This window comes from Streptomyces sp. NPDC001617 (assembly GCF_053596855.1).
This window is the reverse complement of the sequence record NZ_JBSFHA010000002.1, coordinates 57,672-113,555: the sequence shown is the minus strand read 5'-3', so window position 1 is coordinate 113,555 and position 55,884 is coordinate 57,672. Positions and strand designations below refer to the sequence as shown.

General features: G+C 70.3%; 54 protein-coding genes and 1 pseudogene (2 of these 55 running past the window's edge). 33 read left to right on the top strand and 22 right to left on the bottom strand.

From position 1 onward, the window contains the following. Positions 1-956: the 5' portion of an MFS transporter gene (locus tag ACWC09_RS02200; RefSeq protein WP_450847622.1), read on the bottom strand. It extends 487 nt beyond the left edge of the window; 956 of the gene's 1,443 nt are visible here — the first part of the coding sequence; it begins with the start codon at positions 954-956; its stop codon lies off the left edge, out of view. 95 nt (positions 957-1,051) lie between these two features. Here ACWC09_RS02200 and ACWC09_RS02195 point away from each other — a divergent pair, with 95 nt between their 5' ends. The 5 genes from ACWC09_RS02195 to ACWC09_RS02175 all read left to right on the top strand — a co-directional run bounded on the left by ACWC09_RS02195 (position 1,052) and on the right by ACWC09_RS02175 (position 5,558). Beyond that, entirely contained in the window at positions 1,052-1,939 is an 888-nt protein-coding gene (locus tag ACWC09_RS02195) for a helix-turn-helix transcriptional regulator (protein ID WP_450847620.1), read from the top strand. Between the two features lie 28 nt (positions 1,940-1,967). Next, a complete protein-coding gene (locus tag ACWC09_RS02190; RefSeq protein WP_450847618.1) occupies positions 1,968-2,321 on the top strand; it encodes a cytidine deaminase in 354 nt (117 codons plus the stop codon). Between the two features lie 218 nt (positions 2,322-2,539). Next, positions 2,540-3,016 carry a hypothetical protein gene (locus ACWC09_RS02185; RefSeq protein WP_450847616.1) on the top strand — a complete coding sequence of 159 codons (477 nt, stop codon included), beginning with the start codon at positions 2,540-2,542 and terminating at the stop codon, positions 3,014-3,016. A gap of 159 nt (positions 3,017-3,175) precedes the next feature. Further along, on the top strand, positions 3,176-4,492 hold the full coding sequence (locus tag ACWC09_RS02180; RefSeq protein ID WP_450847615.1) for a beta-xylosidase: 1,317 nt from the start codon (positions 3,176-3,178) through the stop codon (positions 4,490-4,492). Positions 4,493-4,547: 55 nt separating this feature from the next. Next, on the top strand, positions 4,548-5,558 hold the full coding sequence (locus tag ACWC09_RS02175) for a WxL protein peptidoglycan domain-containing protein (RefSeq protein ID WP_450847614.1): 1,011 nt from the start codon (positions 4,548-4,550) through the stop codon (positions 5,556-5,558). Here ACWC09_RS02175 and ACWC09_RS02170 read toward each other — a convergent pair. Continuing rightward, on the bottom strand, positions 5,452-5,790 hold the full coding sequence (locus ACWC09_RS02170; protein WP_356349612.1) for a P-II family nitrogen regulator: 339 nt from the start codon (positions 5,788-5,790) through the stop codon (positions 5,452-5,454). The genes ACWC09_RS02175 and ACWC09_RS02170 overlap by 107 nt on opposite strands. Further along, positions 5,787-7,097 (bottom strand): ammonium transporter, encoded by a 1,311-nt coding sequence (locus ACWC09_RS02165; RefSeq protein WP_450847863.1) that lies wholly within the window; start codon positions 7,095-7,097, stop codon positions 5,787-5,789. Before ACWC09_RS02165 ends, ACWC09_RS02170 begins: the two co-directional genes overlap by 4 nt. Before the next feature lie 206 nt (positions 7,098-7,303). Between ACWC09_RS02165 and era the strand changes: the two genes are divergently transcribed. Next, on the top strand, positions 7,304-8,257 hold the full coding sequence (gene era / locus ACWC09_RS02160) for a GTPase Era (protein ID WP_450847612.1): 954 nt from the start codon (positions 7,304-7,306) through the stop codon (positions 8,255-8,257). A 616-nt stretch (positions 8,258-8,873) separates the two neighbouring features. Here era and ACWC09_RS02155 read toward each other — a convergent pair. Next, entirely contained in the window at positions 8,874-9,728 is an 855-nt protein-coding gene (locus ACWC09_RS02155) for a helix-turn-helix transcriptional regulator (RefSeq protein ID WP_450847610.1), read from the bottom strand. Between the two features lie 120 nt (positions 9,729-9,848). On the opposite strand from ACWC09_RS02155, the gene ACWC09_RS02150 reads away from it, so the two are divergent. Next, positions 9,849-10,703, top strand: a complete 855-nt coding sequence (locus ACWC09_RS02150) for an NAD-dependent epimerase/dehydratase family protein (protein ID WP_450847608.1) — start codon at positions 9,849-9,851, stop codon at positions 10,701-10,703. A gap of 89 nt (positions 10,704-10,792) precedes the next feature. After that, positions 10,793-11,248: an RICIN domain-containing protein gene (locus ACWC09_RS02145; protein WP_450847606.1), complete on the top strand. Its 456-nt coding sequence runs from the start codon at positions 10,793-10,795 to the stop codon at positions 11,246-11,248. A 19-nt stretch (positions 11,249-11,267) separates the two neighbouring features. Here ACWC09_RS02145 and ACWC09_RS02140 read toward each other — a convergent pair whose 3' ends face one another. The 4 genes from ACWC09_RS02140 to ACWC09_RS02125 all read right to left on the bottom strand — a co-directional run bounded on the left by ACWC09_RS02140 (position 11,268) and on the right by ACWC09_RS02125 (position 15,252). Beyond that, positions 11,268-12,527 carry an MFS transporter gene (locus ACWC09_RS02140; RefSeq protein WP_450847604.1) on the bottom strand — a complete coding sequence of 420 codons (1,260 nt, stop codon included), beginning with the start codon at positions 12,525-12,527 and terminating at the stop codon, positions 11,268-11,270. Then, positions 12,524-13,825 carry a GH1 family beta-glucosidase gene (locus tag ACWC09_RS02135; protein WP_450847602.1) on the bottom strand — a complete coding sequence of 434 codons (1,302 nt, stop codon included), beginning with the start codon at positions 13,823-13,825 and terminating at the stop codon, positions 12,524-12,526. The genes ACWC09_RS02140 and ACWC09_RS02135 overlap by 4 nt, the downstream gene beginning before the upstream one ends. A gap of 65 nt (positions 13,826-13,890) precedes the next feature. Beyond that, complete coding sequence (locus ACWC09_RS02130) at positions 13,891-14,157, bottom strand: protealysin inhibitor emfourin (RefSeq protein ID WP_450847601.1); 267 nt, start codon at positions 14,155-14,157, stop codon at positions 13,891-13,893. Between the two features lie 21 nt (positions 14,158-14,178). Continuing rightward, positions 14,179-15,252, bottom strand: coding sequence for a M4 family metallopeptidase (locus ACWC09_RS02125; RefSeq protein ID WP_450847599.1), 1,074 nt, complete (start codon positions 15,250-15,252; stop codon positions 14,179-14,181). Positions 15,253-15,571: 319 nt separating this feature from the next. On the opposite strand from ACWC09_RS02125, the gene leuA reads away from it, so the two are divergent. The 6 genes from leuA (at position 15,572) to ACWC09_RS02095 (ending at position 23,482) form a co-directional block, all read left to right on the top strand. Further along, positions 15,572-17,293, top strand: coding sequence for a 2-isopropylmalate synthase (gene leuA, locus ACWC09_RS02120; RefSeq protein ID WP_450847597.1), 1,722 nt, complete (start codon positions 15,572-15,574; stop codon positions 17,291-17,293). 185 nt (positions 17,294-17,478) lie between these two features. Beyond that, positions 17,479-18,174: a TerB family tellurite resistance protein gene (locus ACWC09_RS02115; protein ID WP_450847595.1), complete on the top strand. Its 696-nt coding sequence runs from the start codon at positions 17,479-17,481 to the stop codon at positions 18,172-18,174. 137 nt (positions 18,175-18,311) lie between these two features. Beyond that, positions 18,312-20,396, top strand: a complete 2,085-nt coding sequence (locus ACWC09_RS02110; RefSeq protein WP_450847593.1) for an MMPL family transporter — start codon at positions 18,312-18,314, stop codon at positions 20,394-20,396. A 10-nt stretch (positions 20,397-20,406) separates the two neighbouring features. Then, positions 20,407-21,636 (top strand): sensor histidine kinase, encoded by a 1,230-nt coding sequence (locus ACWC09_RS02105; RefSeq protein WP_450847591.1) that lies wholly within the window; start codon positions 20,407-20,409, stop codon positions 21,634-21,636. Then, positions 21,633-22,301, top strand: a complete 669-nt coding sequence (locus ACWC09_RS02100) for a response regulator (RefSeq protein WP_450847589.1) — start codon at positions 21,633-21,635, stop codon at positions 22,299-22,301. The genes ACWC09_RS02105 and ACWC09_RS02100 overlap by 4 nt, the downstream gene beginning before the upstream one ends. Continuing rightward, entirely contained in the window at positions 22,298-23,482 is a 1,185-nt protein-coding gene (locus ACWC09_RS02095) for a sialidase family protein (protein ID WP_450847587.1), read from the top strand. Before ACWC09_RS02100 ends, ACWC09_RS02095 begins: the two co-directional genes overlap by 4 nt. On the opposite strand, the gene ACWC09_RS02090 is transcribed toward ACWC09_RS02095, so the two are convergent. From ACWC09_RS02090 to ACWC09_RS02070, 5 genes are read right to left on the bottom strand one after another with little or no spacing between them, the layout of a single operon-like run. Next, positions 23,479-24,405, bottom strand: coding sequence for a dihydrodipicolinate synthase family protein (locus ACWC09_RS02090; protein WP_450847585.1), 927 nt, complete (start codon positions 24,403-24,405; stop codon positions 23,479-23,481). The genes ACWC09_RS02095 and ACWC09_RS02090 overlap by 4 nt on opposite strands. Further along, complete coding sequence (locus ACWC09_RS02085; RefSeq protein WP_450847583.1) at positions 24,405-25,460, bottom strand: oligopeptide/dipeptide ABC transporter ATP-binding protein; 1,056 nt, start codon at positions 25,458-25,460, stop codon at positions 24,405-24,407. Before ACWC09_RS02085 ends, ACWC09_RS02090 begins: the two co-directional genes overlap by 1 nt. Further along, positions 25,457-27,457, bottom strand: a complete 2,001-nt coding sequence (locus ACWC09_RS02080; RefSeq protein WP_450847581.1) for a dipeptide/oligopeptide/nickel ABC transporter permease/ATP-binding protein — start codon at positions 27,455-27,457, stop codon at positions 25,457-25,459. Before ACWC09_RS02080 ends, ACWC09_RS02085 begins: the two co-directional genes overlap by 4 nt. Further along, positions 27,454-28,413 carry an ABC transporter permease gene (locus ACWC09_RS02075; RefSeq protein WP_450847580.1) on the bottom strand — a complete coding sequence of 320 codons (960 nt, stop codon included), beginning with the start codon at positions 28,411-28,413 and terminating at the stop codon, positions 27,454-27,456. Before ACWC09_RS02075 ends, ACWC09_RS02080 begins: the two co-directional genes overlap by 4 nt. A 4-nt stretch (positions 28,414-28,417) precedes the next feature. Continuing rightward, positions 28,418-30,016, bottom strand: a complete 1,599-nt coding sequence (locus tag ACWC09_RS02070) for an ABC transporter substrate-binding protein (RefSeq protein WP_450847578.1) — start codon at positions 30,014-30,016, stop codon at positions 28,418-28,420. Positions 30,017-30,235: 219 nt separating this feature from the next. On the opposite strand from ACWC09_RS02070, the gene ACWC09_RS02065 reads away from it, so the two are divergent. Then, entirely contained in the window at positions 30,236-30,934 is a 699-nt protein-coding gene (locus ACWC09_RS02065) for a FadR/GntR family transcriptional regulator (RefSeq protein WP_450847861.1), read from the top strand. Beyond that, positions 30,931-31,359 carry a phosphatase domain-containing protein gene (locus tag ACWC09_RS02060; protein ID WP_450847576.1) on the top strand — a complete coding sequence of 143 codons (429 nt, stop codon included), beginning with the start codon at positions 30,931-30,933 and terminating at the stop codon, positions 31,357-31,359. Before ACWC09_RS02065 ends, ACWC09_RS02060 begins: the two co-directional genes overlap by 4 nt. Before the next feature lie 31 nt (positions 31,360-31,390). Here the strand turns inward: ACWC09_RS02060 and ACWC09_RS02055 are convergent, their stop codons facing one another. Continuing rightward, the gene (locus ACWC09_RS02055) at positions 31,391-32,866 is read right to left on the bottom strand and encodes an alpha/beta hydrolase (protein WP_450847574.1); all 1,476 of its coding nucleotides are present in this window, start codon (positions 32,864-32,866) and stop codon (positions 31,391-31,393) included. A gap of 508 nt (positions 32,867-33,374) precedes the next feature. Continuing rightward, positions 33,375-33,875, bottom strand: a complete 501-nt coding sequence (locus ACWC09_RS02050) for a GNAT family N-acetyltransferase (protein ID WP_450847573.1) — start codon at positions 33,873-33,875, stop codon at positions 33,375-33,377. A 317-nt stretch (positions 33,876-34,192) separates the two neighbouring features. Between ACWC09_RS02050 and ACWC09_RS02045 the strand changes: the two genes are divergently transcribed. From ACWC09_RS02045 to ACWC09_RS01985, 13 genes and pseudogenes are all read left to right on the top strand, one after another. Then, positions 34,193-34,957 carry an SCO2525 family SAM-dependent methyltransferase gene (locus tag ACWC09_RS02045; RefSeq protein WP_450847572.1) on the top strand — a complete coding sequence of 255 codons (765 nt, stop codon included), beginning with the start codon at positions 34,193-34,195 and terminating at the stop codon, positions 34,955-34,957. A 65-nt stretch (positions 34,958-35,022) separates the two neighbouring features. Continuing rightward, positions 35,023-36,873, top strand: a complete 1,851-nt coding sequence (locus tag ACWC09_RS02040) for an SCO2524 family protein (protein WP_450847570.1) — start codon at positions 35,023-35,025, stop codon at positions 36,871-36,873. 4 nt (positions 36,874-36,877) lie between these two features. Continuing rightward, positions 36,878-37,795, top strand: coding sequence for an SCO2523 family variant P-loop protein (locus ACWC09_RS02035; RefSeq protein ID WP_450847568.1), 918 nt, complete (start codon positions 36,878-36,880; stop codon positions 37,793-37,795). Then, positions 37,792-38,778, top strand: a complete 987-nt coding sequence (locus ACWC09_RS02030) for an SCO2522 family protein (protein WP_450847566.1) — start codon at positions 37,792-37,794, stop codon at positions 38,776-38,778. The genes ACWC09_RS02035 and ACWC09_RS02030 overlap by 4 nt, the downstream gene beginning before the upstream one ends. 1 nt (position 38,779) lies before the next feature. Continuing rightward, positions 38,780-39,751, top strand: coding sequence for an SCO2521 family protein (locus ACWC09_RS02025; RefSeq protein ID WP_450847564.1), 972 nt, complete (start codon positions 38,780-38,782; stop codon positions 39,749-39,751). A 36-nt stretch (positions 39,752-39,787) separates the two neighbouring features. Next, positions 39,788-40,822, top strand: coding sequence for a DUF6879 family protein (locus tag ACWC09_RS02020; RefSeq protein WP_450847563.1), 1,035 nt, complete (start codon positions 39,788-39,790; stop codon positions 40,820-40,822). 240 nt (positions 40,823-41,062) lie between these two features. After that, the gene (locus ACWC09_RS02015; protein WP_450847561.1) at positions 41,063-41,287 is read left to right on the top strand and encodes a hypothetical protein; all 225 of its coding nucleotides are present in this window, start codon (positions 41,063-41,065) and stop codon (positions 41,285-41,287) included. Positions 41,288-41,314: 27 nt separating this feature from the next. Continuing rightward, positions 41,315-41,959 carry a DUF1266 domain-containing protein gene (locus ACWC09_RS02010; RefSeq protein WP_450847559.1) on the top strand — a complete coding sequence of 215 codons (645 nt, stop codon included), beginning with the start codon at positions 41,315-41,317 and terminating at the stop codon, positions 41,957-41,959. Between the two features lie 237 nt (positions 41,960-42,196). Then, positions 42,197-42,310 (top strand): annotated as a pseudogene (locus ACWC09_RS02005) (DNA repair protein RecO); the annotation flags it as partial. A gap of 190 nt (positions 42,311-42,500) precedes the next feature. Beyond that, positions 42,501-43,250 (top strand): DNA repair protein RecO, encoded by a 750-nt coding sequence (gene recO, locus ACWC09_RS02000; protein WP_450847557.1) that lies wholly within the window; start codon positions 42,501-42,503, stop codon positions 43,248-43,250. A 28-nt stretch (positions 43,251-43,278) separates the two neighbouring features. Continuing rightward, the gene (locus tag ACWC09_RS01995; RefSeq protein WP_450847556.1) at positions 43,279-44,118 is read left to right on the top strand and encodes an isoprenyl transferase; all 840 of its coding nucleotides are present in this window, start codon (positions 43,279-43,281) and stop codon (positions 44,116-44,118) included. A 51-nt stretch (positions 44,119-44,169) separates the two neighbouring features. Continuing rightward, positions 44,170-45,504, top strand: coding sequence for a histidine-type phosphatase (locus ACWC09_RS01990; RefSeq protein ID WP_450847554.1), 1,335 nt, complete (start codon positions 44,170-44,172; stop codon positions 45,502-45,504). A 39-nt stretch (positions 45,505-45,543) separates the two neighbouring features. Beyond that, positions 45,544-46,080 (top strand): YcxB family protein, encoded by a 537-nt coding sequence (locus tag ACWC09_RS01985; RefSeq protein WP_450847552.1) that lies wholly within the window; start codon positions 45,544-45,546, stop codon positions 46,078-46,080. Positions 46,081-46,089: 9 nt separating this feature from the next. Here ACWC09_RS01985 and ACWC09_RS01980 read toward each other — a convergent pair whose 3' ends face one another. The 4 genes from ACWC09_RS01980 to ACWC09_RS01965 all read right to left on the bottom strand — a co-directional run bounded on the left by ACWC09_RS01980 (position 46,090) and on the right by ACWC09_RS01965 (position 49,308). Beyond that, entirely contained in the window at positions 46,090-46,506 is a 417-nt protein-coding gene (locus tag ACWC09_RS01980) for a Fur family transcriptional regulator (RefSeq protein WP_450847550.1), read from the bottom strand. A 143-nt stretch (positions 46,507-46,649) separates the two neighbouring features. Beyond that, a complete protein-coding gene (locus ACWC09_RS01975; protein ID WP_450847548.1) occupies positions 46,650-47,552 on the bottom strand; it encodes a metal ABC transporter permease in 903 nt (300 codons plus the stop codon). Next, a complete protein-coding gene (locus ACWC09_RS01970) occupies positions 47,552-48,352 on the bottom strand; it encodes a metal ABC transporter ATP-binding protein (protein WP_450847546.1) in 801 nt (266 codons plus the stop codon). Before ACWC09_RS01970 ends, ACWC09_RS01975 begins: the two co-directional genes overlap by 1 nt. After that, positions 48,349-49,308: a metal ABC transporter substrate-binding protein gene (locus ACWC09_RS01965; protein WP_450847544.1), complete on the bottom strand. Its 960-nt coding sequence runs from the start codon at positions 49,306-49,308 to the stop codon at positions 48,349-48,351. The genes ACWC09_RS01970 and ACWC09_RS01965 overlap by 4 nt, the downstream gene beginning before the upstream one ends. 138 nt (positions 49,309-49,446) lie before the next feature. Between ACWC09_RS01965 and ACWC09_RS01960 the strand changes: the two genes are divergently transcribed. Continuing rightward, positions 49,447-50,829 carry a glycine--tRNA ligase gene (locus ACWC09_RS01960; protein WP_450847542.1) on the top strand — a complete coding sequence of 461 codons (1,383 nt, stop codon included), beginning with the start codon at positions 49,447-49,449 and terminating at the stop codon, positions 50,827-50,829. Positions 50,830-50,915: 86 nt separating this feature from the next. Next, a complete protein-coding gene (locus ACWC09_RS01955; protein ID WP_450847540.1) occupies positions 50,916-51,527 on the top strand; it encodes a LysE family translocator in 612 nt (203 codons plus the stop codon). Here the strand turns inward: ACWC09_RS01955 and ACWC09_RS01950 are convergent. Further along, a complete protein-coding gene (locus ACWC09_RS01950) occupies positions 51,524-52,570 on the bottom strand; it encodes a chitinase (protein ID WP_450847539.1) in 1,047 nt (348 codons plus the stop codon). The genes ACWC09_RS01955 and ACWC09_RS01950 overlap by 4 nt on opposite strands. Positions 52,571-52,719: 149 nt before the next feature. Between ACWC09_RS01950 and ACWC09_RS01945 the strand changes: the two genes are divergently transcribed. After that, a complete protein-coding gene (locus ACWC09_RS01945) occupies positions 52,720-53,730 on the top strand; it encodes an aldo/keto reductase (protein WP_450847537.1) in 1,011 nt (336 codons plus the stop codon). A 25-nt stretch (positions 53,731-53,755) separates the two neighbouring features. Then, positions 53,756-54,346 carry a TetR family transcriptional regulator gene (locus ACWC09_RS01940; protein ID WP_450847535.1) on the top strand — a complete coding sequence of 197 codons (591 nt, stop codon included), beginning with the start codon at positions 53,756-53,758 and terminating at the stop codon, positions 54,344-54,346. A 10-nt stretch (positions 54,347-54,356) separates the two neighbouring features. Here the strand turns inward: ACWC09_RS01940 and ACWC09_RS01935 are convergent, their stop codons facing one another. Both ACWC09_RS01935 and ACWC09_RS01930 read right to left on the bottom strand, forming a co-directional pair. Beyond that, positions 54,357-55,127, bottom strand: coding sequence for a hypothetical protein (locus tag ACWC09_RS01935; RefSeq protein WP_450847533.1), 771 nt, complete (start codon positions 55,125-55,127; stop codon positions 54,357-54,359). Between the two features lie 44 nt (positions 55,128-55,171). Continuing rightward, positions 55,172-55,884 carry the 3' portion of a serine hydrolase domain-containing protein gene (locus ACWC09_RS01930; RefSeq protein ID WP_450847531.1) on the bottom strand. It continues 436 nt past the right edge of the window, so the window shows 713 of its 1,149 coding nt (coding positions 437-1,149); its start codon lies beyond the right edge, outside the window; it ends in the stop codon at positions 55,172-55,174.

Below are 55,884 nucleotides of genomic sequence, written 5' to 3'. Positions count from 1 at the left end.
ATGCCCGTCTCGAAGGCCGACAGGTGCAGGACCTCCTGCAGGTACAGGGTCAGGGCGAAGACCACCGTCGACATCATCGAGAAGGTGACCAGGCCGCCGATGTTGCCCCAGGCCACCGTGCGGCGGCGCAGCATGGGGAGCGAGACCAGCGGGGCGGATGTGCGGGACTCGACCGCTGCGAAGGCCGTGAGGAGTGCGAGACCCGCGATCAGCGTCGTGATGACGTCGGTGCGGGCGAAGCCGTGGTCGGCGGCCGTCGACAGGGCGTAGATCAGGGAAAGCAGGCCGCCGGTGACCGTGACCGCGCCGGGGACGTCGAGACGGGGGCGGTCCGGGGTCCGGGACTCGGGCAGCAGGGCGGGGGCCAGCGGGAGCACGATCAGGGCGAACAGGGAGAGCAGGCCCATCGTGGAGCGCCAGCCGAAGGTGTCGGTCAGGACGCCGCCCGCCATCATGCCGACGGTGTAGCCGAGGGAGAGAAGGGTCCCGGAGATGCCCAGGGCACGGTCCCGGGCCGGGCCCTCCGCGAAGGTCGTCGTCAGCAGGGACATACCGGTCGGCACGATCGCCGCCGCGCCGACGCCCTGCAGGGCACGGCCCGCCAGGAACGACGCCGGGTCCCAGGCGAAGGTGGCGAGGAGGGAGGCCGTGCCGAACAGGGCGAGGCCGCCCAGGAACAGCTTGCGGCGGCCGTAGAGGTCGCCCATGCGGCCGAAGAGCAGCAGGAAGCCGCCGGACGGGAGGGCGAAGGCCGTCACCGCCCACTGGAGGGCCGACCGGCTCATGCCGAGGTCGCTGCCGAGCACGGGCAGGGCCACGTTCAGGACGGAGAAGTCCAGGGCGACCATGAACTGGGCCGCGCACAGGACGAAGAGGACGAGTCTGTCGCGCGTCGACAGCCGGGGGGTGTCGAGCGGTTGGGTGAGGGTGCCGGGTTCGGTGGTGTCGATCGCCATGCACAGGAGACTGCGGCCGTCGGAATAGCCGTGGGGAGCGGGAGGTTGTGCTGGTGGTGGCACCACCAGGCAGACCGGACGGGGGAGTTGGGTACGTGGCGGACGTCATCGAGACAGCGGCGGGCAAGGCGCACCGGCTGCGGGAGCTGCGCGAGTTCCTGATGAGCCGGCGGGCGCGGGTCTCGCCGGCGGAGGCCGGCCTGCCCGACGGCGGGGCCCGGCGCCGTACGCCCGGCCTGCGGCGCGAGGAGGTCGCCGTGCTCGCCGGGGTCGGGGCCTCCTGGTACCAGTGGCTGGAGCAGGGGCGGGACATCTCCGTCTCCCCGCAGGTGCTGGACGCGGTGGGTCGGGTGCTGCGGATGGGCGACGCCGAGCGGCGGCACCTGTACCGGCTGGCCGGGCTGAACCCGCCCGCGCCCGAGGTGCCGTGCGACCAGAAGGACATGCGGGAGGGGCTGCGACGGCTGATCGACACCTGGATGCCGTATCCGGCGCACATCATGGACCCGTACTACAACTGCGTGATGTACAACGACGCGGCCGCGGCCGTGCTGGGCATGCGGCCAGACCAGACGCAGAACTGCCTGGTCGACTTCTTCACGGACGCGCTGTACCGGTCGCGCTCGAAGAGCTGGGAGCAGAACGCCCGTACCGTCGTCGCGCAGTTCCGGGCGGCCTCCGCGGCCCGCCCCGACGACGAGGGTTTCCAGACACTTCTGGCCGAACTCGCCGAGTCGAGCGAGGAGTTCGCCGCGCTGTGGGCCGAGCGGGACATCGAGGACGCCGGGCAGATCCGCAAGGAGCTGGACCATCCGCTGGTCGGGCTGCTGTGCGTGGAGTCGACGGCGATGCGGGTGCCCGCCCGGCCCGACCTGACGATCGTGCTGCACACCCCGCTGGACGAGGCGAACACCGCCGCCAAGCTGGAGTGGCTCGCCTCGCCGGAGGGGCGGCGCGGGGCGATGTACCCCGTGGCCGGATAGTGACCCTCGCGGTACGTATGCTCGGCTCATGACCGACAGCAGTGCGCTTGATCCCGAGGACCGCAAGATCGTCACCCTGGCCCGCTCGGCGCGGGCCCGCAACGGCGTGCCCGAGGGGGCGGCCGTACGCGACGAGACCGGTCGTACGTATGTCGCCGGCACCGTGGACCTGCCTTCGCTGAGGCTCAGCGCGCTGCGGACCGCCGTCGCCATGGCGGTGGCGTCCGGGGCGAAGTCCCTGGAGGCGGCAGCCGTGGTGACCGACGCCGAGTCGGCGTCGGCGCAGGACCGGGCGGCGGTGGCCGACCTGGGCGGGGCGGGGACTCCGGTGCTGGTGGCGGGGCCCGACGGGACCGTACGGAGCACCGTCACCGCGGGCTGACAACGTGCAGGGTGAAAACCGGCCGCTTCACACGCGTCCGGAATTCGTCCTTGCCGTTTCTTCATCTCACGCGCATCAATGGAACCGGTAGTTCCGACGGACCGTCAGATTCACCCCCCACGCGGCGTACCGCACCACGCTGCTCTGGTGGCCGGCCGGACCTCTCCCATCCATCCCCACATGGCAATTCCCAGACTCGGGAAGGGAACCGGATCCCCATGAGAACCAAACGAATAGGTGCGGGTGCGGCCATGGCGGTAGGGGCCCTCGCGGCCGCTTCGCTCGCGTTCGCGCCCAGCGCCCTCGCCGTCACCCCCGACACGGCGACCATCAACGCCGACTGCGGAAGCTTCGGCAGCGGCTCGGCCACGCTCACCGCCACTCAGGACGGCACGGCGGCCACCATCACCGTCACCTCGGCCGTCACGGCGCCGATCGCGCTGTCGGCGAACTCGATCTCCTCCACGCTCACCCTCGTGAACAACACGACCGGCGGCACCAGCACCTTCAGCGGCACCGAGAACCCCGCGATCGCCGCGGGCGACCCGGTCACCGTCGGCCCGCTCAACGGCACCGTCGCCTCCGGCGACAGCCTGGAGGCCTACGGCGGCTCGCTGCAGCTGACCGTCTTCGGCATCACCGTCACCTGCACGGCGACCGGCCTGCAGTCGCCGGGGCCGTTCGTCTTCGACTGAGCCGACTGAGCCGGGCAGCGGCAACTCGCCTGTGTGGACCGTCAGTTCCCGAACCTGTGGATCTGACGGTCCATCAGTTCAGTTCCGGCATCTCCATTGACTTCTCACGCGATCCACACATCAATGCCCCCAGTGAGCGCACAAGAAGGGGGCACACCCATGGGTCCGATCACCCGAAGACGCCGCTGGGCGTCTCTGCTCGGAGCGACCGCGCTCGCGGTCACCGCGGGCGGTGCGCTGGCCTGTCCGGCCAACGCGTCCACGGACGTGGACTTCGCCACGCACTGCATTCCGCCCGCCGTCGCGGGCATCCCGCCGATCGACGGCACCACCACGGCCAAGATCGCGGTGGACAACACCAGTCCGAAGGTCGGCGACACCGTCACCGTCACCTACACGGTGGTCAAGCCCGCCGCCAGCAACCCCACCTCCCTCGCCCTGCCGGCCGACATCATGACGCCCACCGGCAAGGTCGCGCTCGGAGGCGCGCAGACCGGTGACCTCACGGTCGCCGGACCGAAGAAGAACGACCCGGTGCCGGGCAACGGCGCCTTCCCGTCGTTCTCCATGACCGGCACCTTCAAGGTCACCTCGCCCGGCGCGATCACTCTCTCGCCCGGCGACTACAACATCCACACCAGCTACATCCTGGAGCTGGACACCCCGTGCACGGTGACCAACCCGCCGGCGCCGGTGTCGGAGACGATCACGGCGACGGACACCACCCCGGTCAACAACCGTGCCATCACGCTGCGTACGGCCTCCGGCAACCCCGGAGACAGCGTCACCGTCGACGGCACCGGGTTCACACCGGGCGCGACGGTGACCCTGGCCGGGCGCTCCGGCGGCACCCAGACCGCGGACACGGCCACCGTCACCGCGGGCACCGACGGCAAGATCAGCGGTCCGCTCGTGGTCAACGACAAGACGACGACCGGGGTGGTGGCCTACGAGGGCTCGGCATACACCGACGCCCTGGGCGCCGGGCCCGCCGCCTACACCGTCATCGACAACACGCCGATCCCGGCCGGCAGCCAGAAGCTGACGACCACCGTCAACGCCGGCACCCTGTCCATGTCCCAGGACGGAGACTCCGTCGCGCTGTCGGCGGTCGACTTCGGCACGGGCGGGGCCTCCACGGGTGCGCTGCGGACAGTCACCGTCAAGGACTTCCGTGGCGGGCCGGCCGGCTGGTCGCTCACCGGCAAGGTCACCGACTTCACCGGGCCCGGCGGCAAGATCGATGCGAAGAACCTGAGCTGGACCCCCGTCTGCGCCACCAAGGCGGGCAGCCCGAGCACCTGCCAGGCCGGTTCCGCGGGCACCGTGGGCAATTCGGGGGCGACCCTCGCGTCCACCCCCAACGGCACGGTCACCGGCGGTGAGTTCACGGCCGACGCCGGGCTCTCCCTGGACGTACCGGCGTTCACGCCTCCGGGCTCGTACTCCGGCGTCCTGACCCTCACGCTCAGCTGACCGTACGGGCGTCCGCACCCGCCCGTTCACCTCGTACACGTGGGGGTCCGCACCCATGAGAAAGCTGTACGTCCTCCTCCTGGGCCTGTTCCTGGCCGCCCTTGCCACGCCCGCCCGCGCCGCCGACAACGGCAGTTGGTCGGTCTACCCGCTGTCCTCCAAGGTCGCGGCTCGCCCGTACTTCTATCTCTCGGCCGATCCCGGAACGACCATCGAGGACAAGGTGGTCGTCGCCAACAAGACCGCGAAGCCCCTCACCTTCCGCCTCTACGCCGCCGATGCCTACAACACCCCGCGCGACGGCGGTTTCGCGGTGCGGACGGTGGCGGAGAAGCAGCGCGGTGTGGGTGCCTGGGCGAAGCCCGCGAAGTCGCGGGTGACCGTTCCGCCGCACGGCAAGGTCACCGTCCCCTTTACCCTGCACGTGCCCAAGGGCGCCGAACCCGGCGACCACCCGGGCGCGTTGGTCGCCCTCGACGAACGGATCGACAGGGGCGACGGCTCACTGGCGCTCGGTGTGCAGCGGGCGGTCGGCGCCCGTGTGTATCTGAGGGTCGGCGGCCCGACGCTCCCCGCGATCTCCGTCGAGCACGTCCACATCGTCCACCACCAGCCCCTCGTCCCCGGCCTGGGCGACAGCACGGCGACGATCTCCTACACCCTCCACAACACCGGCAACGTCACCCTGAACCCCAAGGTGGAACTCCGCGCGGAGGGCCTGTTCGGCCGTACGCTCCTCGCCCGCGACCTGTCGAAGATCCCCTCCGAACTGCTCCCCGGCCAACGCGTCCACCTCACCGAGCCCTGGCACGGCGCACCCCAACTCGACTGGGGTGACATCACATTGACGGCGAGCGCCCAGGACACCCGGGAGTCCGCGAGCGCGTCCTTCTTCGCCCTGCCGTGGGTCGTGGCGCTGGTGCTGCTGGCGGCGGCGGTCGTAGGAGTGGTCCTGGTGGTCAGAGCGCGTCGGGGCCGCGCTCGCCCGTCCGAACCCGTACGACCGTCTCGACCGGCAGTGCCCACACCTTCCCGTCCCCGATCTTCCCCGTCTGCGCGGCCTTGACGATCGCGTCGATGACGGCGTCCGAGTCGGCGTCGTCGACGACGACCTCGATACGGACCTTGGGGACGAGGTCGACCTGGTACTCGGCGCCGCGGTACACCTCGGTGTGGCCGCGCTGGCGGCCGTAGCCACTGGCCTCGGTCACGGTCAGGCCGTGCACGCCGATCTCCTGCAAGGCCGTCTTCACCTCGTCGAGGCGGTACGGCTTGACGATCGCGGTGATGAGCTTCATGGCTGGGACGTGACCTTCTGCGCAGAGGGGACGACGGACGAGCTGACCGGGGCGCCGTGGCCCAGGACGCCGTGATCGTATGCCGTCTCGGCGTGCACCGTAAGGTCCAGGCCGGTGTGCTCCTGCTCCTCGGCCGCGCGGAAGCCCATCGCCTTGTCGATCAGCCTGCCGATGGCGTAGGTCATCAGGAACGCGTACGCCGCTACGACCACCACGGCCACCGCCTGTTTGCCGAGCTGGGCGAGCCCGCCGCCGTAGAGGAGGCCCTCGGTGGAGCCGGTCATCGCCTTCTCCGCGAAGACTCCGATGAGGAGGGTGCCGATGACGCCGCCGACCAGGTGGACGCCGACGACGTCGAGCGAGTCGTCGTAGTCGAGCCTGAACTTCCAGCTGACGGCGTACGAGCAGACGCCACCGGCGGCGAGGCCGACGACCAGCGCGCCGAGGAGGGAGACCGAGCCGCAGGAGGGGGTGATCGCCACCAGGCCGGCGACCGCACCGGACGCGGCGCCCAGGGTGGTGGGGTGGCCGTCGCGCTTCTGCTCCACGAAGAGCCAGCCGAGCAGGCCGGTGCAGCCGGCGGCGAGGGTGTTGAGGAAGGCGGCAGCGGCGAGGCCGTTGGCGCCCAGGGCCGAGCCCGCGTTGAAGCCGAACCAGCCGAACCAGAGGAGGCCGGCGCCCAGCATCACCATGGGGAGGTTGTGCGGACGCATCGCGTCCTTCTTGAAGCCGAGGCGCGGGCCGAGCACCAGGCAGAGGGCGAGGCCGGAGGCGCCGGACGTGATCTCGACGGGCAGACCGCCCGCGAAGTCGAGGGCTCCGAGTCGGTCGAGGATCCAGCCGCCGGGGCCCCAGACCCAGTGCGCGACGGGAACGTATACGAGCAGTGCCCAGACCGGGACGAAGACCAGCCATGCGTTGAACTTCGCGCGGTCCGCGATCGCGCCGCTGATCAGGGCCGCCGTGATGATCGCGAAGGTGAGCTGGAAGGTGGCGAAGAGCAGGGTGGGGACGGTGCCGTGCACGCTCTCCGGGCCGAGGCGGGCCATTCCGGCGTGGTCGAGGTTGCCGATCAGGCCGCTGCCGAGGTCGTCGCCGAAGGCGAGCGAGTAGCCGCCGGCCAGCCACACCACCGTGACCAGGGCGATCGACACGAAGCTCATCATCAGCATGTTGAGGACGCTCTTCGTGCGCACCATGCCGCCGTAGAACAGGGCGAGACCCGGGGTCATCAGCAGGACGAGGGCGGTGGCGGCGAGCAGCCAGGCGGTGTCGCCGGTGTCCGCGTGCGCGGCGGCGAGGGACACGGAGGTCACAGGGCGTCTCCAACGGGGTGGGGGCTCGTCAGAGGGTCACCGGCACGCGTTTCCGGTTGTGCACGGGCATGTTTCGTCGATGTTTCATTGCGTGGAGGTTTCCTGAATCTCACAGGGTGGACGGTGGCCGCCCGCCGATCGCCCGCTGATCGCTCGGCTGTGCGGCGGGGCTCTGTGGATCAGGGAGAATGGGCTCCATGAGCGTTCGTACCCAGTCATCCGAAGCCTCGGGCGAGACCGTCCACCGCGCCGGCTTCGCCTGCTTCGTCGGTCGCCCCAACGCGGGCAAGTCCACCCTCACGAACGCTCTGGTCGGGCAGAAGGTGGCGATCACCGCGAACCAGCCGCAGACCACGCGGCACACGGTTCGGGGCATCGTGCACCGGGAGGACGCCCAGCTCATCCTGGTCGACACCCCTGGGCTGCACAAGCCGCGCACGCTGCTGGGGGAGCGGCTCAACGACATCGTACGGACGACGTGGGCCGAGGTCGACGTGATCGGCTTCTGTCTCCCGGCGAACGAGAAGCTCGGCCCCGGTGACCGTTTCATCGCGAAGGAACTGGCGTCGATCAAGAAGACGCCGAAGATCGCGATCGTCACCAAGACCGACCTGGTGGACAGCAAGGTGCTCGCCGAGCAGCTCATCGCGATCGACCAGCTCGGCAAGGAGCTCGGCTTCGAGTGGGCGGAGATCGTTCCGGTGTCGGCGGTCGGCGACACGCAGGTGGGCCTGCTGGCCGACCTGATCGTCCCGCTGCTCCCGGAGGGCCCGGCGCTCTACCCCGAGGGCGACCTCACCGACGAGCCCGAGCAGGTCATGATCGCCGAGCTGATCCGCGAGGCGGCGCTGGAGGGCGTCCGTGACGAGCTGCCGCACTCCATCGCGGTCGTCGTCGAGGAGATGCTCCCCCGCGAGGACCGCCCCGCAGACAAGCCCCTCCTCGACATCCACGCCTTCGTCTACATCGAGCGCCCCAGCCAGAAGGGCATCATCATCGGCCCGAAGGGCTCGCGCCTGAAGCAGGTCGGCATCAAGTCGCGGAAACAGATCGAGGCGCTGCTCGGCACCCCGGTCTTCCTGGATCTGCATGTGAAGGTGGCGAAGGACTGGCAGCGGGATCCTCGGCAGTTGCGGAAGTTGGGGTTCTGAGTCGGGGCGTGTGGTGGCTGTCCGGGCGAGTGCCTGAGGGTGGTCGGCGTCGAGTCGTGGAAGCAGATCGAGGCGTTGCTCGGCACGCCGGCCGCGCGGCGGTAGCCGCACATTGATACAGCCTCGACCTGCATGTGAAGGTGGCGAAGGACTGGCAGCGGGATCCTCGGCAGTAGCGGAAGTTGGGGTTCTGAGTCGGGGCGTGTGGTGGCTGTCCGGGCGAGTGCCTGAGGGTGGTCGGCGTCGAGTCGTGGAAGCAGATCGAGGCGCTGCTCGGCACCCCGGCCGCGCGGCGGTAGCCGCACATTGATACAGCCTGGACCTGCATGTGAAGGTGGCGAAGGACTGGCAGCGGGATCCTCGGCAGTTGCGGAAGTTGGGGTTCTGAGTCGGGGCGTGTGGTGGCTGTCCGGGCGAGTGCCTGAGGGTGGTCGGCGTCGAGTCGTGGAAGCAGATCGAGGCGTTGCTCGGCACGCCGGCCGCGCGGCGGTAGCCGCACGTTGATACAGCCTGGATCTGCATGTGAAGGTGGCGAAGGACTGGCAGCGGGATCCTCGGCAGTTGCGGAAGCTGGGGTTCTGAGTCGGGGCGTGTGGCAGTTGCGGAAGTTGGGGTTCTAAGGGGTCGCTCGCTGCGGGGACATGTTCTGCAGCCCCACCACCCGTAGCAGCTGCAGCCGTTCGTGGGAGTCCGTGCCCGGGCGGGCCGTGTGGATGATGAGCATGTGGTGGTCGTCCTGGTTCAGGAGGATCTCGCAGTCCAGTTCCAGTACCCCGACCAGCGGGTGCCGGAAGCGTTTCGTCGACTGGCGCCGTACCGCCACCTCGTGTTCCTCCCACAGGCGGGCGAACTCCTCGCTGGACGACCGCAGTTCGGCCACGAGCGCGGTCGGCTCCGGGTCGTCGGGGCGGGCCGCGGACACCGCCCGCAGGTTCGCGACGTGCGAACGGGCGTGGTGCGGGATGTCCTCCGGCGGGAACAGGTCCCGTGCCGTGGGGTCCAGGAAGAAGCGCCGGAGCATGTTGCGGTCGTCGGGCGGACGGGAGGACACGTCCCCGCTCAACGCCCTCGACAACGCGTTCTGCGCCAGCACCTCGCCGCAGTCGCTCGCCACCAGCGCCGGCGCGTCGTGCAGCCGGTCCAGGACCAGGAGCAGGCCGGGGTTGACGTGCCCGGACGTGCTTCCGCGCCGCGGCGGCTCCTCGCCCGCCAGGTGGAACAGATGGTCCCGTTCGTCGTCCGTCAGGCGCAGGGCGCGAGCCAGCGCGGTGAGCATCTGGCGGGACGGGCGCGGACCCCGGGACTGCTCCAGGCGCGTGTAATAGTCCACCGACATGCCGACCAGCTGGGCCACCTCCTCGCGGCGCAGCCCCGGCGTACGGCGGCGCGCGCCGGGGGTGAGGCCCACGTCGGACGGGTCCAGGCGGGCACGGCCGCGGCGCAGGAAGTCGGCGAGTTGGGCTCGGTTCACCCCTCCAGCGTGCGGGAGTACGTCCGGCTTATCCAGGGTCTGCCAGTCCCCCGATCGACAGGTCTCTCCCGCTCGACCCGGCCCCGCTGAAGGCTGGGTCGGGACGAGAGGAGCAGCAACATGCTGACATTGGTGACCGGTACGACTGGACAGGTCGGGCGGCGCTTCGTACCGAGGTTGCTCGCGCAGACCCGGCCGGAGGAACGGGTTCGGGTGCTTGTGCGTGACGCGGAGCGAGGGGAGCCGTTCGCCGGGTTGGGCGCCGAGGTCGTCGTGGGGGATCTGCGGGATGCGGAGGCCCTCGCCAAGGCCGTCGCCGGTGTGGACGCCGTCGTGAACGTCGCCGCCTCCTTCCGCGGGGTGCCCGACGAGGAGGCGTGGGCCGTCAACCGGGACGCGGCCGTGGAGCTGGGGCGGGCCGCGGTGGCCTCCGGGGTGCGACGGTTCGTGCAGGTCAGCACCGGGATGGTGTACGGCGTCGGGCGTGGCCGCCCGCTGGTCGAGGAGGACGAGAGCCGGCCCGGCGGCGAGATGTGGGGCGCGTACAACGAGTCGAAGGCGGCGGCCGAGCGGGAGTTGCTCGCGCTGGACGGCATGGAGGTGCGCATCGGCCGGCTCCCCTTCGTGTACGGCGAGGGCGACCCCCATCTCGCCCAGGCCCTGCGCTGGGCCCCCAACTGGGCACCGGCCCAGCGCCTCCAGATGGCCCACCACGCCGACGTCGCCCAGGGGCTGCTACGGCTCCTGCACGCGCCCGGGGTGACCGGCCCCGTCTACAACATCGCCGACGACGCCCCCGTCACGACGGTCGAGCTGTACCAGCTCAACGGCGTGGAGGTCCCCGCCGAGTTCTCCACCCGCACGGTCCCCGACCCCTGGTTCGGCATCATGTCCACCCAGCGGATCCGCCGTGACCTGAATTTCAGGCCCATCCATCCGTCGGCGTGGGCGGCCCGGGAGGCCGGAGCACTCTGAGGGATTCTCGTCGGCTCCCCTTGCCCGAAAGGGCAGTTGTGCTTCCTCGGACTGGTCAACGACAGGCCGGCCTGGCGAAGATCGCCTGCGTGAACAAGACATTCAAGCGGACGGCCCTGGTCGCCACGGCGACGGTCGCCGCCTCAGTCGTCAACGCGGCGTTATTCGCGCCGACGGCCAGTGCCACCGAGAACACCTGGGTCAAGAACCTGGAAACCGGCCTGTGCATCACCGCAGATGGTGGAAGTTCGCTGAAGCCCGCGGACGACTGCCGCTTCGGTGATCGCAGTCAACTGTGGGACCGGCGAGGTTCGAACATCGTCAAGGCGTATACGAATCAGTGCCTCGACAGCAACAGCGACGGCGACGTGTACTACCTGGAATGCAACGGCGGCGACTACCAGAAATGGACCTATCCCGGGAACGGGCTGGTGAGGAACGTGGCCACCGGAAAATATCTGGGCGTAGAACCGGGATATCCATGGGTGGTAGCCACCACTGGCGTGCCCACGCAGCACACGTGGCAGTTCTTCGGCGGGGAGTAGCCGCCAGGGCAGTCCCAGGTCAGTCCACCCCGCGGATCCGCCCCACCAGCGCCGCCCCCGCCAACCCGATCACCGCGGACACCAGATACAGCACCCGGTATCCGCCGAGGTACGTCACGATCGGCGCGGCGAGGGCGGGCGCCGCCACCTGGGGCAGGGCGTTGGCCACATTGATGACCCCCAGGTCCTTGCCCCGGTCCAGCGCCTTCGGGAGCACGTCCGTCATCAGCGCGAAGTCGACCGACGTGAACACCCCGAAGCCGACGCCCAGCACCGCCGCCGCGACGATGGCGCCGGGCCAGGTCTGCCAGGCCGCCAGCCCCGCCGTCGCCACCGCCATCAGCACCCCGGACCAGACCACGAAGGGCTTGCGCCGCCCCACCCGGTCCGACCACACGCCCCCGACGACGACCGTGGCCAGCAGCGTCAGCCCGTTCACGGCGGTCAGGATCAGCACACCCTGGTCGGGGTCGTGGTAGTGGAGGCGGTCGCGGAGGTAGTAGAGCAGGTACAGCAGCACCAGCGCGTTGCTGAGGTTGATCAGGAACCGGGTCAGCCAGGCCCAGCCCAGGTCGGGATACCGCCGCGGACTCAGCCAGAACCCGGCGAGAAAGCCGCGCCACGCCCACGCCGGCCGGTCAGCCGCCGCCAGCCGCAGATCGGGGTGGCGGAGGACGTACGGCAGCACTCCCACCACCGTGAACACCGCGCACGCCACATACCCGGCCCCGATCCCGCCCGCCGCCGTCGCGAGCCCGGTCCCGCCGACCACGCCCAGGATCTGCGCCGCCCCCAACCAGCCGCCCACGGAACCCCGTTGGAGCCGTGGCACCCGGTCCGGCACGGCCGCGGTGATCGCCGCGAAGGCCGCGTTGAGGGTGAGCTGGACCAGGCACCAGCCCAGCGTCATCGTCCACAGCCCACCCGCACCCGCGAGCAGCAGCAACGACAGCCCGCCGCCCGCCGCCCCGGCCACGATCCACGGCGTACGGCGGCCCCAGCGGGCCGTGGTCCGGTCCGAGAGCGCGCCGAAGAGCGGGTTGGCGAGCAGCGAGACCAGCGCGCCGATGCCCGTCACCCACGCCAGCATCGTCTCCTTGGACATGCCGGAGCCGGGCGCGAAGTCCTTCGCCTGCGAGGCCAGCAGGATCTGCAGCGGGCCGAACCAGCCCACCCAGATGGCCCCGTTGGCGAGGGACAGGGACGCCGTCCAGCCGCGCCCGACCCGCTCGACGGGCTCGGCCAGTGCCGCCGAGGGGTTCTTCAGAGGCGCCGTCATCTCTGGGCCCGCAGCAGCTCCCGGTACCAGCCGTACGACGACTTCGGCGTCCGCCGCTGCGTCTCGAAGTCCACGTGCACCAGCCCGAACCGCCGCTCGTACCCCTCCGCCCACTCGAAGTTGTCGAGCAGCGACCACACGAAGTACCCGCGCACGTCCACGCCCGCCTCCGACGCCTCGTGCAGGGCGCGGACATGGCCGTCCAGGTAGGCGATCCGGTCCTGGTCGTCGATGCCCTCGTAACTGCAACCGTTCTCGGTGATGACGACGGGCGGGAGCCGGTCGCCGTAGCGCTCACGGAAGCCGGTGAGGAGTTCCGTCAGGCCCGACGGCACCACGGGCCAGCCGAAGTCCGTCACCGGGACGCCCTCGATCTGCCGTACCGAGAAGGGAAGTTCGGCGGGGATGGTCAGTCCGCCGAACTCGATGTCCTCGCCCTGCGGGGCGCCCACGCGGGTCGGCGCGTAGTAGTTGACGCCGTACCAGTCGATGGGCTCGGCGATGACCTTCAGGTCCGCCTCGACGTCCCCCGGCATCAACTCGCCGAGGCCGTCCGGGTATTGGCCGAGGAGCAGCGGGTCGGCGAACAGGCGGTTCAGCAGCAGGTCGTAGAACCCGGCCGCCTCCACGTCCGCGGTCTCCTCCGACGCCGGCCAGGTCGGCCCGTGCGAGTTGGCGATCCCGATGTCCGTGGCGCCGGCCGCGCGCAGGGCCCGTACGGCGAGACCGTGGGCGAGGAGCTGGTGGTGGGCGACGGGCAGCGCGTCGAAGAGCAGCTGCTTGCCGGGTGCGTGGGCGCCCAGCGCATGGCCCAACAGCGTGTGTTCGGCGGGCTCGTTGAGGGTGATCCACTTCTTCACCCGGTCGCCCAGTCGCTCGGCGACCACCGACACGTACTCGGCGAACCGCGCTGCCGTGTCCCGCTCCAGCCAGTCCAGTGCGACCGGCAGGTCCCAGTGGAAGAGGGTCGGCACCGGGCGTACGCCCGCCGTGAGGAGCTCGTCGACGAGACGGTCGTAGAAGTCGAGGCCCTTGGGCGAGTTGACCCGCGGCCAGGAAAGGGAGAAGCGGTACGCGTCCACGCCCAGGTCGGCCAGGAGGGCGACGTCCTCGCGGTAGCGGTGGTAGTGGTCGCAGGCCACCGCCGCGGTGGAGCCGTCCTTCACCCGTCCCGGCTCGGCCGTGAAGGCGTCCCAGACGGACGGCTCGCGCTCGTCCGCCGCGCCCTCGATCTGGTGGGCCGAGGTGGAGACGCCCCACAGGAAGCCGGCCGGGAACTGAGGTATCGGGTTCGTCATGCGCGGATCATCCTTACCCACCAGTAAGGAAGTCAACGCCCGTGCGTGAACGACCTGGTAGCGGGCTACGCCCCTTCCTTCAGCACTCTGGAGATCAGCGTCCGCTGCTCCTCGGTGAGCCGGGGGTCGGCCGCGTACACCGTCCTGCCGTCCACCGTGATCTCGTAGGTGAACCCGTCGGGAATCCCGACGGAGGGCCTGCCCCGGCCGCCGGCGACCGCCTGCTCGGCCAGGGCCTGCCACTCGTGGGCATCGGGCCGCCCCGAGGTGTCCACCTCGGCCTGCCGCTCGATGCCCGCGAAACCGCCCGTGCGCCGCACTCGAATACGCATGGGTGACTGTCTAGTACGGAACTACGACGTCCGCACCCCGACCTGTTCCCAGGCCTTCAGTACCGCCTGCAGTTCCTCGCCGTCCTGGTAGCGGGCCTTGGCCGCCGCCACCGTGAGCGCCGCGAAGTCCGCGAACAGGGCGTCCTTCTTGAGTGCGCCGCCGGTCAGGACGTCGTACCAGATCTGGCCGGCCTTCTCCCAGGCGTGGCCGCCGAGGGCCGTCGCGACCAGGAAGAAGGCGTGGTTGGGGATGCCGGAGTTGATGTGGACACCGCCGTTGTCGCGGCCGGTGCGGACGAAGCCGTCCATGGTCGCCGGCTGCGGGTCCTTGCCGAGGGCGTCGTCGTCGTACGCCGTGCCCGGGGCCTTCATGGAGCGCAGGGCCGAGCCCGTGACGCGCGGGGCGAGCAGCCCGGCGCCGATCAGCCAGTCGGCCTCGGCGGCGGTCTGGCCGAGCGTGTACTGCTTGATGAGGGAGCCGAAGACGTCGGACAGGGACTCGTTGAGGGCGCCGGGCTGACCGAAGTAGGTCAGGTTGGCGGTGTACTGCGTGACGCCGTGGGTGAGTTCGTGGCCGATGACGTCGATCGGGATGGTGAAGTCGAGGAAGATCTCGCCGTCCCCGTCGCCGAACACCATCTGCTCGCCGTTCCAGAAGGCGTTGTTGTAGTCCTTGTCGTAGTGGACGCTCGCGTTGAGCGGGAGGCCCTCGCCGTCGATCGAGTGGCGCTCGTAGGCCTTCAGATACAGCTCGAAGGTGGCGCCGAGGCCCGCGTAGGCGCGGTTGACGGTGGCGTCCTTGCCCGGGTCGGAGCCCTCGGCGCGGACCTTCCTGCCCGGCAGGTCGGTGCCGTGGCGGGCGTCGTAGATGGTGCGGTGCGGGGTGTCGGTGGCCGCGCCGGCGGGCGGGGCGAGGGTCGGAGCGCCGATGACGGTGGTCAGCCGGCGGTGGGTGCGCTCAAAGGCGTCGCGTTCCAGTGTCTTGCGCGCCGGATCGGCGAGCGCCGAGTCCTCGTGCTGGGCCAGCTTGTCGAGGATGTGCGGCGGCACGACGGTGCAGAAGACGGGCTCGAAGCCCCCGTTGGTCTTCGTCATGCCCGGCACCCTTGCACTGAGTTATGCCCGTGTCACTACCCGCAACCATGATTGGTGAAATATCGGGACAGCACTGCGCACGCTCCGTGACGAAGTGGTATGGAGCACTTTTTATCCCTTTTATTCCACGGGTCCCGCATACTGATACGGCGCCCCGCACCCGAAGAGGCTCGGCTAGCATGCTTCGCATCATGCGTTTCGGGCTGCTTCTTCTTAGCTGCCGCGGCGAGGGCCTGTAGTCCAGGTCGACTCCCTCCCCGCGGAGCTTCGCGTTGCGTCGTCGGCCGTCCTTCAGGACACCAAGAGGAGCCCCGCAATCATGGCGAACCGCCAGCAGCCCAGCACCATGCCGATCCACAAGTACGGTCAGTACGAGCAGGTCGACATCCCCGACCGCACCTGGCCGAACAACCGGATCACCGTCGCTCCCCGCTGGCTCTCCACCGACCTGCGCGACGGCAACCAGGCACTGATCGACCCGATGTCGCCCGAGCGCAAGCGCCGGATGTTCGACCAGCTGGTCAAGATGGGCTACAAGGAGATCGAGGTCGGCTTCCCGGCGTCGGGCCAGACGGACTTCGACTTCGTGCGGTCGATCATCGAGGAGCCGGGCGCGATCCCGGACGACGTCACGATCTCCGTACTGACCCAGGCCCGCGAGGACCTGATCGAGCGGACGGTCGAATCCCTGAAGGGCGCCAAGCGCGCGACCGTCCACCTCTACAACGCCACCGCGCCGGTCTTCCGCCGGGTCGTCTTCCGTGGCTCCAAGGACGACATCAAGCAGATCGCCGTGGACGGCACGCGCCTGGTGATGGAGTACGCCGAGAAACTGCTGGGCCCCGAGACCGAGTTCGGCTACCAGTACAGCCCCGAGATCTTCACCGACACCGAGCTGGACTTCGCGCTGGAGGTCTGCGAGGCGGTGATGGACGTCTACCAGCCGGGTCCGGGCCGCGAGATCATCCTCAACCTGCCCGCCACGGTGGAGCGTTCGACCCCCTCCACCCACGCGGACCGCTTCGAGTGGATGAGCCGCAACATCTCCCGCCGTGAGCACGTCGTCATCTCGATCCACCCGCACAACGACCGCGGTACGGCGGTCGCCGCCGCCGAGCTGGCGCTGATGGCCGGCGCCGACCGCGTCGAGGGCTGTCTGTTCGGGCAGGGCGAGCGCACCGGCAACGTCGACCTGGTCACCCTGGGCATGAACCTGTTCTCCCAGGGCGTCGACCCGCAGATCGACTTCTCCGACATCGACGAGATCCGTCGTACGTGGGAGTACTGCAACCAGATGGAGGTCCACCCGCGCCACCCGTACGTGGGCGACCTGGTCTACACGTCCTTCTCCGGCTCCCACCAGGACGCCATCAAGAAGGGCTTCGACGCGATGGAGGCCGACGCGAAGGCCAAGGGCGTCACCGTCGACGACATCGAGTGGGCCGTCCCCTACCTGCCGATCGACCCGAAGGACGTCGGCCGCTCCTACGAGGCGGTCATCCGGGTCAACTCGCAGTCCGGCAAGGGCGGTATCGCGTACGTCCTGAAGAACGACCACAAGCTTGACCTGCCCCGCCGGATGCAGATCGAGTTCTCGAAGATCATCCAGGCCAAGACGGACGCCGAGGGCGGCGAGGTCACCGGCTCCGCCATCTGGGCGGTCTTCCAGGACGAGTACCTGCCCAACCCCGAGAACCCGTGGGGTCGTATCCAGGTACGGAACGGCCAGTCGACCACCGACACCGACGGAGTGGACACACTGCGGGTCGAGGCGACGGTCGACGGCGAGGACACGATCCTGACCGGCTCGGGCAACGGTCCGATCTCGGCCTTCTTCGACGCGCTGGCCGCCGTCGGCGTCGACGCCCGGCTGCTGGACTACCAGGAGCACACGATGAGCGAGGGCGCCTCCGCGCAGGCCGCCTCCTACATCGAATGCGCGATCGACGACAAGGTCCTGTGGGGGATCGGCATCGACGCGAACACGACGCGTGCGTCACTGAAGGCGGTCGTGTCGGCGGTCAACCGCGCGGCGCGATAGTCCCTCTGACCGGCGGTTTCGGGGCCTTGAGCGCGGTATACGGCGATCAAGGCCCCGCCTCTTTTCGGCCACCTGTTCGTGGAGGTCACGGAAAGGTCTCGTCCAGGGTACTGACTACGCCTCGCGGATGTGGCTAACATCACGGACACCGCTGCGATGTTGCCGCGGTGTTAAGGAGGTGCGACGTGCTGCCAGTACGGGGACGAAACGGCCGAGCCGCCAGGCCTGCGCGCTTCCTGGGCACCCGCACCGCGTGGACGCCCGTGGGGGACGGCGAGTTCTTCTGCCCGGGCTGCGGAGGCGACCGCAACTACCAGCGCCTGACCGGCCGCCGGCGCTTCACCCTCCTCGGCGTCCCGGTCCTGCCGCGCGGCGAGACCGGCCCGGTCGTCGAGTGCGCCGCCTGCCGCCGCCACTTCGGCACGGACGCCCTCGACCACCCCACCACCACCCGCTTCTCCGCGATGCTCCGCGACGCCGTCCACACGGTCGCCCTGGCGGTACTGGCCGCGGGCGGCACCTGTTCCCGTACGTCCGTGGAGGCCGCCGCGACCACGGTCCGCGCCGCGGGCTTCGACGACTGTACGGAGGAACAGCTGGAGGCGCTGGTCGAGGCGCTGGCCGCCGACACCGGCCGGGTCTATGGCCAGTCCTGCGGGGCCGGACTGGCCATAGAGCTGCACGAGGCCCTCGACCCCCTCGCCCCGCACCTCGCCCCGGTCGGCCGCGAATCGATCCTGCTCCAGGGCGCCCGCATCGCCTTGGCCGACGGGCCGTACACCCCCGCCGAACGCGACGTCCTGAGCACGGTCGGCGCGGCCCTGACGATCTGCTCGGACGACGTGACCCGCTTGCTGGCGGCGGCACGGACGCCGTCCTGATACTCCCGAGGGAGTAACGCGGGACCAGGGACACCCCTGGTAGTAACCCCCACCTCGCCCCCACGCCCGACGCATCCGCCCCCTCCCGCCGGAAGTCTGGAACCGACCCAGACACCCGACCGGAGGGGGGCCCGTCCATGGGGGCCGCAAGGACGACGACCGCACGACGACGGCGGGCCGTGCCCTGGGTGGTGCTCGGGCTGTGGCTGGCCGCGCTCGTGCTGGCCGGGCCGCTCGCCGGGAAGTTCTCCGGCATCCAGCAGAACAGGTCCGTCGACTATCTGCCCGACAGCGCCGACTCCACCCGAGTGGCCCGGATACAGGCCGAGTTGCCGGGCGGCGAGTCGACCGACCTGGTGCTCGTCTACCACCGGGACGGCGGGCTCACCGCCGCCGACAAGGAGAAGGCGGCGGATCAGGTCGGCGCCATCGGGACGACGTACAGGCTGACCGGGAAACCCCACGGGGTTGCCTCCCGCGACGGCGGCACGCTGATGTACCCGCTCTCCAGCAGCCAACCCGGTCAGGACGACAAGGCACGGGACGCCTTCGTCGACGGGGTGCGGGGCATCGCGGACGGCGGCTCCGGGCTCAGCGTGCGGGTGGGCGGGCCGGGGGCCCTGAACACCGACATGAGCAAGGTGTTCGGGAGCATCGACGGGACCCTGCTCTACGCCACCCTCGGTGTGGTCACCGTCCTGCTGGTCCTCATCTACCGCAGCCCCTTCCTGTGGCTGGTCCCGCTCGCCGTCGCCGGGGTCGCGGCCGGGATGGCGATGGCCGCCGGGTACGGGCTGCACGAGGCCTTCGGCGTGACCGTCACCGGGCAGAGCGGCGGTGTGATGACCGTGCTCGTGCTGGGCGCCGGGACCGACTACGCGCTGCTGCTCATCTCCCGTTACCGCGAGGAGCTACGGCGCCACGAGCGGCCGTACGACGCCATGAGCGCCGCGCTGAGGGGCTGCGGGCCGGCGATCCTCGCCTCCTCGGGCACGGTCGCGGCCGGGCTGCTGTGCCTGCTCGCAGCCGATCTCAACAGCAGCAGCGGGATGGGGCCGGTCGGCACGGTGGGCGTGCTCGCGGCGCTGGTCGCGATGATCACCCTGCTGCCCGCACTGCTGGTGCTGCTCGGGCGGCGGGTGTTCTGGCCGCTGATCCCGGCGTTCGGGAGCGAGCCGAAGGTGCGGCGGTCGCTGTTCTCGGCGATGGGCGCCTCGGCCACGCGCCGGCCGGTCGTCGTGCTGGTGGGCGGGGGAGTGCTGTTGGGTGCGCTGGCCCTGGGGGTCTTCCACCTGCCCGGCACTCTCAAGAACGAGGACTCCTTCACCGAGAAGCCCGAGTCGATCGCCGCCGCGCAGACCCTGGCCCACGCGTTCCCGGGGCGGAGCAGTCAGCCGATCAGCGTCATGGCGCCGAGAGGGAAGGCGGACGCCGTGTTGGCCAGGGTCCGTGCGACGGACGGGGTCGCGCAGGCGACGGCAGGGCGGAGCGGGGCCGGCTGGACGGAGATCGACGTCTACGCCACAGCCGCCCCCGAGTCCACGGGGGAGACCCGCACCATCCAGGCCCTGCGTGCCGGGCTCGACGGCGGCTACGGAACGTATGTCGGCGGGCCCAGCGCCCAGCGGTTGGACCTCGCCGACAGCCAGGCCCGGGACCGGGACGTGGTCGTGCCGCTCGTGCTGGCCGCCGTGTTCGTGATCCTCGTAGGGCTGCTGCGGAGCATGGTCGCGCCCCTGATGCTGCTCGTCGCGGTCGTCGCGGTGTGGGGTGCGGCGCTGGGGATCGGGGGGCTGGTGTTCGGGCCGGGGTTCGGGTTCGCGGGCACGGACTCCGGGCTCGGCCTGCTGTCCTTCGTGTTCCTCGTGGCCCTCGGCGTCGACTACGGCATCTTCCTCATGCACCGGATGCGGGAGGAGGCCCTTGCGGGTGCCGAGCCGCAGGCGGCGGCGCTGACCGCGCTGCGGACGACCGGTGGGGTCATCGCCTCCGCGGGTGTCGTGCTGGCCGCGACCTTCGCCGTGCTGACCACGCTGCCGCTGGTGGGGCTGGTCGAGCTCGGGTTCGTGATCGCGGCCGGGGTGCTGCTGGACACGTTCCTCGTGCGGACGTACCTGGTGACCACGGCGAGCGTGCTGCTGGGGCGCCGGGTGTGGTGGCCGGGGCGGCTGTCGAGGGCGACGGAGTCGGTACGGCGGGAACGGCACCCCGAGCCCGTGTGACGTACGGAGAATGAACCCCATGGAGACGACTGTGGCGGCACGGCCCCGCATCGGCGAGCGGGTGATGGCGGCGGTCAACCGCGATCCCCGCACCGCCCCGCACGGCACCCGCAACGACGCGATCCTCGCCGCGGTCCTCGCGGTGGCGGCGGTGTCCCTGGCCCTGTGCACGGACCCGGGCCACCGCCCGGACGCCCTCGGCTGGACACTGCTGCTCGCCGGCCATGTGCCGATCGTGTGGCGGCGGCGCCGCCCGCTGCTCGCCGCGACCGCGGCGCTCGTGCTCATCGCGTCGTACCACGCCCTCGACTACAACCACACCGTGCCCACCCCCGCGACCGTGGTGGTGCTCTACACGGTCGCGGCGACCGGCACGGTGCGCCGCACGCTGTGCGTCGGCGTCACCGTCCTCAGCGTGTCCCTGGCCGTCAACCTCCTCACCAACCCCGGCGGGGCGGTGGAGGTCCTGCGGATCTCCGGCTGGGTCATCGCGGTCCTCTTCTGCGGCATCGACGTCCGCTTCTACCGCCAGTACGTCGCCGCCATCGTCGAGCGCGCCGAGCGCGCCGAACGCACCCGGGAGGAGGAGGCCCGGCGCCGGGTCGCGGAGGAACGCCTGCGGATCGCCCGCGACCTGCACGACCTGCTCGCCCACAGCATCACGCTGATCGGCGTCCAGACGTCCGTGGCGGCCCATGTCCTGGCCGCCGACCCGGACCGGCTCGACCGCGAGACGGTCGCCAAGGCCCTCGACGACATCGCCGACACCTGCCGGACGGCGCGCGGCGAGCTGCGCGGGACGCTGGAGGTCCTCCGGGAGGCCGACTGCCCGGACGGCCGCGGCCCGCTCCCGGGCCTGGACGGCGTGTCCGACCTGGTGGAGACGGCCCGGCTCGCCGGGGCGCGGGTCGAGCAGACCGTACAGGTGCGGCAGGCGCCGCCGGCCGTGGGCGCGGCCGCCTACCGGATCGTGCAGGAGGCGCTGACGAACGCCGTACGGCACGCGGGTCCCGAACCCGCCGTACGCGTCGAGCTCTACGAGGAGCAGGGCGCCCTGCGCCTGTCCGTCACCGACGACGGCACCGGGCCCACTCCCGGTCGTACCCCCGGCTTCGGGCTGGTCGGCATGCGGGAGAGGGCCCGCAGCGCGGGTGGCACACTCGACGCCGGACCGAGGACGGGAGGCGGCTTCGAGGTCACCGCCGTACTGCCACTGACGCCTGGGGAAGAGAACGGATGACCATCCGCGTACTGCTCGCCGACGACCAGACCCTGGTACGGGCCGCGTTCGCCATGCTCGTCGAGTCGGCGCGGGACATGGAGGTCGTCGGACAGGCGGGCACCGGCCGGGAGGCCGTGGAGCTGGCCGGGGCCGCGCGGCCCGACCTGGTGGTGATGGACATCCGGATGCCCGACCTGGACGGCATCGAGGCGACCCGGCTGATCGCCGCCGACGAAGCGCTGGCCGGTGTGAAGGTGCTGGTTCTGACGACCTACGACACCGACCAGAACATCGTGGAGGCGCTCAGGGCGGGAGCCTCCGGCTTCCTGGTGAAGGACACCCGTCCGGCCGAACTGCTGGACGCCATCCGGACGGTGGCGGCGGGCGAGGCCCTGCTCTCTCCCGGCCCGACGGCACGGCTGATCGAGCGGTTCCTGCGCAGTCCCTCCACGCCGGTGACGGGCGGTCCGGAGTGTCTGTCCGACCGGGAGCGGGAGGTGCTGGCACTGGTGGCGCGGGGTCTCAACAACGCTGAAATAGCGGGTGCGTTGGACCTCAGCCCGCTCACGGCGAAGACCCACGTCAGCAGGATCCTGGGGAAGCTGGGAGCCCGGGACCGGGCGCAGTTGGTCATGGTGGCCTACGAGTCGGGTCTGGTGACTCCGGGGACCATGGAACCGTGACCCTCCTGAGCCGCACACTCCTCGTCACCCTCGCCCTTCTCGCCCCCCTCGCCGCGACAGCGCACGCCTCCGCCGCCACCGGCTGCACGTCCTCCGTCCCGTATGTCTCGGGCGAGGGCGGCTACGACACCTACCGCATCCCGGCGACCGTCACGACCCGGCGGGGCACGGTGCTGGCCTTCGCCGAGGGCCGGCTGGGCAGTGCCGCCGACTCCGGGCACATCGACGTCGTGCTGAGACGGTCGGGGGACGGCGGGTGCACCTGGGGCCCGTTGCGGGTGGTGGCCGCCGGGGACGAGGACACCCGGGGCAACCCGGCGCCCGTGGTCGACCCGCGCACCGGGGCGATCGTCCTCGTCACCTCGTACAACAGCGGTGCCGTCACCGAGGCGCAGATCATGCGGGGGGAGGTGACGCCGGAGCAGAGCAGGCGGGTGTTCGTGCAGCGGAGCCGGGACGACGGACGGCACTTCTCGGCGCCGCGGGACATCACGGCTCAGGTGAAACGGCCGGACTGGCGGTGGTACGCGACCGGGCCGGGGCACGCCGTCGCTGTGACGCGCGGCCCGCACGCGGGCCGGCTGGTGGTCCCCGCCGACTACTCCGCCGCCCCGCCGGCCGGCTCCTCCGACACCGGCCAGGAGGCCAAGTACTACGGCGCGCACGCGATCTACAGCGACGACGGCGGGGAGACCTGGCACATCGGCTTCGTGGACGACTCCCACGACGGCCACGCCAACGCCAACGAGTCCACGGCCGCCGAACTCCCGGACGGCCGCCTCTACTTCAGCGCCCGCGACCAGAACGGCACGAGCCTCGGCAACCGGCTGGATGCCTATTCCAGCGACGGTGGTCGGACCCTCGACCGCCCGTACGCCGTCCAGCCGACCCTCGACGACGTGCCGGTGGTCGAGGGCAGTGTCCTCCAACTGCGAGGCCCCGGCCGCCCGTTGCTGTTCTCCGGCCCGTCCGTGCCGACCGCCCGCCAGTCGATGGCGATCTGGCGCAGCACGGACGCCGGAGCCACCTTCACCAAGGCGCTGACGCTTTCTCAGCAGAAGGCCGCCTACTCCGACTTGGTGCAGGTGGGCTGGAACACCGTCGGCATCCTGTACGAGACCGGGGTGTCGGGGACGTACGACACCATCGAGTTCCGGCGGTTGCCGATCGACGAGCTCTAGAGCAGTCCGGCGGCGGCGAGGAACTTGCCCACCTGCTCCACTTCCCCCGCGGACAAGGGGACTTGGGGCTCCGCCGTCGCCGGGCAGTCGATCACCCCGCGCAGATGCAGCGCCGCCTTGAACGCCCCCAGCGCCGACGACCCGCCCCCCATCCGCGCCGGATCCCCGACCCGCACCATGCCGAACAGCGCGCACAGCCGCTCCTGTTCGGCCCGCGCCTGCTCCCAGTCCTCGTCCCGGCAGAGGCGGTCGAGGCGGACATAGCCGTCCGGGTCGACGTTGGCGAGACCGGGGACGGCTCCGTCGGCACCGAGCGCGAGCGCGGAGTCGACGACCAGTTCCGAGCCGGTCAGTACGCTGAAACCGGGGTGGTTGCGGGCGCCGGTGACGACCTCGCGGAAGGCGGCCAGGTCGCCGCTGGAGTCCTTGAGGCCCGCGAGTACGCCCTCGGCGGCCAACTCCAGGACCACGTCCGCCGGCAGCTTGGTGTGCACGGCGACGGGGATGTCGTAGGCGAGGACCGGGACCGGAGAAGCGGCCGCGACGAGCCGGAAGTGGCGGGCGATCTCGGCCGGGTGCGTGCGGGCGTAGAACGGCGCCGTCACGACCACCGCGTCCGCGCCCGCGGCCGTCACCGATGCCACATGGTCCAGCACCCTGGGCGTCGTCATGTCGATCACCCCGGCCAGCACGGGCAGTCGGCCCCCCACGTGGCTCACCACCGACTCCACCACCAGCCTCCGCTGCCCGTCCCGCAGATACGCGGCCTCCGACGACGAGCCGAGCACGAAGAGCGCGTTCACTCCGGCGCCGACCAGATGGTCGACCAGCCTGAGCAGCGAGGGGACGTCCACCTCGCGGTCCGGTGTCAGGGGCGTGCAGACGGGCGGGACGACACCGGTCAGCGGGGTGGGGAAGGGCATCAGGGCTCCCTGGGGTGACTCTGGTGGTTCTGCCGTACGAGGTCGCGGGTCGCGGCGTCCTCCTTCACAGGATGGTGGCAGCGGAAACGGTGACCGGGGTTCGACGCGGCCGAGAAGTCCGGCATCCGTTCGGCGCACACCTCGTCGGCCTTCCAGCATCGGGTACGGAACGGGCAGCCGCTGGGCGGGCGGGTCGCCGACGGGACCGGGCCGGTCAGGGGGATGGGCTCGATGGGGTTCAGCAGGCCGGGGGTCGCCGAGAAGAGAGCGCGGGTGTACGGGTGCCGGGCCCGGTCCGTGACGTCCGCGGCCGGGGACTCCTCGACGATCCGGCCCAGGTACATGGTGATCACCCGGTCGCTCATCCGCCGTACCGTCTGGATGTCGTGCGAGACGAACACCAGGGCCAGGCCCAGGCGTTCCTTCAGATCGAGGAGGAGGTTGAGGATCTGGGCGCGGACCGAGACGTCCAGCGCGCTGGTCGGTTCGTCGGCCACCACGAGGTCGGGGTCGAGTGCCAACGCCCGTGCGATCGCGACCCGTTGGCGTTGTCCGCCCGACAGCTGGCCGGGCAGTGCGTCGGTCAGTGCGCGCGGCAGACCGACCAGTGACATCAACTCCCGTACGCGCTCCTCGCGTTGTGCCTTCGAACCCCGGGCGTGCACATCCAGCGGGTCCCGCAGGATCAGCCGGACCGGCAGGCGGCGGTTCAGGGCCGTCGACGGGTCCTGGAAGATCATGCCGGTGCTGCTGCCGACGGCCGCCCGGCGTTCGGCGGGCGGCATCGACCACAGGTCACGGCCCCGGAAGGACACCGTGCCGGCACTGGGCCGCTGGATGCCGACCAGCACCTTCGCCAGCGTCGACTTGCCGCAGCCCGACTCACCGACGACGCCCACCGTCTCGCCGGGTGCGACGGCCAGGTCGGCGCCGGTCAGGGCGTACACCCGGTCCCGGGTGAACAGGCCGCCGCTGCGGGCCTTGTGGACGACATGGGCGTCGGACAGCTCGACGATCCCGGTCGCTTCCCGCCCCTCGACGCTCGTGGCGGTCATGTCACGGCCTCCGGCTCCGACGTCACGAGCTCGACCGCCGGATGGTGACAGGCCGCCGTGTGGGTGGGCGTGCCCAGCAGGTCCGGCGGGGTCGTCCGGCAGACGTCCGTCGCGAGCGGGCAGCGGTCGGCGAAGCGGCAGCCCGCCGGGAAGTCCGCGGGGGACGGGACGACGCCCTTGATCTGCGTCATCCGCTCCGCCGCCGACTCCAGGGACAGCACACTGCCCAGCAGCCCCCGTGTGTAGTGATGGGCCGGCGCCTCCACCAGGTCGGCGGTCACACCCGTCTCCACGATCTGCCCGCCGTACATCACCACCACCCGGTCGGTGACATCGGCGATCAGCGCCAGGTCGTGCGAGACGAGGATCAACGCGAACCCCAATTCCTCACGCAGTCTGAGCAGCAGCTCTATCACCTGCGCCTGCACCGTCACGTCCAGCGCGGTCGTCGGCTCATCGGCGACGATCAGCTTCGGGTCACGGGACAGGGCCATGGCGATCAGCACACGCTGCCGCTGCCCGCCGGAGAGCTCGTGCGGATAGCTGCGCAGGGTGCGCTCGGGATCGAGGCCGACCATGGTGAGGAGTTCGGCGGGGGTACGACGCCCTCCGCGCCGCACGAGCTGCTTCAGCTGGGCCCGGATGGTCATCGCCGGATTGAGCGAGGACAACGCGTCCTGGTAGACCATCGCCATCTCGTGCCCGAGAAGCCGCCGCCGGACGCGCATGGGTTCGGCGAGCAACTCCCGCTGACTGAAGCGGATCTGACCGGTGACCCGAGCCCCCTTCGGTTCCAGACCCATGACCGCCAGCGCGGTCAACGATTTACCGCAGCCCGACTCGCCCACCAGCCCGAGAACTTCACCGGCCCCCACCTCAAAGCTGATCCCGTCCACGATGTCGACACCGTTGTGCCGACCTTCGAACCCGATGGCGAGGTTCTCAACCGCTAGAACAGACGGTGCCGCACCCGCCCGACGACCTCCCGCCGCTCCCCCTTCCGCGCGCCGATCCCGCAGTCGTTGTGCCGCCTCCGCCAACCCGGGCAGCCGCAACACCTCCCCACTCCCAGGCTCCGCCGCCTCCAGCCGATCGTCTTCCTCCCGCACCCCCACCTCCCGGGCCGCCGGCGCGGCCCACGCGTCCGACACCCCTTCGGACAGGATGTTCAGCGACAGGACCGTCACCAGAATCAGCAGCCCGGGAAAGACGGTCGCCCACCAACCCCCCGTCAGCACCATGTTCTTGCCGTCCGCGATGACACTGCCCCACGACGGATCCGGCGGCCGCACCCCCGCCCCGATGAAGGAGAGCGACGCCTCGAACACGATCGCCTCGGCCACCTGCACGGTGCAGAACACCAGCACCGGAGCGGCACAGTTGACGGCGACGTGCCGCAGCACGATATGCGGCGTGCGCGCCCCGATCACCCGCTCCGCCGTCACATAGTCCTCGCCGTACTGGTCCAGCACGTTCGCCCGTACGACCCGTGCCACCGGCGGCGTGAACAGGAACGCGATCGCGCAGATCAGCACCGTGATCCCGCCCCCGAACACGGCCACCAGCACCGCGGCCAGCGCGATGCCCGGGAACGCCATCACCACGTCCAGGCAGCGCATCAACGTCTCGTCGACGCCCTTGCGGGAGGTCGCCGCGACCGCCCCGATGACCGCGCCGACCACGAGCGCGAGAGCGGTCGCGCCGAGCCCGATCGCCAGCGACCACCGAGCCCCGTACATCAGCCGGCTCAGGATGTCCCGGCCGAGGCTGTCCTGCCCCATCCAGTGCTCGGCGGACGGATGCCCGGTGCCGCCGACGGGCTGCTGCTGGTCGAGCGGGTCGTCCGGGGCGAGCAGCGGCGCGAACAGCGCCACCAGCACCACGACCGCCAGAAAGCACACGGCGGTCTTCGACAGCGGCGGCAGCCGGCGCCAGCCGCGCAGCCGGAGCCCCGGCCGGGAGAGCCGCTCGGTGAGGTCCTTGCGGGTGAACGTCATGACGCCTCCCTGAGGCGCGGGTTGACCAGCAGGTACAGGACGTCGATGACGAGGTTGACGACGACGAACCCGGTCGCGGTCGTCAGGACGACACCTTGGACCACGGCCGGGTCGCCGTTCTGCACGGCGTCGATCATCAGCTTGCCCATGCCGGGCAGGGAGAAGATCGTCTCGATGACGACCGCGCCGCCGAGCAGATAGCCCACGCGCAGGCCCAGCACGGTCAGCGGGTTCATGAGGGCGTTGCGCAGGACGTTCCGGCCCACGACCACCCGGGGTGGCAGTCCGCTGCCGATCGCCGTACGGACGTAGTCCTTGTCCAGCTCCTCGACCACGGACGTGCGTACGATACGGGTGAGTTGGGCCGCCACCGGGAGCGACAGCGCGAGCGCGGGCAGGGTCATCGTCTTCAGCCAGCCGGTGAGGGAGTCGGCCGGGTTGATGTAGCCGCCGGTCGGGAACCAGCCCTGGTCGACCGCCAGGTACTGGATCATCAGCAGCGCCAGCCAGAAGCCGGGGGCGGCGACTCCGGTGAGGGAGACGACACGGATGACCTGGTCGGGGACGCGGTCGCGGTGGATGGCCGCCGTGACCCCGAGGACGAGCGACACGACCACCGCGATCCCCAGGCCCAGGAAGGTGAGTTGGAGGGTCAGTGGAAGCGCGGTGGTGACCTGGTCGACGACCGGGGCACGGGTCAGGGCGCTGGTGCCCATGTCACCGTGGAGCAGGTCGCCGACGAAGTGGACGTAGCGGACGGGCAGCGGGTCCAGCAGGCCGTTCTGCTCGCGGAAGTCGTGCAGTTGCCGAGGTGTCGGGTTCTGGCCCTGGAAGAACGCGGACGCCGGGTCGACGTCCGAGAACCGCATCACCAGGAACACGAACAGCACGATGCCGAGCATCAGCGGCACGAGCAGGGCGATGCGGCGGAGCAGGATCCGGACGACGGCGGTCATGCGGTCAGGCCCATTTCGCCTGGAGGAGGTTGATGCCGGGGTACGGCTGCGCCCTTATCCCCGTCAGCTTCTTCGGGTCCCAGGCGGTCATCAGTTCGCTGTGCACGACCGGGTAGAGCACCGCCTGTTCGGCGACGACGTCGATGTAGTCCTGGATCATCGCCTTCTTCCGCGTCGGGTCGACCTCCTGGGTGGCCCGGTCCATGTCCTTGAAGAGCTGCTTGGCGACGGCGTTGTCGGCCCAACGGGTGTAGCCCATCCAGAGGTTGGTGGGGCCGTAGTTGTAGTGCATGATCAGGTCGGCGTCGAGGCCGAACTGGTTGGGGTTCGAGGCGGCCGCGACGACCTGGTAGTCCTGCTTCTGGTCCATCTTGGTGAAGACCGCGGTCGTCTCCTGCGGGGAGAGCGTCGTCGGCACGCCGATCGCGTCCCACGACGCCTTGATGGTCGGCAGGCAGTCGACGATCCAACTCACGTTCACCGCAAGGATGTTGATCTTCAAGCCCTTGACGCCGGCGGCCTTCAGGAGCGCCTTCGCCTTCTCGGGGTCGTAGTCGTAGACGGTCTTCGCGCGCCGGTAGGACGGGTTGCTCTCGTTGAGGAACGAGGACGACGGCCTGCCGTGGCCCTTCAGCGCCACCTCCACCATCTTCCCGGTGTCGATGGCGTAGTGCAGCGCCTGTCGCACCCGTACGTCGTCGAAGGGCTTGTGCTTGGTGTTGAACATCAGGAACAGGTTGTTCATCCCGGCTCCGCCGGCCACCGTCAGCCCGCCGCTGCGGAGCTGCTGGATGTTGGCGTACGGGATGTTGTCGGAGATCTGCGCGCCCGCGCTGGAGCCGGAGATCCGGGCGACGCGCGGGGCCGCGTCCACGATCGTCAGCCAGTTCATCTTCTTGAAGGCCGGCGGGCGCGGGCCGTTGTAGTCGTCGAAGGCCGCGAAGGTGGTGTTGGACTTGGGGTGGTGCGCGGTCTGCCGGTACGGCCCCGAGCCGACCGCCAACCCCGCGATGGCCTTGTCCCAGGCGCCCGGCGCGGAGAAGACGTGCTTCGGCATGATCTTGGCGAGGGTGAGCCGCGCAAGCCCTTCCGGGAAGGGGAACTTGAGCACCAGCTCGACGTTCTGCGCGTCGATCTTCCGGACTTCCCTGAGCCAGCTCGCGAAGAAGCCCTTGGCGAGGGTCTGGGTCTTCGGGTCGAGGATGCGGTCGAAGACGAAGACCACGTCGTCGGCGGTCACGGGTTTCCCGTCGTGGAACGTGGCTCCGGCCCGCAGCGTGAACTTCCAGGTGGTGGCGTTGGCGTCCTTCGGCACGGCGGTCGCGAGCGCCGCGTACGGCTCGCGGGAGATCGGGTCGGTGTCGAGGAGCCCCTCGTAGATGTGGTTGTTGGCGGCCATGCAGAAGGCGGACGCGGTCTGCGTGGGATCCCACGAGCCGTCGTTGCCGTAGCCGATCACGGCGGTCAGCGTGCGGTCCTTGCCGCCCCCGTTCCCGGTGTCGTTGGTGGACTGGGGCCCCGACGAGCAGGCCGACAGCGACGCGGAGACGGCGGCGGCCGCACCCAGCGCGCCGGTGTGCTTCAGGAAGGTCCGGCGGTGCACGGTTCCTCCAACGGTGAGGAGATATGACCAACGGCTGAGGAGATACGACGTCCTACGTCCTGTCGTCAGGCGCGACCATAGGAGGGGTGCCGGGGGTGGTCAAGACAGCGCACACGAATGGCGTAGCCGTCAGAGGTCGGACCAATGACGCTGTGAAATGGCGGGAGTTGGCGCACGTCAGTGCCGGACATGGGACGTAGGACGTCCGGCGCGCGTACGATGCCGCGCATGGCCGAGGAGCCCAGGAACAGCCGGATCCAGCGCGAGGTCATGCAGCTCATCCTCGACCGGCGGCTCGCCCCGGGTGCCCCGCTGCCCACCGAGGCCGAGCTGATGGAGGACCTCGGCGTCAGCCGCAACTCCGTGCGCGAGGCCCTCAAGGCGCTCCAGGCCCTCGACATCGTGGAGATCAGACACGGCTACGGCACCTATGTCGGCCAGGCCTCCCTCACCCCGCTCGTCGACGGGCTGACCTTCCGCACCCTCGCCCGGCACGACGACGACACCGGTGCGCTCGCGGAGATCCTCCAGGTGCGGGAGGTGCTGGAGGAGGGGCTGATCCGGCGGGTGGCGAGCTCGGTCGCCGAGGCGGAGCTGGACGCGCTGGAGGCGATCGTGTCCCGGATGGAGGCGGCGGTCCTGGCCGACCGCCCCTTCCCGGAACTCGACCGCGAGTTCCACGAGTTGCTCTACGCCTCCCTCGGCAACGCGCTCGTGCCCCAGCTCCTTGCCGCCTTCTGGACCGTGTTCCGCAGAGTCGCCGGCGCCCGCGGCTGGACCGACGACCCGGCACCGGAGGTGACGGTCCGCCGTCACCGGGACATCGTCACGGCCCTGCGGGCGAGGGACGCCGAGCGCGCCCAGCGTGCGATGACGCACCACTTCCGGGGCATCGAGGCCCGTACCCTGACCCGATGACGGACACCTGGCGGGCCACGGACCCGGGGGTGCTGCGACTGCCGTCCGGACGGCTGGTCCGGGGCCGCGGCCTACGCCACCCCCTCGACCCCACGGCGCCCACACCCTCGTACGCCCTCTACCTCCTCGGCAGGCAACCCCCGCCCATGGACTGGGAGTTCACCTGGGTCCGCTGGCCCGACTTCCGGCTTCCCGCCGACCGTCCGGCCGCCCGCGCCGCCCTGACCCAGGCCTGGGAGCGAGCCACGGCCGAGCGGGTCGAGGTGGCCTGTGGAGGCGGGCGCGGGCGGACCGGGACGGCGCTGGCGTGCATCGCGGTCCTGGACGGTGTACCGGCCGGGGAGGCGGTGGAGTTCGTACGGCGGCACTACGACCGGCGTGCGGTGGAGACGCCGTGGCAGAAGGCGTACGTGCGCCGGTTCTAGGCGAGTGTTCCGGCCACCACGGTCGCCGCGCTCACTCGCAGTGGACGTCGTGGTCGGGCCGCTCGCCGGTCGCCAGGAAGCGGGACACGGTCTCGTCGCCGCACCGGGTGCCGTTGGCGAGGTAGGCATCGTGGCCGGTGGAGTCGTTGGTGACCATGACGGCGCGCCGGCCGAAGGCCTCGCGCATCCTGCGGGCGCTGCTGAGCGGGGTGGCCACGTCGCGCTCGTCCTGGATGAGCAGGACGTTCGACGGTCCCCGGTCGGTGATCCGCACCGGCGCCTGCTCCGGCCGCCACGGCCAGGCGGCGCACACCATGGCGTTACGGGGCATGCCGGCGGTCAGCGGATACTTGGCGCGGCTCTCCGCAACGCCCTTCTCGTAGACGGCGGTTGACCGTGGCCAGGCGACGTCGTTGCAGATGGTGCCGACGGCGACGGCGGTGAGGTTCTGCATCGCCGAGTCCGGCGGGGAGGCGGGCGCGGGCGGGACGGTACCCTTCCGGGCGGCCAGGATCAGCTGGGCCAGGGCCGGGTAGTCGTCGGGGTCGTAGAAGCTGTTCAGCATGGTCTGGCGCAGCACGTTGCCGTTCAGCTCCTCCGGATTGGCGCCGGGCCAGGGGATCGGCTCTCGGTCGAGCCGGGCGGCGAGCCGCAGGAACAGCGGACGCACCTCGGCCGCGGAGTTCGCCAGACGGTACGGATTGCCGGGCGCGGACGCCCACTTGGCGAACTCCGGGAAGGTGTCCTCGACGCCGGTCTCGTGCGCCTCCAGCCACGCACGCTCCGCCCGGACCGGGTCGGGGTTGCCGTTGCTGTCCAGCACGATGCGGTCGGTGCGCTGCGGGAAGAGCTGGGCGTAGACCGCGCCGACATACGTCCCGTACGAGACACCCCACGCCGAGATCCTCCGCTCCCCGAGGGCGGCCCGGATGCGGTCGACGTCACGGGCGTTGTCGACCGTGCTGATGTGCCGGATCAGCTCGCCGCCCGTGCGGGCGCAGGCGTCGGAGATGCGCCGAGCCGTGGTCATGTTCCCGGTGACGGAGCCGTCGGCGGCGGGCCAGGGGCGCAGGGCCGTCAGGGCGAGGTCGGCATGGTCCAGCCCACACGTCACAGGCGTGGAGGGCGCGTTGCCGCGCGGGGCGTACCCGATCAGGTCGTAGGTGTCCCGCACCTCCTGTGGCAGCCTCTGCCCCTTGCCCGAGGGGTCGTTCAGGCTGGTGCCCCCGGGCCCGCCCGGGATGAGCAGCAGGGCGCCCCGGCGGGCGGACGGCTTCTCGGCGGGGATACGGGAGACGGCCAGGTCGATCTTCGGGCCGCCGGGGCGGGCGTAGTCCAGGGGGACTTGGAGGGTGGCGCACTGCTGGCGGGGGTCGAGGCCGGTGCCGGTGCACTTGCTCCATCTCGGTGATGTGTCCGCGGCGGACGCGGTCAGCGGTGTGACGGCGCCGAAGACGACGGCGGAGGCGGCGGCGATCAGGGCTGCGCTCTTCGTGATCTCCTTCATGAAACATGAGCCTCCCGGACGCGTCCCGCGCTTCCCATCCGGCCAACTGCCCTGTACCTGCGGGGGATTACCCCCGCCCCACCCCCGGGTTTCTCATACGTCCCGCCGGTCCACGACCACCACCGCCGGGGTGACGAAGGACGGCGGGAGCAGCCCGGGGTGGACGGCATAGAGGCCCCCGCATCACATCCACCGACAGGGCCACCCCGGGTGATCGTCGTGACCACCCGGGGCGCTGCGGGCCGGTGCGGACGACATCATCGCGGCCGTCCGGGTGGTGGCGGCCGGTGACGCCCTGACCGCCCCGAGCGTCACCCGCCGCCTCGCCCACGACTTCGCCACCCGCCCCGAACCCCACGGAAGGAGCAGCGAGTCGAAGGGCATCACCGACCGGGACCGCGAGGTCCTGACCCTGGTCGCCACCGGCCTGTCCCACACCGAGATCGCGGCCGAGGTGTGGATCAGCGTACGAGGCAGGGCCGGTGTCCCCCTGACCCGCACCCCCGACTCACAGTCCCAGTGTCATGACCAGCCGGTCCTCCCCGGGCCCGAGGTAGTCCTTGCGTGCCCCTCCCTCGACCGAGAAGCCCAGCGACCGGTACAGCGAGATCGCGGCCGCGTTCGTCGGTTCCACCGTCAGATGGACCCGGTGGACCCCCTCGGCGCGCACCCGGCGCAGCGCCTCGACCATCAGCCGGCGGCCCAGCCCGAGTCCGCGCAGGTCGGGGGTGACGGCGAGGCTCATGCCCCAGCACACGTACCGGTCCGAGGTGGTGACGAACAGGACGTAGCCGTGCAGGCTCTCGCCGTCGTCGAGGACGAGGAAGCGGTCGCCGTGGACGTCGTAGAGCTGACGCAGTACGAAGTAGGGGTACGGCTCCTCGGGGAAGGTCTCGCTGTCGATGCGATGGAGCTCGGGGAGATCGGCCTCGACGACGCCCCTCACCGTCAGTGGGCGATCGGCGCGGCCGACCATGGAAGGAAAACGTTTCTCTGGAAGAGCCGTCATACCGCCCCCTGCGGGATGGGAGTCAAGGGCGCGTTGACACCCGTACGGGTGATACGGGCGAGACGCGTGGTGTCTGCCTTTCTGGTGTGTTCGGCAGAGTTCCGACCATCTTGAGCCGGACAATCCGACCGTTCAAGGCCGGATCAGGTCGCACGAATGCATTCGCCACGATGCGCCCCCAGTGCGCCCCGGTGACCGTCCGCGCCTGACGTAATTGCTTCGCAACATTGACCTGAGGGGGATCCGGAGGGCCTCCGGTGTTGGTACCGTAGGTAAATGACCTTGAGATCGTCGGGGGATGCGTCGGGGGTGTCCGGGTGAAGAATGCGGACGCGCCCTGGAGTTCATTCGACCCGATCGCCTACGTTGATCACAACTACCGCGTCTTACAGGCAGAGGACGCGGAGATCCTGAATATCGTTCGGGATCACTTCGGCGGTCATTTCCGGAAGCAGGGCTTCGGGCCGGTTTACGGCATCGACGTCGGCGCCGGGGCGAATCTCTATCCCGCGCTCTCCATGATGCCGTGGTGCGACGAGATCACTCTTTTCGAGCACTCGTCCGCGAACGTGGCGTACCTCAGGAGCCAGGTCGACTCCTACGGCGGCAATTGGGACAAGTTCTGGGACGCCCTGCGCGGGCACGAGGCGTACAACTCCCTTGATTTCGACCCCCGCGAGCGGTTCCGCAAGGTCGTCAAGGTCGAGCGGGGCAACATCTTCGATCTGTCGGCCTTCGGCGGGCCGTGGTCCGTCGGGACGATGTTCTTCGTCGCCGAGTCGATGACCACCTCTCACCAGGAGTTCGACCGGGGCGTCGAGTGCTTCATGCGCGCCCTGGCTCCCGGGGCCCCCTTCGTCGCCGCCTTCATGGAGCACTCAAAGGGCTATCACGTCGGGGACGAGTTCTTCCCGGCCTGTGACGTGGGACAGTCCGAGATCCATGCGAGTCTCGAACCATTCGCGGGCGACTTCACGGTGCAGCGGCTCAAGTCCGCGGCAGGTGTGCGCGACGGGTATTCGGGAATGATCCTTGCCTACGGATGGCGACAGAATACGGACGCGGACATTCCGACCGCCTGAGTCTTCACAAAAGAAGAGGGACATTCCTCAAGTGACGGCAATGCGGCCTGTGTGAGGGGCATGGGATGCAGATCAAGCCACGCCAGCATCTGCTGGACATCTGGCAGGCCATCGCCCGCCACTCCTTCAAGGGGGAGCAGTGGGCCTGGGGCGAGTGGGGCGGTAAGAGCAGCGTCGCGGATGCCGAGCGGCTGCTCTGCCTGCTGTACCCGGCCACGGAGATCCCGGCGTTCCGGCTGGACGACCCGGACACCACACAGGGGGACGTCCAGCAGGCCCTGAGGAAGGCCGGCGGGCGGCTCGACCTCCCGGCCAACCTCGTCAAGGCCGCGTCCGAGTTCATGACCACCCACACCGGCGAGGACAAGAGGCCCACCTTTGCCGGGGGGTACTACTTCGGATCCGCGGACAAGACCGAGGAGGTCACCGAGGAACAGCGCCAACTCGGCGTGGTCGACTCGTTCTCCATGTCGATCACCTTATGTCTGGCCACCCTCGGCTTCCTCAAGATCTACGAGACCAGGACCAGACGCACCGACATCCAGGAGACGATCGCCGAGCTGCGGACGGCAACCAGCAACCGGCTGACCGCCGCCATGGTGAGCATGCTGCGCTCCTTCACCGTCAACGCCTTCGACACCGACTCCCCGCAGGGCCGCAACCTGTGTGAACTCCTCGGCCAGGGACGCCTGTCGCAGCGTCAGGTGCTGACCAAGTTCCAGAACCGTTTCCGCGCCCTGCGCGCCGCGATCGTCGAGAGCGTGTCCCTCGGTATCGACGTCCAGGTGGGGCTCAAGGACGAGAACCAGCTCTTCGAGTGCGGCTGGGCGTGGAGCCTGGTGAAGGACGCCCCCGAGGTCGTGACCGACGAACCCGTCGGACCGCAGCCCGACGGCGTCGCCGACGCGGTGCCGTACCTGTACTTCACCGTGGTCGCCCTCGACGGCATCCAGGACCTGTTCTCGGACCGCACGCTGACCCTGGGCCTGCTCAACGTCGAACAGCAGAAGCTCGCCGAGGCGCTCCGGCTGCGCTGGGAGCTGACCCAGCAGTACTGGTCCGGCATCGCCCGCTTCGACCCCGACCGCTGGCCCCTGGAGGACATTCCCTGGCGTACGACGGGACAGCAGCTGGAGTCCGAGTACTTCTCCCTCTCCGTCGCCGCCATCCTCGTCCACGACCTGATGCGCCGCCGGGCCACCGACGACGACCTGGCCCGCACCGTCACCGTCATGGAACGCCTCGCCGAACGCGGCCGTGTCACCAGCCGGATGACGCGCGACGACCGCACGGTCTACGAACTGCACAACGCGGGCGTCAAACTGCCGCTGCAGGGCAGCGAGCGGCTGGGCCCGCCGATGACGTGGTCCCTGCACGACTTCTCGGCGCAGCTGCTGAAGCGGACCGTCCAACTGCGCGCGCTCTCGCGCAACCTCGCATCGCACGACCGGCTGCTCAGTCTCGCCGAGGACGTCTTCGACCACATGTGGCGCCGCCGCATCCGGGAGGGCGAGGGCACCGGCCTGTGGGACTACGTCCACGCCGCCTATCCCGAGGCCGAGATCGTCCCCCGCCGGGTGCCGGTGTCGTGGAACATCACCGAGCGGGTCGCCGAAGTGATGGTCCAGGTCCACCAGATGTACCGGCAGCCACCGGTCCGCAGCCTCGAACTCACCGAACTGGCAGGCGCGTTGCTCAGCGAGTCCGCCCACCTTCTGGGCAACGAACAGATGGAACCCGCCCCCACCGACGACGGCCGGCACGGGATGCAACTGAGGAACATCGAGGTCAAGCTGCGCCGCGCCCGCAGCCTCCTGGACCAACAGCCCGGCACGTCCTACGCGTTGGCGCTGGACGTACTGGGACAGCTCGACGCGCTCACCCGGGCCCGCGAAGCCGCGGACCAGGGACGGTGACACCGTGCTGATCTTCGCCGCCTCCGACAAGGGGGGCACGGGCCGCTCCGTCACCAGCGCCAACCTGGCCTACCACCGGGCGCTGGCCGGGGACGACGTCTGCTACCTGGACTTCGACTTCGGCTCGCCCACCGCCTCGGCCGTCTTCGACGTGGCCGACGCCTGCCGGGCGGTCGAGGACAGCGGCCTGCACTCCTATCTCACCGGGCACGTCGGCGAGCCGGAACGCATAGACATCTGGGCCCGGACCGAGCACCAGGTGCTGCGCGACCCGCCGCCCGGCTGCGGCCGTCTGGTGCTGCTGCCCGGTGACGTCAGCGGCGGCGAGTTCGCCACCAACGGCGAGCACGTGCGGCTCTGCGTCGACCTGCTGATGAAGCTCTCCTACGAGTTCGAGCTGGTCGTCGTCGATCTCAGCGCCGGCCGCTCGTACGCCGTCGACATGGTCCTGGAGGCCACCGCGCAGCCCGAGATGAGCGAGATCACCGCCCGCTGGCTGGTCTTCCACCGCTGGACCCGCCAGCATGTGGCGGCCGCGGCGAGCCTGGTCTTCGGCGAGCGCGGCATCGTCGCCGCCGGTGCGGCCCGCGGCCATGACGAGGAGGCGCTGCGCGGCGCCATCCGCTTCGTCCGGGCCGCCGTACCCGATCCCGAGTCACCGCTGTGGTCGCAGGTCTCGCCCACCCAGTCGGCGTGGCTGCGCAAGGCCGACGACGACCTCAAGCAGCTCGCCTCCACCGCCGGCATCGGCTACAGCCAGGTCCTGGGCTCCATCCCCCTCGAACCGGTCCTGCAGTGGCGGGAGCAGCTCATCACCGACGAGGACGTGCTCGACAGCCAGATCGCCAACCGGGAGACCTGGGAGGCGCTGAGCCGGCTCGCCGCCCGGCTCACCGACGACAAGAGCTGGGAGCCGGCGTGACCGAGGCCGTGTTCCGGGAGACCACCGCGGAGCCGCACACCAGGTCCGTGCAACTGTCCCATCTCTCCCTGGAGTTGGGCCATCTCTACATGGAGGACTTCGAGGCGGGCCCGGAGCGGCTGCGCGAGCACTTCGCCGAGGTGCGGCTCTGGGTGGAGGCCGCCCGCGCCTCCGCCGCCCGTCGCACCGGAGGCAAGCGCGCCCGCATCAGCACCTGCTTCCTGATCGACGACTACTTCACCCGCTTCTCCACCCCGGCCGAACTCGTCCCGCTGGTGCTGAAGGAGGCCGAGAAGGCGGGCCTGGTCATCGACTACCTGGCCCGTGAGTCGGGCTGCGCGGTCGCCGGCCGGATCGAGATCGCCGAGTCCGTCATGCACCGTCTGGTCGAGTCGCCGCCACCGGGCAGCGACGGCTCCCGGCCGCCCGTCGGCCAGACCGGCTGGCTCGCCAACGGCCGGCGCACGCCCGCCGCCGGACGCGCCGCCCTCGGCGAGGTCAAGGACTGGCAGCCGCCCCAGGAGACCGCGGCCCGCAACCACTCCGTCTTCATGGACGTCGAACTCTGGTCCGAGCAGGACGGACGGCGGCTGTGGTCCTGCCCGTTCCTGGCCGCCGTATGGCAGCTGGCCCGGCTCGGACTGTTACGGCACCTCGGCGAGCCGGTGCTGACCCCGCACCCCTGGAACGGCGAGGACTTCCCGCACGAATGGGACCGGCTGCCGCCCCTGCTCCAGCTCACCCCGCAGGCCGCCGCCTTCAGCGCCTACCGCACCTGCACGCTGATGCCCAACCGCTTCCTGGCCGTCGAGGACGCCGTGCGGCTCATCCTCGACCAGATCCAGGTCGACGCCGGGGCGCTGGCGCAGGTCGCCGAGCGCTCGGCCCGGGAGGGGCTCGCCGTCCCGGAAGCGGTCGCCCAGCGCGCCACCTACGTCTTCTACGAGGAGCCGGTCAACGCGCCCTCCATCGAGGGGACCTGACATGACGACGGCTCCCGGACAGCCCGCCCGCCCGGTCCTCGCCTGTGGTGAGGTGCGGACCTGTCTGCTGCCGTCCTTCCAGGCGCTGGACGGCCGGGCCGCCGCCCAACTGCTCAGGCTGCGCGCCGACGAACAGGTGCGCGTCTCCGAACGGCCCAATCTGTACGCCCTGTCCCCCGAGGTCCTGACCGGAGTGGACTGCCGGCTGCCCACCTCCAACGGCGCCAAGGTCCGCGCCGTCGGCACGGTGGCCGCCCGTGCGACGCTCACCGAAGGCCGTCTGCTGCAGTCCACCGCGTACTTCAGCGCGCCGGCCGCGGGCCCCGACGTCCGCCGCCCCTGGGGGCACTATCTGGTGCGGCCCGGTGTGGTCGAACCCTTCGGCAAACTGCCCGAACAGCCCACCACGGAGGGCGTGCTGCGCGGTCCGGGCCGGGACGAGCTCGACCTCGGGGCGATCGCCGAGTCCCTGCTGACGCGACTCCTGCGCCATCCGCTCCTGGATCGCAAGGTCCCCTTCAAGTCCCGCCGTACCCAGCTGCGTTGGGTCGCCCACCGGATCCCCGAGGGCGAGCGGGCGGAACTGACGCGGTTCACGCTGGCCGAGGACGGGCTGCGGACCGTGCGGCTGAGGCTGCCCGCGGACACACCGGTCGCCGCGGCCGCGGGTCTGTGCGAGGATCTCGCGCTCCACGACTGGCTTTTGACGACGGTGGTGCACATGCTGGACAGCAGTCGGCTCGCCGCGGCGGACGGGCCCGCCGCGGTCCTGGCACTGCGCCCGGCAGTCGACCATCTGCTGCATCTGTGGATGCCGCACGCGCGAGTGGACCGCTCACTGGTCCACCTGTGGGAAGTGCTGGAACGGGAACCGGGGTTCACCCGCCAATGGCGGAACCTGGTCCAGCGCATCCGGGACCAACTGGCCGTCCAGGCCATACCACTGCTGCACCAGGCGTTGAGCACGAGCTGAGGGCGGCACCAACCACATTCCTGACGGGGGAGTCGGATGAGCGGAGCGTCATTAGGCACGGGGGACACCGGAGCGGTACTGCCGCGGCAGGGCATACCCAAGCTGTTCTGGAAGATCCTCATCACCGCGTCGGCGGCGGGCGGCGCCTTCCTGCTGACCATCCTGTTGAACGGCGACAACAACGACATCTGGCAGTGGGTGGCGTCCATCGTCCTCGGCAGTGCCACGCTGATCGTGCAGTACCTCGTGGACTTCGGGGAGCGCCTGGAGGTCGTCGAGGAGAGCCAGCGCCGGCACATCGACGACATGAAGCAGAGCCTGGCCAACCACCACGCGGAGATGCGTACGGCGGTCGACCAGAGCTTCGCCAAGATCAACGAGGCGACGGAGCTGTTCAGCAAGGTGGACGGCTCCGTGCTCCGCTCCGAGGAGGTGACCCGGCTGGTCAAGGCGTACACCCAGGTCGGTGACGAGGCGCCGGGGATCGTCAAGAGCTTCGCCGAGGAGGAGCTGAAGCGTCTCGCGGAGCTGATGGAGGACCTCATCAGCGGCCGGGCGGACTCCGGGTTCGAGAACCACGAGTGGCTGATCGACCTCGCCCTGTGCGTCAAGAAGACGCTCTACGCCACCAGTACGACCGTCGACCGGGACTTCTGGGCCAGCGAGCCGGCGAAGCGGTATCTGGCCGCGCAGGAGAAGGCCATCAAGATCCGGGGCGTGGAGATCCGGCGGCTGTTCCTCGTGGACGAGCCGGAACAGGTCACCGACGCCCTCAGACAACTCTGCGCACGACAGATCAGGCACGGCATCGACGCGCGTATCGGCGTGCAGTCCCAGCTGGATCCGGGCGGCACGGTGATGGACTTCATCATCTTCGACGGGGAGCTGTGCTACGAGACCCGGCCGGACAACCATGTCAGGCCGGACATGACGATGCTGCGGATGAAACGCGAACACGTCGAGGACCGCGTCAGCCAGTTCAACGAACTGTGGGCGGCGACAGAACCCGAACCCGAGCCCGAACCGGAGTCGGGAACCGTGCGCCGTCGGCTGCGCCGGGTCGCCGAGTAGAAGTAATCCGTATACCGCTCGAAAATACCGTCGGTTTACAGGAACTCGTCCATGGCCGACCCCTCCTGACCTGCGCCGTACTTGCAGAGCACAGACTCCTGCCGAGTGTAGGGGCCGTACGTCACCCCGTTCCGGAAAAGCGTGAAACCCAAAAAGAAAGGGGAGCACGCTTGGGTCGGAATAGGCGTACCGCCACTCGGAATTGTGCACTGCTTTCGTTACGGTCGTTAAGGAGGGGAAATGAAGTCCCCGAAACCCCCTGTCGGCACTCATGTCGTGGACCTCCGCACCGGAAAGGTCGGCATCGTCATGGGCCACGAGGGACCGTACGTCCAACTGCGACCGTACGGCGGAGGCAGGGAGTGGGACGTGGAGCCCGGTGCCGTGCGGGGCGCCACCCAGGCCGAGCGGCTCAGCGCGGCGACGGCGTATGCCAACGCCCGCAGCAGGGGTGAAGTTCCTTGACGCGGGACGTGGGTAGGGTGCGGGCCCATGGGTCTGTGGAGCATACGGAGCTGGTCGAAGTCGAGGTCGAAGGCGCGTGCCGCCGAGCGCTACCCCACGCCGCTCACCACGCACCAGCTGTGGATGGTGTCCCTGAGCGCGCCGGTGAGCCGTGACCGCGACGCCTCCCGCACCACCCTCTACCCCTTCATCCGCCTCGACGACGACCGCGCCCGGAGCTGGCTGGCCGACCAGTGGGAGATCACCTCGCGCGAACGGCTGACCCGCCGGCTCGACGAACTCGCCCGCAGCGGCTACCGCGCCCGCGCCCAGCGGCTCCTCGGTGTCGCCCCGCTCGCCTGGGACGCCGCCCTGTACGTCGACATCGCGCGGCGCGGTTTCGCGTGCGGGCTGATCAGCGAGGCCGACGCGTGGACCGCGCTGAAGAACATCGTGCCGGCGGTCGCGGGGACGTACGCCTCCTGGCAGGAGTACGCCGACCACTACCTGCTGGGCCGCAAGGTGTGGCGGGACGGGCTCGCGGGCGCGCGGGGCGACGAGGACGCCTCCCTCCCCGCCCCGCAGGCCGCCGCCGACGCCCACCTTCGCGCCCTCCTGGACCCGGCCAACCGCTCCAGCCCCTGGAACCTCGCCCCCTGGGACACCATCAGTCACCCCGACCGCACCCGCTGACCCCGCCCGTACGCGAGAATGGCCCCATGAGCCTGTTCCGCGCCGCCGGCATCGTGCCGCACACCCACTCGGGGGGCGATGCGCGATGAGTCTGTCCAGGGATGACGGCGTCGTCCTGCGGACCCGGAGGCTCGGCGAGGCGGACCGCATCATGCTGTGTTCGCCCCGGGGTGGCTGGGTCCGATGGCCGTTGCGCGGTGGGTCGGGCCTCTGGCTGGAACCTCGTGGGGGCGTGCGGTGAGTCTGTTTCGTGATGACGGGGTTGTTCTGCGGGCCCGGAGGCTCGGGGAGGTGGACCGCCTGGTGCGGTGTTCGCCCGGGGGTGGGTGGGTCCGATGGCCGTTGCGCGGTGGGTCGGGCCTCTGGCCGGAACCTCGTGGGGGCGTGCGGTGAGTCTGTTTCGTGATGACGGGGTTGTTCTGCGGGCCCGGAGGCTCGGGGAGGTGGACCGCCTGGTGCGGTGTTCGCCCGGGGGTGGGTGGGTCCGATGGCCGTTGCGCGGTGGGTCGGGCCTCTGGCCGGAACCTCGTGGGGGCGTGCGATGAGTCTGTTTCGTGATGACGGGGTTGTTCTGCGGACCCAGAAGCTCGGGGAAGCGGACCGCATCATCACGCTGCTCACTCGGGGGCACGGGCGGGTGCGGGCCGTGGCTCGTGGGGTGCGGCGGACCAAGTCGAAGTTCGGGGCACGGCTGGAGCCCTTCTCCCATGTCGACGTGCAGTTCTTCGCCAAGGGGAGCGAGCTGGTCGGGCGTGGGCTGCCGTTGTGCACGCAGAGCGAGACCATCGCGCCGTACGGCGGCGGGATCGTGACGGACTACGCGCGGTACACCGCCGGTACCGCCATGCTGGAGACCGCCGAGCGGTTCACCGATCACGAGGGCGAGCCCGCGGTGCAGCAGTATCTGCTGCTCGTGGGGGCACTGAGGACCCTGGCCCGCGGTGAGCACGCTCCCCACCTCGTCCTCGACGCCTTCCTCCTCCGCTCGCTCGCCGTCAACGGCTACGCCCCCACCTTCAGCGACTGCGCCAAGTGCGGCATGCCCGGCCCGAACCGCTTCTTCTCCGTCGCCTCCGGCGGCTCGGTCTGCGTGGACTGCCGGGTGCCCGGCAGCGTCGTACCGTCTCCGCAGACCCTGGAACTCCTCGCCGCGCTTCTTACGGGAGACTGGGAGAGCGCGGACGCGTGCGAGCCGCGGTACGTCCGGGAGGGGAGCGGGCTGGTCTCCGCCTACCTGCACTGGCACATGGAACGCGGGCTCCGCTCGCTGCGGTACGTAGAGAAGTCGTAGAAGAGGCAGAAGAGGAGACGAGGAGCGCATGGTTGTACGCGGGATCCTGGGGCGCCAGCGCCGCGAGTACAGGACGCCGGAGCCGCACCCGTCGGGGGCGCGTGCGCCGAAGCTTCCCGGCGAGCTGATCCCCAAGCATGTGGCGATCGTCATGGACGGCAACGGCCGGTGGGCGAAGGAGCGGGGCCTGCCGCGGACGGAAGGGCACAAGGTCGGCGCCGAGCGCGTGCTCGACGTGCTGCAGGGCGGCGTGGAGATGGGCGTGGGCGCGATCTCCCTCTACGCCTTCTCCACCGAGAACTGGAAGCGGTCGCCGGACGAGGTGCGCTTCCTGATGAACTTCAACCGCGACTTCATCCGCAAGACCCGCGACACCCTCGACGAGCTGGGCATCCGGGTGCGCTGGGTGGGCCGTATGCCCAAGCTGTGGCGGTCCGTGGCCAAGGAGCTCCAGGTCGCCCAGGAGCAGACCAAGGACAACGACAAGCTCACGCTGTACTTCTGCATGAACTACGGAGGCCGAGCCGAGATCGCGGATGCCGCGCAGGCCCTCGCCGAGGACGTGAAGGCCGGGCGGCTCGACCCGGCCAAGGTGAACGAGAAGACCTTCGCCAGGTACCTGTACTACCCGGACATGCCGGACGTCGACCTCTTCCTGCGCCCCAGCGGCGAGCAGCGCACCTCCAACTACCTGCTCTGGCAGAGCGCTTACGCCGAGATGGTCTTCCAGGATGTGCTGTGGCCGGACTTCGACCGGCGTGACCTGTGGCGGGCCTGCGTCGAGTTCGCCTCCCGCGACCGGCGGTTCGGCGGTGCGATCCCGAACGAGGAGCTGCTGGCGATGGAGGGCAAGTCCGAGGACGCGTAACAGCCACCCGGCATCCTCCCGGGGTTCACGAGGATCGCCGACGATCCGGCCATGAAGCGCGTCACCCCCGCTCTCGCCCTGTGCACCCTGCTGGTCACGGCCCTGCCCGCGCAGGCCGCCGACCAGCAGGTCGCGCACCGCGACAGCTACGGCACCAAGGCGCCGTACTCCCCCGAGCAGAACCCCCGCACCTACCAGAAGGCGCCCGCCGGCTTCACCCCCGTCTTCACGGAGAACGTCTCCCGGCACGGCTCCCGTTCCGCCACCGACAGCGAGGACGGGGACCTGATCCTCGCCCTCTGGGGCAAGGCGCGGGCGGCGGGCCGACTCACGCGCGAAGGCGAGGAGTTCGGCCCCAGGGTGCGGGCCCTGCAGGCCGCCATGGCCCAGGTCGGCTACGGCAACCTCAGCGGGCGCGGCAGGCAGGAGATGCGGGACACCGCGCGGCGGCTGGCCGACCGGCTGCCCTCCCTCTTCTCCGAGATCGCCGCGAAGGGCGAGAAGATCGACGTCGTCTCCTCCGGGCAGGGGCGTGCGATCGACAGCGGCAACGAGTTCACCGGCGCCCTCGCCGACGCCGACCCGGACCTGAAGCCGCTGATCGGCCCGGTCCGCACCGACAAGGACCTGCTGTACTTCCACAAGGCGGCGGGCGGGGCGGCGTACCGCGACTACGTAGCGAACGACCAGCGGCTCGCCGACACCCTGACGTCGATCACCGACCAGCCCAGGACCCAAGAGGCCGCGCGCGGCGTCCTGCGCCGCCTCTTCCGAGCCGACTTCGTGGCGGGGCTCGCCGACGCCGACCAGGTGGCCGCCGCGCAGGCCGTCTACAACCTGTACGCGATCGCGCCCGCGATGGTCGAGGAGAGCCCGGACGGGGCGGGCTGGGGCCTGGAGCGCTACCTCTCGCGCTCCGACGCCGCCTGGTTCGGCTACCTCTCCGACGTCGAGGACTTCTACGAGAAGGGTCCCGGCTTCTCGGACAGCGACATCACCTACAAGATGGCCGACGTCCTCCTCGACGACTTCTTCCACCAGGTCGAGGCGGAGAAGGCCGGCACCAGCACCCTCGGCGCCGAACTCCGCTTCACCCACGCCGAGGAGATCATCCCGCTGGCGGCGCTGATGCGGCTGCCGGGCAGCACGAAGGCGGCGACGCCGGGGCAGCCGTACACCTACGCGAACAACCCCTGGCGCGGCGCGGAGGTGGCACCGCTGGGCTCCAACATCCAGTGGGACGTCTACCGCAAGGGCGACCGCTACCTGGTCCGCATGCTCTACAACGAGAAGGAGACGGCGTTCAAGGCCGGCTGCACCCCGATCTCGAAGGGCAGCACGTTCTACGACCTGGCCGAGCTGGAGAAGTGCTTCGGGCGTAAGTGACGCGCGCGTGGCGGAAACGCGCCTGTACGATCCCGCCTCATGGTCATGGACATGGGGCGGGACGCCGAACAGGGCGTGGTCGAGCTGGCGTATCAGCCGGTCATGGGGGATTTCACGGGGGCGCTGCGGGAGCGCAACCGGGTGCGGCGGCGGGGGTGGATCCGGTACTGGTCCTTCGGTCTCGCGGCGCTCGCCTTCGTGCTGAAGGCGTCGCTCGCGGTGGCGGGGGGCGAGAAACCCGACTGGTTCCTGCTGATCTGGCTGCCCCTGGTCGCGTCGTTGCTGCTGCTCGCCCCCCGGCTCCAGGCTCGCGCCTTCCTCAAACTCGCCGTTCGCAACGGCGCCTGTCGCGCGACCGTGACGGACGCCGGGCTGACCATGACCACCGACAACAGCACGACGTCGGTCAAGTGGGCCGCGCAGCCCCGCTATCGGGAGACCAAGGACGCGTTCTTCACCTACAGCGACGACAAGAACGCCAGCTGCTTCACCGTGCTGCCCAAGCGCGGCCTGGCGGATCCGGCGGACGCGGACAGGCTGCGGGAGATCCTCGACCGCAATCTCACCCGCGTCTGAGCGCCGGCGTCAGGCACCGGCGGAGGCGCAGTCCGCGCACGTGCCGAAGATCTCCACCGTGTGGGCCACATTGACGTACCCGTGCTCCGCCGCGATCGCCTCCGCCCACTTCTCCACCGCGGGGCCCTCGACCTCGACCGCCTTGCCGCAGACGCGGCAGACCAGGTGGTGGTGGTGTTCGCCGGTGGAGCAGCGGCGGTAGACCGACTCGCCGTCGGAGGTGCGCAGGACGTCGACCTCGCCGGCGTCGGCGAGGGACTGGAGGGTGCGGTAGACCGTGGTGAGGCCGACCGAGTCGCCCTTGTGCTTGAGCATGTCGTGGAGCTCCTGCGCGCTGCGGAACTCGTCGACCTCGTCCAGGGCCGCCGCCACGGCGGCCCGCTGCCGGGTGGAACGGCCCTTCACGGGCGGTCCAGCGGTGGTCACCGGTTCCTCCTCTTTTCGGCTCGATCGCCTACGGGGCGCTTTGTGCCGGTGTCGAGCCCACGACACCGACGCGCCCCTTCGGCTCCCTCGCGCCTCTGCGTCTGCGCCTGCCGGGCCATTGTGCCAGCCCGGTCTGTGCGCGGTCAGACGCCGACCTTGCCGTCGGCCTCCCGGGCGGCCGGAATCGCGCACTCTGCGGGGTCCCCGGACGGGTGCGCGGCGGCTGCCGCCCGGGCCCGGCGCCGGGTCAGGGGAGCGGCGAGGGCGGTCAGCAGGACGAAGGCCGCGATCGTCAGCAGCACGATCGTCGCTCCGGGCGGGACGTCCTGGTAGTACGAGGTGACGGTGCCGCCGATGGTCACCGTGACGCCGATCGCGACGGCGATCGCGAAGGTCGCCACGAAGCTGCGGCCGAGCTGCTGGGCGGCGGCCACCGGTACGACCATGAGCGCGCTCACCAGCAGCAGGCCCACCACCCGCATGGCCACCGTCACCGTCACCGCCGCCGTGACGGCCGTCAGCAGGTTCAGCGCGCGCACGGGCAGGCCCGTCACCCGCGCGAACTCCTCGTCCTGGCTGACCGCGAACAGCTGCCGGCGCAGGCCGAGGGTGACCAGGACCACGAAGCCCGCGAGCAGGCAGATCGCCGTCACGTCGGACTCCGAGACGGTCGACAGCGAGCCGAAGAGGTACGACATCAGATTGGCGTTGGAGCCGCCGGGCGCGAGGTTGATGAACATCACGCCGCCGGCCATACCCCCGTAGAAGAGCATCGCGAGGGCGATGTCGCCGCGGGTGCGGCCGTACCAGCGGATCAGCTCCATGAGGATCGCGCCGAGCACGGAGACGGCCGTCGCCATCCACACCGGGGACGTGTTCAGCAGGAAGCCGAGGCCGACGCCCGTCATCGCCACATGGCCGATGCCGTCGCCCATCAGGGCCTGCCGGCGCTGCACGAGGTAGATGCCGATCGCCGGGGCCGTGACGCCGACGAGGACGGCGGCGAGCAGGGCCCGCTGCATGAAGGCGTAGTCGAGGAAGTCCATCAGCTCAGCAGTCCTGTCCGCACGGGCGCGTGCTCGTGGGGGTGTACGTGGTCGTGGCCTGGCAGGGCATGCTGGCCGACAGCTTGCGGGGGCGGGCCGTCGTGCAGGACGCAGCCGTCGCGCAGGACGACCGCGCGGGCGATCAGGGGCTCCAGCGGGCCCAGTTCATGGAGGACGAGCAGGACCGTCGTACCGGCCGCCACCTGCTCCCTGAGCGTCTGCGCGAGCACCTCCTGGCTGGCCAGGTCCACGCCCGCCATCGGCTCGTCCATGATCAGGAGTTCGGGTTCGGCCGCGAGGGCGCGGGCGATCAGGACGCGCTGGTGCTGGCCGCCCGACAACGCGTTCACCGAATCCTTCGCCCGGTCCGCCATGCCGACCAGCTCCAGGGCCTGGCGTACGGCCGCGTGGTCCGCCTTGCGCAGCACCCCGAAGCGGGCCCGGGACAGTCGGCCGGACGAGACGATCTCGGTGACGGTGGCCGGTACGCCGCCCGCGGCCGTGGTGCGCTGCGGGACGTATCCGATCCGCGCCCAGTCCCGGAACCGCTTGCGCGGGGTGCCGAACAGCTCGATCTCCCCTGCGCTGACCGGGACTTGGCCGATGACCGACCGGATCGCCGTCGACTTGCCGGAGCCGTTGGCGCCGAGCAGCGCGACGACCTCACCGCGTGCCACGGTGAGGTCGATACCGCGCAGGACGGGGCGCGAGCCCAGCTCGGCGCGTACGCCGCGCAGCGATATGACGGGCTCGGTGTCGGGCCGGCCCGAGGCGCCCATGTCGTCCTCCGTAAAGGTCATGTGGACCCCAGGGCCGTCTGCAGCGCCTTGAGGTTGGCCTCCTGGACCGAGAAGTAGTCCTTGCCGCGGGACTTGGCGGTGATGCCCTCGATCGGGTCGAGGACGTCCGTCCTGAGCCCGGCGTCGGAGGCGATGGTCTTCGCGGTCTTGTCGCTGACGAGCGTCTCGTAGAACACGGTGGTGACGCCGTCGGCCCTGGCCATGGTCTCCAGGTCCTTGACGCGGGCCGCGCTCGGCTCCGACTCGGGGTCGAGGCCGTTGATGGCCTCCTCGGTGAGGCCGTAGCGCTCGGCGAGGTAGCCGAAGGCGGCGTGGGTGGTGATGAAGACCTTGGACTTCGTGTTCGCGAGCCCGTCCTTGAACTGCGTGTCGAGCGCGTCCAGCTTCTTCACCAGGGCCGCGGTGTTCTTCCTGTAGTCGGCCGCGTGGTCCGGGTCGGCCTTCTCGAAGGCCTTGCCGACTCCCTCGGCGACCTGGGCGTACCGCACCGGATCCAGCCAGATGTGGGGGTCGAGGCCGGCCAGCTCCTCGTTCCGGGAACTGTCGTGCGAGGCCGCGTGGCCGCCGACCTCGTTGCCGTGCTTCTCCAGCGAGGTGAGGGCGGCGGCGTCGATCTTGGTCTTGACCTCGGACTGGGCCACCGCGTCGTCGACGGAGGGTTGGAGGTTCTTGAGGTAGAGCACCGCGTCGGACTCCTGGAGCTGCGCGGTCTGCCTGGCGCTGATCTCCAGGTCGTGCGGCTCCTGGCCGGGTTGGGTGAGGCTGGTGACATGGACGTGGCCGCCGCCGATCTGCTCGGCGAGGAAGGCCATCGGGTAGAACGACGCGACGACGCCGAACGTGCCGGTGCCCGCCGCGGCGGCGCTCTGACTGGAGCAGGCGGAAAGGGTGGTGAGGCCGAGGGCCGCGGCCGCGGCGGTCGTCACCGCGGGTATGAGGCGTCGTCTTACGTTCATGACAGTCATTTTCAACAAAGGTGGAAACGATTGTCAACAAGGGGTCGATTTGATTGGGAGCCAGCCCCCGCCGGTACCCTGAAGCATTCGCTGGAAGCAACTCGCTCCGTCGCCCGTCGTCGTAATGAAGAGAGCACCGTGGCCGCCGACAAGATCGACACCATCGTCAGCCTGAGCAAGCGCCGTGGCTTCGTATTTCCCTGCAGTGAGATCTACGGCGGCCAGCGCGCCGCCTGGGACTACGGGCCGCTGGGTGTCGAGTTCAAGGAGAACATCAAGCGCCAGTGGTGGCGCTACATGGTGACGTCGCGCGAGGACGTGGTCGGCATCGACTCGTCCGTGATCCTGGCCCCCGAGGTCTGGGTCGCCTCCGGTCACGTCGCCACCTTCACGGACCCGCTGACCGAGTGCACCTCGTGTCACAAGCGGTTCCGCGCGGACCACCTGGAGGAGGCCTACGAGGCCAAGCACAAGCGCCTCCCGGAGAACGGCCTGGCGGACGTCAACTGCCCGAACTGCGGCAACAAGGGCCAGTTCACCGAGCCCAAGCAGTTCTCGGGGCTCCTCTCCACCCACCTGGGCCCGACGCAGGACTCCGGTTCCATCGCCTACCTGCGCCCCGAGACCGCCCAGGGCATCTTCACCAACTTCGCCCAGGTGCAGACCACTTCGCGCCGCAAGCCGCCGTTCGGCATCGCGCAGATGGGCAAGTCCTTCCGCAACGAGATCACGCCCGGCAACTTCATCTTCCGCACCCGCGAGTTCGAGCAGATGGAGATGGAGTTCTTCGTCAAGCCGGGAGAGGACGAGAAGTGGCAGGAGTACTGGATGGAGCAGCGCTGGAGCTGGTACACCGGCCTGGGCCTGCGCGAGGAGAACATGCGGTGGTACGAGCACCCGAAGGAGAAGCTCTCCCACTACTCCAAGCGCACCGCTGACATCGAGTACCGCTTCCAGTTCGGCGGCAACGAGTGGGGCGAGCTGGAGGGTGTCGCCAACCGCACCGACTACGACCTCACCGCTCACGGCAAGGCCTCCGGCCAGGACCTCTCCTACTTCGACCAGGAGGCCGGCGAGCGCTGGACGCCGTACGTCATCGAGCCCGCGGCCGGTGTCGGCCGTACGCTGCTGGCCTTCCTGCTCGACGCGTACGTCGAGGACGAGGCGCCGAACGCCAAGGGCAAGATGGAGAAGCGGACGGTGCTGCGCCTCGACCACCGCCTCGCGCCGGTGAAGGTGGCCGTGCTGCCCCTGTCCCGCAACCCGGAGCTGTCGCCCAAGGCCAAGGGTCTCGCCCAGGCGCTGCGCCAGCACTGGAACATCGAGTTCGACGACGCGGGCGCGATCGGGCGCCGCTACCGGCGCCAGGACGAGATCGGTACGCCGTACTGCGTGACGGTCGACTTCGACACCCTGGACGACAACGCGGTGACGGTGCGCGAGCGCGACTCGATGAAGCAGGAGCGCGTGTCCCTCGACCAGATCGAGGGGTACCTGGCCGGGCGCCTGATCGGCGCCTAGGGAGCCGGCTCGCCGACTCATTGGCCCTTGATACGGGCTCCTCTTTGGACCTGTATCAAGGGCCGACGTGTCACCAGGCTGGCCCCATGAGCCTCGCCTTCCTCCTCACCACCCTGGTCGTCGTCGCCACTCCCGGTACCGGCGTCGTCTACACCCTCGCCGCCGGGCTGTCCCGGGGACGGCGCGCGAGCGTCGTCGCGGCGTTCGCCTGCACGCTTGGGATCGTGCCGCATGTGGTGGCCACCGTCACGGGGCTGGCCGCACTGCTCAATGCCAGTGCGGCCGCCTTCCAGGTGCTCAAGTACGGCGGTGTCGCCTATCTGCTGTACATGGCGTGGGCCACGGTGCGGGACAAGGAGGCGATCGCCGTCGACGAGGAGGCCGCCCCGAGTTCCGCCGGGCGGGTCATCGTGCGCGGCGTGCTCGTCAACTTCCTCAACCCGAAGCTGACGATCTTCTTCTTCGCGTTCCTGCCGCAGTTCGTGGACCCCGGCCAACCGCACGCGCTGCCAAGGATGTTGGCGCTGAGCGGTGTGTTCATGCTGACGACCTTCGTGGTGTTCGCCGGATACGGCATCCTCGCCGCCTCGGTCCGCAGCCACGTCACCTCGCGTCCGCGTGTGATGGCGTGGCTGCGGCGGAGCTTCGCGGGGTCGTTCGTGGCGCTCGGCGCGAAGCTGGCGCTGACCGCGCGTTAGCGGCCCTGGAGCGACTTCACGTTGTCCCCGAAGGTCCAGTTCTTCGAGCCGTCCCAGTTGATCGACCAGGTCATCAGGCCCTTGAGCGCGGTGCCGTAGTGCTTCCACGCCTGGGAGACCAGACTCGGTGACATGTAGCCGCCGCCCGCGCCGGACTGTGCGGGCAGGCCCGGTACCTGCTTGTCGTACGGGACCTTGATCGTCGTACCCTGCACGACCAGGCCCTTGTTGAGGCAGTCCGTCTGGGCGGTGAAACCGGCCACCGTGCCGGCCTGGTAGGAGTCGCCGGAGCAGCCGTACATGCTGCCGTTGTAGTACTGCATGTTGAGCCACCACAGGCGGCCGTTGTCGGCGTACTTCTTGATGATCGGCAGGTACGCGCCCCAGATCGAGCCGTAGGTGACGCTGCCACCGGTGACGTAGGCGGTCTCCGGAGCCATGGTGAGGCCGAAGCCCGACGGCATGCGGGCCAGCACTCCGTCGATGATGCGGATCAAGTTGGCCTGCGACGTGGAGAGTTGGGTGATGTTTCCGCTGCCGACCAGGCCCGTCTCGATGTCGATGTCGATGCCGTCGAAGTTGTACTTCTTCAGGATCGGGACGATCGTCGCGATGAACTTGTCCGCCACCGCGGTCGAGTTGAGGTCGATGCCGGCCGTCGCGCCGCCGATCGACAGCAGGATCGTCCGGCCGGACGCCTTCGCCGCGCACATCTCCGCGGGTGTCGCCACCTTCACGCCCGAGTCCATGCCGTCCTCCCACAGGGCCGTGCCGTCCGAACGGATCACCGGGAAGGCCGCGTTGATCACGTTGTAGCCGTGGGCGGGGATGCGGGAGTCGGTGATGGGGGTCCAACCGAAGGGCGGGTGGACGCCGTTGGCCGAGCCGTCCCAGTTCTCCCAGTAGCCCTGGAGGACCTTGCCGGACGGTTTCGACTGCACGGCACAGGTGTCGGCCGCGGAGGCGGTGGTGGAGAGGGGGAGCTGGGCGAGACAGGCGGTCGTGAGTGCGGCGGCGAGCAGACGCAGGGTGCGGCGGAGCATACGGGCCTCCCGGTGGGGGTGCGGTGAGGTGTCGTAGGCATGACAGTGCTCGTGGTCCAGACCTTTCGTCAAGAGGTCTGGACCGTGATGAGGAAGGTATGGAATGACAGATATTGAAATCTGTCATCTGTCATGGCAGGGTGGTCGGCATGACGATGCGAACCCGCAACCTCGGAACCACCGGCCCCCAGGTCTCCGCCCTCGGCCTCGGCTGCATGGGCATGTCCGGCATGTACGGCGAGGCGGACCGCGCCGAGTCCATCGCCACCATCCACGCCGCCCTGGAAGCGGGCGTGACCCTGCTCGACACCGGCGACTTCTACGGCATGGGCCACAACGAACTGCTGATCGCCGAGGCCCTGCGCACCGCCCCGGCCGCCCTCCGCGAGAACGCGCTGACCAGCGTGAAGTTCGGCGCCCACCGCGCCCCGGACGGCGAGTGGCTCGGCTACGACGCCCGCCCGGCCGCCGTGAAGACCTGGGCCGCGTACTCCCTCCAGCGCCTCGGCGTCGACCACATCGACGTCTACCGCCCCGCCCGGCTCGACCCGAACGTGCCGATCGAGGAAACCGTCGGCGCGATCGCCGAGCTCGTCGAGAAGGGGTACGTCCGCCACATCGGCCTGAGCGAGGTCGGCGCGGACACCATCCGCCGGGCCGCCGCCACCGCCCCGATCGCCGACCTCCAGATCGAGTACGCGCTCATCTCCCGCGGCCCCGAGCGGGAGATCCTGCCCACCCTGCGCGAGCTGGGCATCGCCGTCACCGCGTACGGCGTGCTCTCCCGCGGGCTGATCTCCGGCCATGTCACGCCCGGCCAGGGGTTCGCCGCGAACGACTTCCGCGCCCACTCGCCCCGCTTCCAGGGCGACAACCTCCAGCACAACCTGACGCTGGTCGAGTCCCTGCGCAAGATCGCGGAGCAGAAGGGCGTCTCCGTCGCCCAGATCGCCATCGCCTGGGTGCTGTCGCGCGGCGAGAACATCGTGCCGCTGATCGGTGCCCGCACCCGCGAGCGGCTCGGCGAGGCCCTCGGTGCCCTGGACGTGACGCTGGACGCGGCCGACCTCGCCGCGATCGAGGCGGCCGTACCGGCGGACGCGGCCGCCGGCGAACGGTACGCCCCCGCCCAGATGGCCATGCTCGACAGCGAGCGCTGATCGCGGTGCCGGGTACCGTCTAGGCATGGCTCCGACCAGCGAAACCCTGACCGCCGAGCGCATCCTCGCCGCCACCGAGGAGGTGCTGCGCCGCCACGGCCCGGCCAAGGCCACCGTGGTCGACGTGGCCCGCGCGCTCGGCGTCAGCCACGGCAGCGTCTACCGGCACTTCCGGACCAAGGCGGCGCTGCGGGCGGCGGTGACCAAGCAGTGGCTGGACCGTACGACGGAGCTGCTCGCCGGCATCGCCGCCGACACCGGCCGGGACCCGGAGGCACGGGTGCGCGAGTGGCTCGCGGCGCTCTTCGCGGCCAAGCGCCAGAAGGCCGGGATCGATCCGGAGCTGTTCGCCACGTACTCGGTCCTGGCCCACGACGCGGTCGAGGTGGTCGGATCCCATGTCGCCGAGCTGACCGACCAGTTGACGGACATCGTGCGCGCCGGCGTCGAAGCGGGCACCTTCCGGACCGACGACCCGTCCGCCGCCGCCCTCGCCCTCTTCCAGGCCACGGGCCGCTTCCACGACCCCGGTTACGCCAAGGAGTGGGAGAAGCCGGGCGTGGAGGGGGAGTTCGAGGCGGTGGTGGATCTGCTGGTACGGGGGCTGCGCGGCTAGCGCTCGGAGCTCAGCAGTGGCAGAGCACGTCCACGACGACCGCCTCGGCGGGGAGGGCGTCGAGGTAGGCGTTGGCCCGCTCCCGGTAGCCGTCGGCGTACGCGTCCGTCCAGGTGCCGTCGAGGTCGAGCAGGGCGAAGCCGGCGACGGCCCAACCGATCGCCTCCTGGCGGGACTTGTCGTGTTCCTCCGCGAAGTACGCGATCGGGTCGTTCAGCAGGAAGGACGTGTCGAAGTGCGGGTCGGCGCCGGTGACGGCCCGTTGCGCCACCTCCTGCACCAGCGGCTGGGTCAGGTGGTCCTCCTTGGCGTCCGCCATGGAGTAGCCGTCGGGATCGGCCTCGTGCCGGGCGACGAAGTCGGTGAGCGGGCGGGCCGGCGGGTGCAGCGCGGTCAGCCCGTCCCAGGCGGCGCGCAGGGCGTCGTACCGCTCCGCCCTGCGCCGCCGCATGCCGTCGAAGTCGAGCAGGCCGCGAGGGCCGCCGTAGCACTCCAGCGGTCCGAGGGGGTCGAGGACGTCCGTGGTGAAACGGGTGGTCTGGCCGGCGTGGCTGCGGGGCACGGTGGCGGGCGTGAAGAGTCTTCGGTCGCCGTCGTGCTCGGGCAGCACGAGGTAGGCGGTCCCCGGTCTGGCGTCGATGATCCACCAGTCCCACTCGCCGACCGGGTTCCAGTCGTCGATGAGGTCGTGGCCGTACGGCTTCATGGCCGCGGCGATCGCTTCGGGAAGTTCCCCGGGCTCGGTCGGCGGCAGGCAGACGGTGGTGATGAACTTGGTCATGCGGGGGATCGTAGAGCCGCCCCGAACCGGCCCGCCGGGCCCTTTCAGCCGCCCGCCACACACCCCCAGAAGTCCCGCATCACCGGCGTCGGCGTCGGGTTCGCCATGCCGGCCTGGGTGAGGAGGATCGCGACCGTGCCCGTGGGCGGGACGACATGGGCCGTGGTGCCGGTGCCGCCGACCCAGCCGTAGCGGCCGGGGACGTTCCACGGGTCCGACGGGGTGACGTCGACCTGGCCGCCGTAGCCCCAGCCCTGGCCCTCCAGGAAGAGGGTGGCGCTGTCGCGCTGGGCCGCCGTGAGGTGGTTCGTCGTCATGCGGCTGATCGAGGTGGGGGAGAGGAGGCGGTGGCCGGTGGGCGTGGTGCCGGAGTTCAGGAGCAGGCGCGCGAAGGACAGCCAGTCGTCGGCCGTGGAGGCCAGGCCGCCGCCACCCGAGTGGAAGCGCGGGACGCTGCTCCACTCGCCGTCCGGGGTGTCGGACAGGTGGAGGGTGCCGTCCTCGGCGGGGGAGTAGGCCGAGGTGAAGCGGTGGCGCTTCGTGGGCGGGACCTCGAACGCCGTGTCCTTCATGCCCAGCGGTTCGAGGATCCGCTCCGTCAGGAAGTCGGGGAGCGCCCGGCCCGAGGCCCGGGCGATCAGGATGCCCTGGAGGTCGGACGAGGTGCCGTAGAGCCAGGCCGCGCCCGGCTGGTGGAGCATCGGCACCTGGGCGAGGAGGCGGAGCCAGGTGTCGTGGTCCGGCCAGTCCTGGAGCT

Bases quoted from the DNA above. Each gene is read 5' to 3' on its own strand.
- ACWC09_RS02190 (WP_450847618.1), top strand. From the start codon at position 1,968: ATGACCGACAGCAGTGCGCTTGATCCCGAGGACCGCAAGATCGTCACC.
- ACWC09_RS02185 (WP_450847616.1), top strand. From the start codon at position 2,540: ATGAGAACCAAACGAATAGGTGCGGGTGCGGCCATGGCGGTAGGGGCC.
- ACWC09_RS02180 (WP_450847615.1), top strand. From the start codon at position 3,176: ATGGGTCCGATCACCCGAAGACGCCGCTGGGCGTCTCTGCTCGGAGCG.
- ACWC09_RS02175 (WP_450847614.1), top strand. From the start codon at position 4,548: ATGAGAAAGCTGTACGTCCTCCTCCTGGGCCTGTTCCTGGCCGCCCTT.
- ACWC09_RS02170 (WP_356349612.1), bottom strand. From the start codon at position 5,790: ATGAAGCTCATCACCGCGATCGTCAAGCCGTACCGCCTCGACGAGGTG.
- era (WP_450847612.1), top strand. From the start codon at position 7,304: ATGAGCGTTCGTACCCAGTCATCCGAAGCCTCGGGCGAGACCGTCCAC.
- ACWC09_RS02150 (WP_450847608.1), top strand. From the start codon at position 9,849: ATGCTGACATTGGTGACCGGTACGACTGGACAGGTCGGGCGGCGCTTC.
- ACWC09_RS02140 (WP_450847604.1), bottom strand. From the start codon at position 12,527: ATGACGGCGCCTCTGAAGAACCCCTCGGCGGCACTGGCCGAGCCCGTC.
- ACWC09_RS02135 (WP_450847602.1), bottom strand. From the start codon at position 13,825: ATGACGAACCCGATACCTCAGTTCCCGGCCGGCTTCCTGTGGGGCGTC.
- ACWC09_RS02130 (WP_450847601.1), bottom strand. From the start codon at position 14,157: ATGCGTATTCGAGTGCGGCGCACGGGCGGTTTCGCGGGCATCGAGCGG.
- ACWC09_RS02125 (WP_450847599.1), bottom strand. From the start codon at position 15,252: ATGACGAAGACCAACGGGGGCTTCGAGCCCGTCTTCTGCACCGTCGTG.
- leuA (WP_450847597.1), top strand. From the start codon at position 15,572: ATGGCGAACCGCCAGCAGCCCAGCACCATGCCGATCCACAAGTACGGT.
- ACWC09_RS02110 (WP_450847593.1), top strand. From the start codon at position 18,312: ATGGGGGCCGCAAGGACGACGACCGCACGACGACGGCGGGCCGTGCCC.
- ACWC09_RS02105 (WP_450847591.1), top strand. From the start codon at position 20,407: ATGAACCCCATGGAGACGACTGTGGCGGCACGGCCCCGCATCGGCGAG.
- ACWC09_RS02100 (WP_450847589.1), top strand. From the start codon at position 21,633: ATGACCATCCGCGTACTGCTCGCCGACGACCAGACCCTGGTACGGGCC.
- ACWC09_RS02090 (WP_450847585.1), bottom strand. From the start codon at position 24,405: ATGCCCTTCCCCACCCCGCTGACCGGTGTCGTCCCGCCCGTCTGCACG.
- ACWC09_RS02085 (WP_450847583.1), bottom strand. From the start codon at position 25,460: ATGACCGCCACGAGCGTCGAGGGGCGGGAAGCGACCGGGATCGTCGAG.
- ACWC09_RS02080 (WP_450847581.1), bottom strand. From the start codon at position 27,457: ATGACGTTCACCCGCAAGGACCTCACCGAGCGGCTCTCCCGGCCGGGG.
- ACWC09_RS02075 (WP_450847580.1), bottom strand. From the start codon at position 28,413: ATGACCGCCGTCGTCCGGATCCTGCTCCGCCGCATCGCCCTGCTCGTG.
- ACWC09_RS02065 (WP_450847861.1), top strand. From the start codon at position 30,236: ATGCCGCGCATGGCCGAGGAGCCCAGGAACAGCCGGATCCAGCGCGAG.
- ACWC09_RS02060 (WP_450847576.1), top strand. From the start codon at position 30,931: ATGACGGACACCTGGCGGGCCACGGACCCGGGGGTGCTGCGACTGCCG.
- ACWC09_RS02055 (WP_450847574.1), bottom strand. From the start codon at position 32,866: ATGAAGGAGATCACGAAGAGCGCAGCCCTGATCGCCGCCGCCTCCGCC.
- ACWC09_RS02050 (WP_450847573.1), bottom strand. From the start codon at position 33,875: ATGACGGCTCTTCCAGAGAAACGTTTTCCTTCCATGGTCGGCCGCGCC.
- ACWC09_RS02040 (WP_450847570.1), top strand. From the start codon at position 35,023: ATGCAGATCAAGCCACGCCAGCATCTGCTGGACATCTGGCAGGCCATC.
- ACWC09_RS02025 (WP_450847564.1), top strand. From the start codon at position 38,780: ATGACGACGGCTCCCGGACAGCCCGCCCGCCCGGTCCTCGCCTGTGGT.
- ACWC09_RS02020 (WP_450847563.1), top strand. From the start codon at position 39,788: ATGAGCGGAGCGTCATTAGGCACGGGGGACACCGGAGCGGTACTGCCG.
- ACWC09_RS02015 (WP_450847561.1), top strand. From the start codon at position 41,063: ATGAAGTCCCCGAAACCCCCTGTCGGCACTCATGTCGTGGACCTCCGC.
- ACWC09_RS02010 (WP_450847559.1), top strand. From the start codon at position 41,315: ATGGGTCTGTGGAGCATACGGAGCTGGTCGAAGTCGAGGTCGAAGGCG.
- recO (WP_450847557.1), top strand. From the start codon at position 42,501: ATGAGTCTGTTTCGTGATGACGGGGTTGTTCTGCGGACCCAGAAGCTC.
- ACWC09_RS01995 (WP_450847556.1), top strand. From the start codon at position 43,279: ATGGTTGTACGCGGGATCCTGGGGCGCCAGCGCCGCGAGTACAGGACG.
- ACWC09_RS01990 (WP_450847554.1), top strand. From the start codon at position 44,170: ATGAAGCGCGTCACCCCCGCTCTCGCCCTGTGCACCCTGCTGGTCACG.
- ACWC09_RS01985 (WP_450847552.1), top strand. From the start codon at position 45,544: ATGGTCATGGACATGGGGCGGGACGCCGAACAGGGCGTGGTCGAGCTG.
- ACWC09_RS01975 (WP_450847548.1), bottom strand. From the start codon at position 47,552: ATGGACTTCCTCGACTACGCCTTCATGCAGCGGGCCCTGCTCGCCGCC.
- ACWC09_RS01970 (WP_450847546.1), bottom strand. From the start codon at position 48,352: ATGACCTTTACGGAGGACGACATGGGCGCCTCGGGCCGGCCCGACACC.
- ACWC09_RS01965 (WP_450847544.1), bottom strand. From the start codon at position 49,308: ATGAACGTAAGACGACGCCTCATACCCGCGGTGACGACCGCCGCGGCC.
- ACWC09_RS01955 (WP_450847540.1), top strand. From the start codon at position 50,916: ATGAGCCTCGCCTTCCTCCTCACCACCCTGGTCGTCGTCGCCACTCCC.
- ACWC09_RS01950 (WP_450847539.1), bottom strand. From the start codon at position 52,570: ATGCTCCGCCGCACCCTGCGTCTGCTCGCCGCCGCACTCACGACCGCC.
- ACWC09_RS01945 (WP_450847537.1), top strand. From the start codon at position 52,720: ATGACGATGCGAACCCGCAACCTCGGAACCACCGGCCCCCAGGTCTCC.
- ACWC09_RS01940 (WP_450847535.1), top strand. From the start codon at position 53,756: ATGGCTCCGACCAGCGAAACCCTGACCGCCGAGCGCATCCTCGCCGCC.
- ACWC09_RS01935 (WP_450847533.1), bottom strand. From the start codon at position 55,127: ATGACCAAGTTCATCACCACCGTCTGCCTGCCGCCGACCGAGCCCGGG.